Origin of the sequence: Sphingomonas sp. CCH15-F11 (assembly GCF_001557005.1) — a bacterium.
Lineage (GTDB): Bacteria > Pseudomonadota > Alphaproteobacteria > Sphingomonadales > Sphingomonadaceae > Sphingomonas.
The window spans coordinates 1-57,039 of record NZ_LSKG01000100.1; the positions used below are offsets into that span (position 1 = coordinate 1).

Consider the following 57,039-nt stretch of genomic DNA (forward strand, 5'->3'; position numbering starts at 1 on the left):
CCCGCACTCCGCTAATTTACGCCGCGACCTGTGCCAAATGTTCTGACGACGGACATCGGCAAGAACAACGAAATCTATGCGACGGTCCACCGCGATGTCGGGGGCAAGAAGGTTGCCGACGGGGCGCGTATCGACACCGCGCCTGTTGATCAGCCGCACGATTACGGCGTGCTCGTCACCCCGACACAGATCGTCTGGTACGTCGATTCGCGCGAGGTGCGCCGCACCGCCAACACCGATTTTCATCGCCCCGCTTATATGCTGCTCAATCTGGCGATCGGCGGCGACTGGCCCGGCGCGCCCGATGCCCGCACCCGGTTTCCGGCGCGGATGAAGATCGATTGGGTTCGTGCCTATGCGCTGCGCGACGCCGGAGCGGCGCGGTGATGCACGCGGGGGAGGGGCCTGGTGGCCAGTGATGCAGCAGGGTTGCCGCGCGCCGTCCGTTTCGACGAAATCGAAGGGTTGCGCGCGTGGCTGGCCTTTGCGGTCGTCGGCTGGCACGTCGTCCAGTATACCGGGCTCAACGCCCGCTTTGCCCTGCTCGCGTCCAGCGGTGGCGTCGCGCATCTGGCGGTCGAGCTGTTCATCATCGTCAGCGGGTTCGTCGTAACCCATCTGCTCGCGATGCGGCGCGAACCCTATTCGGGCTATCTGGTCCGGCGCGCCTTTCGGCTGTTTCCGCTTTATCTGGCGTTGGTGCTGCCGGGGATAGCGACGACCGCACTCGGCGCGCAGGCGGTGATGGCGGTGCCATGGGCCGATGACCCCGGCTTCGCCTATCGCGATACGCTGGTCGCCACCTATCAGAGCCAGCAGGATGCGTTCCCGGTCCATCTCCTCCTCCACCTGCTGCTGTTCCAGGGGATCGTGCCCGATTCGGTGCTGCCCTATTCCTCGGCGGTCATGCTCGGCCCGGCGTGGAGCCTCAGCCTCGAATGGCAATTCTATCTGATCGCGCCGGTGGTGATCGGCTGGCTGGCCGACCGGCGTCGCGCGGCGATCATGGTCGCGCTGCTGTTGGGCGCGGTCGTCGTCGAGCAGGTGGGCCTGTTGGGCGACTACCGCCTGATGAGCGTCTTCCCGGCCGCCGCGCATCTCTTCCTCGCCGGGATCGCCAGCCGGCTGTTGTTCGAGCGCGCCGTCCGGATCCGCTTTTCGCCGGTTGCCGCCGCCCTCGTCGGCGTAGCCTTGGCCGCGGCGGTGCCGGCACTCGCGGCTATCGGGCTGTGGGTCGCCTTCTATGCATTTCTGGCTGGCCGTGGTGCGGTCGAGCGGACCACCGCCGTCGATCGCGCGGCGGCGCGCATCTGGTCGGCGATGTTCGGATCGGCGGCGGCGCGCTGGGTCGGCGCGCGCTCCTATGGCATCTATCTGGCGCATTGGCCGGTGCTCCAGGTCACGTTGTTCCTGCTGCGGGACACGATCAGCGCCGATACCGCGCTGGCTGCGCTGACCCTTGCGGCGATCGTCGTTCCGGCCTCGCTGGCGTTGGCTGCGATCCTGCACATCGCCCTCGAACGGCCGATGATCCGGCTGGGCGCGCAGATCGCCGGACGCCGGGCGCGACAGGGCATGGTGCCGGCAACCGCAGGTCGCGATGCCGGAAAGGCGGGTTGACGTGCGCCGCCGTGTCGCCATCGATCCGCGGCAGAGCGTCGCGCGCGGGGCCGGCATAGCCCTCGGCCTGCTGCTCGGCCTCTTCGTTCTCGTCGATCTTCTGTTCCGGCCGTCGTTCGTCGCGGTAAATCCGGGTTCGGAAGCGTCGACGCATGAAGTGCCGGTGCTGGTGTCCGTCCTTCATTTCGCGATCAACCTGCTGCTGATCGTCCCGCCGGCACTGGCGGCGTTCATGGCCCGTCGACAGCTTGAGGCCCGGCGTCTCGCGCCATTCGCCCTGCTCGCCTTCGGGCTGGCGGCCGCGGTGATCGCAAGCCTGCTGGCCAACCCCGACCCGCGCGCCATCGCCTATGCGCTGATCCTGATGCTCACGCTGCTGGCGGGCGCACTCTTCGCCGCGCTCCCGCATGGCCGCACCATCGGCTTCAACAGCTTCATGGCGACCGTCGCGCTCAGCTGCGCGGCGTGCCTCGTCATGGCGGTCGCGTTCAATGAATATAGCTGGGGCCGGCTCGCGTCGCGGGCGGGGCCGACCTATTGGGGCATGGTGGCGATCATCGCGGTGGCATGCAGCGCGGCGGTGCGCCAGATGTGGCTGCGCGTCGCGATTATCGCCGTGGCGGTGCTGACGATGGTGCTGGCGTCGGCGCGCGGCGCGATGGTCGCCAGCATCGTCGCGATTGGGGTGATGGTCCTGATCGCCTTTGCACGCGCGCCCGAGCGCCGGCGCGGATGGTATCTGGTTGCCATGGTCGGGCTGGTACTGCTCGTCCCGCTGGTCGCGGACCAGTTCGCGGATATTCTCCTCAAGCTCAACGATCCGCGACGCGGCATCGGATCCGGGGCGACCGGCCGCGCACTCGCATGGAGCGAGGCATGGGCGCTGTTCGCCAACGATCCGCTGCTCGGCATCGGCTATCGCCAGCACGAACGCTACATCACTGCGGCAACCTCGGCGCATCAGGCGTATCTGGCGGTGCTGGCCGAAATCGGCATCATCGGCTTCGTCTTCTATGTGCTGCTCGTCATCGGGGGGGCCGTGCGCCTGACCATCGAAGCGGCGCGCACGCGCGATCTCGGCACCTCGGCGGGGGCGAGCTTTCTGTGGAGCTATGCGGTGATCGGCTTCTCCGAAAATCTCGCGCTGGCGACAGGCCTCGTCATGCCGTTGGTGATGATGTTCGTCGTCGCACGCGCATGGGCATCGGTCGCACCGGCACGGCGCGCCCCGCGCGGTACCGCGAGCGCGAGCGCGAGCACGCGTGCAAGACCCGCGGCCAACCACGGCGGATAGAGGCTTGCGCTCGCTCTTGCTGCAGCGCAATAGGAACGCGGTGACCAGGAGCCCGATCATGCCCGTCGAACGCGATATCCGGACACCGTCGCAGATCGGGCTGGGTTGCGCGCGGGTCGGATCGTTCAACAATCCGCAGACCCTGGCCGAAAGCCGTGCGCTGATCGCCCATGCGCTCGAGCTTGGCGTGACGGTGCTCGATACCTCGAACATCTATGGCCAGGGTGACAGCGAGCAGCAGATCGGCAAGGCGATCCGCGGACGCCGCGCGCGCGCGTTCGTCGTGACCAAGGCAGGGCGGGGCTTCTCGCCGCGCATGAAATTGCTCCGCCCGTTGAAGCCGGTGCTGCGTCCGCTTCTGGCGATGCGGCGCGGGTCGACCGGAGCGACCGCCGGCACCGGCGCGGTGACCGCGCGACGCGAGGGCGAATTGCGCATGGACTGGAGCCCCGCGGCGATCCGCGAGAGCCTGCACGGCTCGCTGCGCCGCTTGGGCATCGAACAGGTCGACGGGTTCTTGCTGCACAGCCCGCCGGCATCGGTCGCGGGCGACGCGGCGCTCGGATCGACGCTCGCCGCGCTCAAGGCGGAGGGCAAGGTCGCGCATTTCGGCGTGTCGTGCGACGATATCACATGCCTGCGGGCCGCATTAACCCTGCCAGGCCTGTCGCTGCTTCAGCTGCCATGGGATGTCGTGGCCGCCATCCGCGACACGGACGAAGGCGCCGCGATCCGCGATCGGGGGATACAGGTGATGGCGCGCGAGGTAATTCGGCTTCAGCCCGACGTCGCGCCGCTCGATGCGGTGCGCCATGCCATCGCCGAGCCGCTCGTCACGACGGCGCTGGTCGGCACGACATCACCAAAGCATTTGGCGGCGATCGCCGCGCTCGCCTGAATCACATCCGGGAGGCGACACGTCTTGATTACCGATATTCGTAGCGCCGGGCTGCCCGACAGCATCGAATGCGACGTCGCCATCGTCGGCGCGGGGGCGGCGGGCATCGTTCTCGCGCTTGAACTCGCCAGGGCCGGACGCGACGTCATCGTTCTGGAAGCGGGCGGCGACAAGTTCGATCCGCTGAGCCAGGCCTTTTATCATGCCGAAGCGATCGCGCCGGACACGCATGGGCCGGTGCACATGTTCCGGCGGCGCGTGCTGGGCGGCTCGACTTCGGTGTGGGGCGGGCGGTGCATTCCGTTCGATCCGATCGATTTCGAGACGCGGCCGTGGATGCCCTATGCCAAATGGCCGATCGGCTATGACGATGTCGCGAAATATTATCCGCGCGCGACCGAATACACGCATTCGGGCCCGGCAATCTTCGATGCCGGCGCGGCGTTGCCGGGCGAACCTGCACCAATGGTCGGCGGGGTCGACTCGCCCGATGTCGTACTCGATCGAATCGAGCGGTTCAGCCACCCGACGCATTTCGGCGTCGAATATCGCGCGATGCTGGAACGCGACCCGCATATCCGGCTGTTCCTGCACGCGCCGGTCGAACGGATCCTGACCCGCGATGTCGGCGCGACCGCGGCGGGCGTGCGCGTCCATGCCGGCGGGGACCGTCGGATCGACGTCATGGCACCGTGCGTCATCCTGGCGACGGGCGGCCTGGAAATTCCGCGCCTGCTGCTTGCTTCGGATCAGGACCGGCCAAAGGGGCTCGGCAATGAACACGATCTGGTCGGCCGCTTCTATCAGGGTCATATCGAGGGCGAGTTCGGTACGATCGCCTTTACCAAGCCCACCCGCTCGGTCCGGCTGGACTATCAGCAGTCGCCCGAGGGCATCTACTGCCGTCGCTACATCTGGCTGTCCCCCGATGCGCAGCGGCAGCACCAGCTCGCCGGTATCGTGTTGCGGCCTGCGCATCCCAACATCGTCGATCCGGGGCATCGCCATCCGGTCCTGTCGGCAATGTATCTGGTCAAGAACTACATCGTCCCCGAATATGCGCGAAAGCTGACTGCGCTCGAATATCAGGAAGCGATGGGGCTCAGCGGCTCACACCTCGGCTTCTGGGCCGCGCACGCGCGCAACATGGTGCTCGGTGCGCCCAAGCTGATGATGTTTTCCCAGATGTGGACGCGCAAGCGCATCCTGTCGAAACGCAAGCTGCCGTCGGTGGTTCTGCGCGATCCGCGCGAAGTCTATCCGGTCGACCTCAACGCGGAGCAGGAGCCGAATCCCGACAGCCGGATCACGCTCGGCGATGCGCGCGACGACAACGGGATGCGCCGCATCCGGATCGACTGGCGCACGACCGAGGGCGACCATCGCCGGCTCGCGGCGGGGCTGAGGGTAATGGCCGCCGCGTTCGCGGACAGCCACACCGCCAGGCTCAACTTCTCCGATCGCGACTATGCGGCGGCGGCGGCGCGACTGGTGCCCATCGGCGGCCATCACATCGGCACCGCACGCATGGCGGAAACGCCGCAAACGGGCGTGTGCGACGCGAATTGCGAGCTGTTCGAGACGCGCGGCGTGTACATCGCCGGGGCGGCGGCGTTCAGCACGTCGGGCTTCGCGAACCCGACGCTGACCCTGATCGCACTGGCGCTGCGCCTCGCCGATCATCTCAAGGCGCAGCCGCGCTAGCGGCCGGCCGGGCGGCACCCGTGCAAATGGTCGCCGGTCAGTCCCGCGACTTGGCCGGCGCCCAGGTCTGGTAGGTCAGGCCGCGCAGCGAATCGACGATCCCGTAGAATGTCGCGACGATCGACTTCAGCACTTCGGTCAGCGTGACGAACGGCTGCAGCTTCACTTCGCCGAGCGCGATGGCGATCCCGCCCAGCAGCGCGAACAGGCCGATCAGCGCCCATTGGCCCGCCAGCGCCAGCGCCAGGCCGCCGAACGTAACGAAGATCGTCAGCCACAACAGGCCGAACCAGCGCAACAGCTTGTGCGCGACATATTTGTAGACGTCGGCAACGCCGAACCGCGCGCTGATCATCGGCCACAAATAGCGGTGGGTGTTGAAGGCGCGGCAGGCGATCCGGCGCTTGCGGCGGAATTCGTCCGACGACGACGTCGCGTTGCGCTCATAGGCGATGACATCCGCGGCCTGCACCAGCCGCTTGCCGTTCAACGGCACTGCCATCGACACCGTCATGTCGTCCAGCAGGTGGGGCGGCACTTCGGGATACAGGTTGCGACGGGTCGCGAAGATCGATCCGTCCGCGCCCATCAGCGATCCGCAGCGGGATTCGAGCCGCTTCAGCCACTCTTCCAGCCGCCAGTAGAGGCCGCCGACCCTTGCCGTCGCGCTCGCATCCTCGTTGGTGTAATGGAGCGTGCCGGCGACGCCGCCGACTTCGGGATCGGCGAAATAGGTCGCCAGCGCCGGGATCGCGTCGGGCTCGAGGATCACGTTCGCATCGGTGAAGATGCAGATGTCGCCGCGCGCGACGGCGGCCATTCGCGCCATGCCGACCGCCTTTCCAGTCCGCTTTTCCGCCGCGATCAGCGAGATGATGTCGCTCGCTTCCTCGATGAGCTCGCGCGTGCGGTCGGTGCTCAGGTCGCAATAGGCGATGATCTCGATCTGGGGGTGGCGCTGCTTGATCTCACGCAGATTGGCGATTTTCGCGGGAAGCGCGCGCTCCTCGTTATACGCTGCGAACACCAGGGTCGCCGAGAGCGGCTGGGTCGAGTTCATGCGCCGCACCGGCCGCTCCGCGAAGAGATAGAGGGTCAGCGGGTAGAAAATGTAGGGATAGAGGAACAGCAGCAGCGCGGCGAAGGCAGTCAGCGCAAAAACCGTCATTCCCGAACCCCGTCGAACATTGTCCACATTTTCGTCAGCGGCTGCACGGCCGCCATCGAGATCCACGCAGGCGTGCGCACCGCCGACGAGGATAGGGATTTATTGCTGCACCTGCGAGCAAAAACGTCGGTCATCTGGCACGACCCCGCATTTTGTCCGACACACTCGCCCCCCGTCTTGTCCAAGTTCCTGTCGAGTTTCCGGAAAATGGCTCGGGCGCGACATCGAAGCTTGATTGCGCCTTAACCACATCCTCCAACTCGACGCTAAATTCGCACTGTTAGCCCGTCATCACCCTTGCGGTGGAGACTGGTATGCGCGTGACGATCCGAGTGGCGACGGCGCTGGCAGCAGTGTTTGCGGGCAGCATCGCACACGCCGCAGAACGCGGTCACATGGCGAGCGGCGACGCGGTCGCCGCGCCGACGGGCTATGCCGAAATGTGCGCGCGCGCGCCGGCGCGCTGCCGTACGGCGTCGTCCGCAGACACGAGATCCGCCCCCATCGATGCAGATCAGATGCGGCTGGTGCGCCGGATCAACCGCCAGGTCAATCGACGCGTCGTGGCGCAAGCGGACGTCGGCGAGCGGTGGCAGTCGGCGCTGAACGAAGGCGGCGGGATCGGCGATTGCGAGGATTTTGCGATCGACAAGCGCAACCAGCTGCTGCGCGCAGGGGTGCGCGCCGACCAGATGTTCTTTGCGACCGCCTACATCCCGAGCGTCGGTCTTCACGCCGTCCTCGTTGTGCGAACGCACAAGGGCGACATGGTGCTCGACAACCGCAGCGACTGGGTCCGTCTGTGGTCGAAAACCGGCTATGTCTGGCTCGCACGACAATCGCTGAATGATCCGCTGACTTGGTTCATCGTGACACAGCCCCGACGCGCCTGACTTGCACAAATTTGCGTTCTGCAGCATAGCCTGCCCGGTTTCACGAGTTCCGGGATCATGCTGTGAGTGTATTGAGATGGATTGCCGTGTTCGCGCTTGCACTCACGGGTTGTGCAGCGCAGCAGGCATACGCCCCCGGTAGCGCGGACGTCGCCGCGCAGCCCGAGGTGCGTCCGTCCGAATATGTCCTGCGGCCGGCGGACAAGGTGCGGATCACCGTATTCAACGAACCGACGCTGAGCGGCGAGTTCGTCGTCGATCAGGCCGGGACGCTCGCGTTGCCGCTGATCGGCGTCGTCAATGCGCGTGGCGTGTCGGTCGCCGATCTCGACAAGACGATCGAGGCGCGGCTGAGCGAGGGTTATCTGCGCGATCCGAATGTGTCGGTCGAAGTGCTCACTTACCGGCCCTTCTACATCCTGGGCGAAGTCAATCGGGCGGGCGAATATCCGTTTACGGACCGCATCACGGTGCTTCAGGCCATCGCCACGGCGCAGGGCTTCACCTATCGCGCCGATCGCAAGCGGGTGTTCATCAAGCGCGCGGGCCAGGACAATGAAGAGGTGGTTCCGCTGACCTCGACGCTGATGGTCGGCCCGGGCGACACGATCCGGGTGGGCGAACGCTATTTCTAGTAATGGACCGCCGCCGCTTCGCGGTGGTCCCGGCGTGCAGGAAGTGAACGACGGCGCCCGCCTGCGGGCGATCAACACAGGGGGCTTGGGATGTTCAGCGCACGCACTTCACGATTCGGCTTACGGTCTGCGGGCGTCGCAGCCGCTTTCCTGACCTTCGCCGCGCTGCCCGTGCAGGCGGGCGAGCAGGCCGCCGGCGACGCGAGGCAGGAACTGGTCGAGGAGATCCTGGTGCTCGCGCGGTCGCTGCCGGTCGACACGCCTGCGCGCGTGTTCGAGGCGCGCTTTGCGCAGGTGGTCGATGCGCGGCGCGACCAGTGCGACCTCGTCCTGGGGGCGTTGCTCGACGCACGCGGGCGCGTCCAGGTGCCTGCGGCCAGCGCGGCGCTGCGTGATCTCTACTCGGTTCTTCGCGGGTGCAGCGTGGGGACCGGGGCGACGGCAACCGGTTCGTCGGGGCTCGCGCCCATTCCGTCGTTCAGCGTTGGCGGCGGCAGCGATTATCGCGATTGAGTGGCGGCGCCTGCGTCCGTCGATGCTCTGTCCCAGAATTTATGAGGAAGCCGTGAGCGCGAACACCAAATATCTGCTGTCGGCCGGCGCGGCGCTCGTCGCCATCGTGTCAGGGAACAGCGCGCTTGCCCAGTCGCAGGCGCGAACGGAGAACGAGATTTTCGGTCCGTTCCTGGGCACGAACATCCCCTTTCAGGTCAATCGCGGCCGCAACGAGGGCGTGCTCGATCGGGCACGCCCCGAATATCAGCCGATCGGCCTGCCGGTCAGTACGCTGACCCTCTATCCGTCGCTGACCACGGGCATCGGGGTGTCCGACAATATCGACGGGGCGACCGTCGATCGGCAGAGCAGCGTGTTCTTCGCGATCGACCCGACCGTGCGCGTCGAAAGCAACTGGAACCGCCACACGATCACGGTCAACGCGGGCGGTGCCTTTCGTTTCTTTACCGAGCGGTCGGCACGGGATGAGGAAAATCTCTTCCTGAACGCTGATGCGCGTTACGATCTGGGGGGGGACAGCAACGCCGTCACCTCGTTCCGGGTCCGCCGCGGATATGAGGCGCAGTTTTCGGGTACCTTCCCCGCCGACTCGGTACGACCGATCGAATATGTGACCGCCACCGCGCTTGCCCGCGGCGTGTATCAGGCGAACCGGTTCCGGTTCACCGTGGCGGCGGACGCGACCAGTTTCGACTTCAAGGATGTCGAGGGCGCGCGCAACACGATCATCGATCAGGACTTCCGGGACCGGAACGTCTATCGCGGCAGCGGTCGCGTCGAATACGCCTTCAATCCCGATGCAGCCGCCTTCGTCCAGGCCTCCTATGGCACGACGTCGTATCAGCGGCCGATCATCGGCTTTGCCGACAATCGTGACGGCGACAGTTTCGAAGTGCTGGCGGGGACCACGTTCGACCTGGCGGCGCTGGTGCGCGCGACGGTCGGCTTCGGCTATATCGAGCGGTCGTTCGATTCCCCGCGGTTCAGGGATTTCTCCGGCTTCGCCTATGACGTCCGGCTGGAATATTTCCTGTCCCCGCTCACCACGATCACCGCCGTGGCCAATCGGACGGTGCAGGATTCGATCGTGGCGCAATCCAGCGGCTTCTTTGCCAACACCTTCCGGCTGCGCGCGGACCATGAGCTGCTGCGCAACGCCCTGCTGTTCGGGCAGGTGAATTACCAGATCAACGATTTCGTCGCGCTCGACCGCACCGACAATCTGCTCGAGGCGAGCGCGGGCGGGCGCTATCTCGTCAACCGCAAGCTCAGCCTGGGCGCAAGCGTGTCCTATCTCGACCGCGACAGCACCGGCACGGCGATCGGACAGCGGTTTAACGAGTATCGCGGCGTTGTTTCGGCCACGGTGCATTATTGATCGGCAGCAGGCCCCCCGGCGTATTGAGGGATGAAGGACGTATGAATCGAGTCGATGCGACATTTGCCGAATCGGGTGAGATGGTGGATTCGGGAACGGATGGCGCAAGCCTGGGAATTCGGCAGCTTTTCGACATTCTGGTCCGCCGCTGGCTGCTGATCGCCGGGATCACCGTCGTCGTGCTGGCGGCCGCGATTGCCGGAACCTTCTTCGTCACGCCGCAGTTCGACGCCACCGGGCGGATGCGGATCGACCCGACCGAGCGGTTGATCACCGGCGAGAACGAACAGCGCAGCAATTCGCCCCAGGCCGACCAGTCGCGGCTGGACACCGAAGTCCAGATCATTCGCTCGCGCGGCGTCGCCGAGCAGGTGGTGCGCAACCTCAACCTGGCCAACAACGAGGATTTCGTCGATCGCGCCACCTATGCGCGCGGACCCGAAGCCGTCGTCGAGGAAGCGATCACCAGCCTGCGCAACCGCGTCGACGTGTCGCGCGAGGACACGAACTACATCGTCAACGTGACCACCCGGCTGTCCGACCCGGAACTGGCGGCGGCGGTCACCAACGAGCTGATGCAGCAGTATATCGACACCAGCGTGCGCCGGCGGACCGGGGCGGCCGCACAGCAATCGCGTTTCCTGGACGATCGGCTCAACACGCTGGCAAGCGAGCTCCGTCAGCTCGAAGCCCAGATCGCCAGCTATCGTGGCCGCTCCGGCATCGTCGAGGGCGGGTTGGCCGGCACGGTCACCGATCAGCAGATCGCGCCCTTGTCGACTCAGCTGGCCCAGGCCGAAGCGCAGGCGGCGGCGGCGCGTGCCAATCTTGCGGCCGCGCGCGAACAGACGGATCGCGGCGCGATCGGCGCGGTGTCGAGCGTGCTCAGTTCGAACGTCATCGCCGATCTCCAGCGTCAACGCGCCGAGGCATTGCGCGAAAAGGCGGAGATCGACGCCCGCTACGGCGATCGCCATCCGGAATCGATCCGGGTAACCCAGCAATTGACCTCGATCGACCAGTCGCTGCGCGAGGAAGCGCGTCGCATCGTCGCCGGACTCGAATCGACAGCGCGGTCGGCCGAGGCGAGCGCGGCGAGCCTGCGCAACCAGCTTGCCCAGCTGCGCGGCCAGCAGGCGGCGGACAATCGCGCGAGCGTGACCGCGGAGTCGCTGGAGCGCGAGGCAAAGGCGAAGCAGGCACTGTATGAACAGTTGTCGCTGACCGCGCAGCGCACCGGCGAAGAGCAGCGAAATCGCGAATCTTCCGCCGTCATCATCGAACAGGCCGTTCCGCCCCTGGAACCCAGCGTACCGAACAAGCCGTTGTTCGCGGTCCTGGGTGCGATCATGGGGATCATCCTCGGCCTGGCGGCGGCGCTGGTCGTCGAGTTCATGACGTCGGTGATCCGCACGGCGGACGATATCGAATATCATCTGCGCATCCCGTTCATCACCTCGGTGCCCTATCTGAACCGGCGCGCCTTGCGCGGGGCCCCCGACGCGGTCGGCTATGTGGTCGACAATCCGATGTCGAGCTTTGCCGAAGCGATGCGCGCGATCCGCAACTCGCTGATGCTCGACGCGCGCGAGCCGCGCGTCATCGCGGTGCTGTCGTCGCTGCCCGGCGAGGGCAAGACCACGACGTCGGTCGGGCTCGGCCGAATCATGGCGATCAGTGGGGACAGCGTCATCCTGGTCGATTGCGACGAACGGCGCGGCGGGCTGAAGGGCATCGGCGTCGAGGGTGGCCATGGCGGGGTCGGCGCAGTGTTGCGCGGCGAAGCGCGCGCCGCCGACGAGATCATCCAGGACGACCGTACCGGCATGCACATCCTGCCGATGCGCACCGCGCCTTCGGGGACGGTGGATCTGTTCAGCGGTGCCGCGATGCGCAAGTTGATCGACGAGCTCCGCACGCGATACCGCTTCGTCATCCTGGATAATGCGCCCACGTTGGCGGTCGCGGATTCGCGGATCGTCGCCGCGCTCGCCGACACCTCGATCTTCGTGATCAAGGCGGAGCAGACCGCCGTTCACGCCGCCCGCGCGGCATTGGGCCTGCTGCGGCAGGACGGGAGCGACGTGATGGGCGCGGTGCTGTCGATGGCGTCGGTCGGGCGCCGCCGCCTGGGCAAGCGTGATCCATCCTATTACTACCACCGGTATCGCGAATATCGCGATGACTGATGCGAGGGCGCGGCGCGCGCCGTCGTGATGCGACCGAGGGAGACGCATCGGTGAGGGGAGCGTCGCCGTTGAGCGTGCCCGACGAAGCGGGTGCCGCGACCATGTCTGCGTCTCGGGCTGCGATTTTCCTGCGCTATGCGATGATCGGCATCCTGTTCCTGTGCCTGGGCGTCGCGGCCTTCGCCGTCATGCGGCAGGTCGAGCTCGATCGCTTTCGCGAAGCCAGCGGCATGGCAGCGGTGGCAGCGGTGCCCGACGACCGCCGCCGGGCAGCCGCCGCGCTGGCGGGATGCGGGGGGGCACAACCGGCCGAGATCATGCTCGCTTGCGCGACCGGGTATGCGGCGCTCGCCGCCAAGGCGGGGGAGCCGCGGGCGCGTGCGCAGGCGCTGGCGACTGGTCGCGCCTCGGTCCAGATCTTGTTGCGCGACGCGCCTCGCCGTGCCGATTTGTGGGTGCTGGCCGCCTACTTTGCGGCGCTGTCGGACCGGCGGCGCGAAGCCGTGTCCGACCTTTGCCAAAGCTATCGCCACGCCCCATTCCTGCGCGCGCAGGCGGAATGGCGGCTGTGGTTCGGCGCGCACGCATGGCCGACGCTGTCGAGGTCCTGCCGCGCCGCGCTCGTCGACGAAGCTTTGTGGTATCAGGAACTGGGCTATGAACGGCGCATGGCGACGCAGGCCGCGCTGGCGGGCACGCCGCCCTTCATCCTCGTGGCGCTGAGGGCACCAGGACGGGGTGGCGCCGGGCTTGCGGTGCGGGATGACGCATCGACTGGCCGATCGCCAGCCCGGCCATAGCTGCCGCCAGGGCCGCGACCGCGGGTACGTCGAGCGCAATGTCGATCAGCGAACATGCGATGATCCCGCCGCTGGCAAGCAGCATCCCGACGGCGGCGCCGCCGGGCGGACGGTGCCGCCACGTGCGGGCGACCATGGTCGCGGCGGTCGCGATGCTGACGGTCAGCAAGCCGACGAATGGCCAGCCATATTGAATCGCGGCGCTGATCGGCGATGAGTGCGCGGCACCGAAATTCCAGAACAGGCGCGCGGTGACCGGGTCGAGATGCGCGGCGTTGAGCGCGTCGAACGCACCATAGCCATAGCCGAACCATGGCGAGCCGGCGGTCAGGGCACCAAAGTGACGGATCGCCTCGACCCGGAGCCTCAGGTCGTCGCCCGTCATCGCGATTTTCGCGAACGATGGTCCCGTGACGATCAGGGCCGCGAACATGATGGCGACAAGAGCTGCGACGGTGCCCATCAGCGGCCAGCGCAGACGGTGGGTGCGCGCGCCGAGCTTGCGCACGATCAGGATTGCGACGCCGACGGCCAGCATCGCTGCGGCGGCGCGCGACTGCGTCATCGCCGTCAGCAGCGCGGCGAGCAGCAAAGCGGCGCCGTTGAACGCCAGCGCCGGCAAGGGCGGGTCGATCCAATATCGCTCGGCCGCATGCTGGATGTTGGCGATCAGGCGACCGGCGGCGAGGATGCCGATCGCGGCGAGCACGCTTCCCGCGGCGTTCGGATTGAGCAGCGTTGCCGAAAATCGACCGGCTTGCAGGCCTTTGTCGACGCCCCAAACATGTCCGGGTTCCGTCAGGTGCAGCCCCAGCGCCAGCACCATCCACGCCGCGCCGACAACCAGGAACGCGCGGCAGAGCGGGTCGAGCGAGCGGCTGCATCCGCCCACAATCAACCCGGTCGTCGCGGCACCCATCGCGCCCGCGAGCAGCACCAGCCCGACCAGTGCCGGCCGGACGCCGAGCGACAGCCCGCCGACACCCTGGTTGGCGACGCTGGCGATCGCCGCCCAGGCGAAGGCGGCGATTGCCGGCACGATGACCGCCGATGCCGGTTGCCACCAGCCCGGCGGGGGTTTGAGCCAGATCAGCGCAACCAGCGCGACGATCATGTTGGCCGTCGCCGCCTGGAGCCCGAGCATCTCGGTATTTGCGCCGAGGGCCGTGAGCTGGAGGAACAGGGCGACGATCAACGCCGCGCCGGTCAGCACGTCCGCACCCGGCCGGCGCACGTTGCTCGCGCCGTCACCGCGGTCATGCGTTGGAATGCGCGCACGCACCATGCGCGAACGTCGCATTTCAACTGTCCCGAATCGAGCGCATGATCCGTCTATCGCCCGCGCCGTGCGGCAAGTCACGCGCTACACGTCGCCACTTGCTTCTCGATTTGGGATGGTGTCCGGGTAAAGCTCCGTTTTGGTCTAAAGCGATGCATCCATCCGGACAAAGCGTGCGTAAATTTGTGGTAGGGTCGATGGCAAATCGATCGTCTTGGGGGTAAGGCGTTGTCGCCTGATCAGGTTAGTGAGTAGCATGACGATGAGCGGCGGCAGGGCGGGCCGGAATGTCGTATCGGCAACGGTCCGTGCTTCGGCCGGATCGACGGCGTCCCGCGCGATCAGCGAAAGGCGAAACCGGCCTTGATGAGCTTGATCGCACTCGGGGTCGTGCTGCTCGGCTTCGCGCTCCACCCCTTCGTGACCTATCCGCTGTCGCTCCTGGTCCTCCGCCCTCGATCGCGGCGTGCCGCGCCGCGACAACCGGCCGCCACGCGGCCGTCGGTCGCCATCTGCATGTCGGTGTACAACGAGCAGGACGTGGTCGTCGAAAAGGTGCGGCGCCTGATCGAACAGGCCGAGGCCTATGGCCCAGCGACGATCCATGTGTATGCGGATGGCTGCACCGACGACACGGTCGAGCTGCTCGCGCCCTTTACCGATCGCGTGAACCTGATCGCGTCCGCCACGCGGTCGGGCAAGACAGCAGGGATGGGGGCACTGCTGGCGGCGAGCGACAGCGAACTCGTCATGTTCACCGACGCCAATGTCCGTGCCCCCGTTTCGGCGCTCATCGACCTTGTCGAGCCGCTCCGCGACCCGACGGTCGGCTGCGTCACCGCGCGGCTGGTCTACAGCAACGAAGGGGAGACCGCGACGAGCGCGCTCGGCGCGCGCTACTGGCAGCTCGAGGAGTGGATCAAGCGCCTGGAGGACGAAGCCTATGGCCTGATCGGGGTCGACGGCGCGATGTTCGTCATCCGGCGGGAAAATTATCACCTGCCCCCGCCCAACCTGATCGACGACCTCTTTGTCTCGCTCAAGGTCCTCATCGACGGCAAGCGCGTGACGCGCGTGCCCCAGGTGACGATCACCGAGCGCAGCGCGACTGCGTCGGTCGAGGAACATCGGCGCAAGGCACGGATTGCGTGCCAGGGGATGAACGTGCACCGCGCGCTGTGGCCGGCGCTCCGCCAGATGCATCCGGTGCTGGTGTACGGCTATCTTTCGCACCGCCTGATCAAATGGCTGATGCCGTTCTTCCTGCTGGGTGCCGTCCTCTGCTTCGCGGCGGCGCTGGCGATCTATACCAGCCTGATGGCGGTCGCGGCCGGGCTGATCGGCCTTGCGCTTGTGTTGCTGATCGGAAATCTGGTGCGTGTCCGCATCGCGGAATTCGCGTGGAGCAGCATCGCCAGCCTTGCCGGCGTGGCGCGCGGGGTCGTGCAATCGCTGCTGATGCGCCAGACCTATACGGTATGGGAACCCGCCGCTTCAGTCCGCCAGCGGATCAACGACTGATCGGCGGGGTCGTCGGGTTCAGAACAGCCCGCGGACGGTCGCGATGATCGCGCCCCACAGCAGCACCGAACCACCGGCAATGACGCCGATCCGCGCGGCGCCGGGCCAACGGTCTTCGTGAACATGCACGTCGCCCGCATTGGCGACCATGATCTGGGCCTGGAGCGCGTGGACGGGGGACTGCCGGAACGCAGTGTCGAGGTCGGTCGGCGACAGGGGGTGGAGAAACTCGACCCCGATTGCGCCGGGCACGATCCGTACGACCCTGGCCTGTGCGACACCGACGCCGGGCAATCCGATCGTGACCTGGCTGTTCGGCTGGACCGCGAACTCGCCGGCAATCTTGCACCCGAGCCTGGAAAGATCCTCGACCATTACATTCTGCGGTGCGCCGTGCTGATCGCGAAACGTCGACGGACGATCGACGGGTTGGCGATCGTCGGCGCGGCGGCCGTCGGACGGTGCGACGTTCTGGGCGGCGCTGGTCAACATGCTCATTACTCCAACAGCGGCCCTCGCCATAGGGTGGCAAGTCTTGAGAAAGGGTGAAGCATCGCGGCGCGCCCGACGCTGGCGGCGCCCGAGCATGGCGGTGCGAGCGCATTCGGCAGCGACGATCGGCGGGCCGACACGACCAACCGGCCTTGTCATCCGACGAGTATGCCCGCGGCGTCGGACGATCCGGGTTGTAATTGCGATCAATATTTCGCAGGGGTGCGGCGCGTTGCTGCTGTGCAGCAAAAGCTGGGCGGACTTCGCGGCACAAGGGAGCTCTGAGAATGCGGATTGCAATGATCGGGACCGGCTATGTCGGGCTGGTATCGGGGGCCTGCTTTTCGGACTTCGGTCACGACGTCGTTTGCGTCGACAAGGACGAGAGCAAGATCGCCGCGCTGCACCAGGGCAGGATGCCGATCTACGAACCCGGGCTCGACGCGCTCGTCGCCAGCAACGTCGCCGGCGACCGGCTGCACTTCACGACCGACCTCGCCGAAGGCGTTGCCGGCGCGGACGCGGTGTTCATCGCGGTCGGCACCCCGTCACGGCGCGGGGACGGTCATGCCGACCTGAGCTATGTCCACGCCGCCGCGGCGGAAATCGCGCGCGCGATCACCGGCTTTACGGTCATCGTCACCAAATCGACCGTGCCGGTCGGCACCGGGGATGAGGTCGAACGAATCATCCGCGAAGCCAACCCCGACGCCGAGTTCGCGGTCGTGTCCAACCCCGAATTTCTGCGGGAAGGCGCGGCGATCGACGATTTCAAGCGGCCCGACCGCATCGTCATTGGCGGGCATGACGAACGCGGGATGCAGGTGATGCGCGACATCTACCGCCCGCTCAGCCTCAACCGCGCGCCGATCATCGAAATGTCGCGGCGCGGCGCGGAGCTGACCAAATATGCCGGCAACGCGTTTCTCGCGACCAAGATCACCTTCATCAACGAAATCGCCGATCTGTGTGAAAAGGTCGGCGCCGACGTTCAGGAGGTCGCCCGCGGCATCGGGCTCGACAACCGCATCGGCGGCAAATTTCTCCACGCCGGGCCGGGCTATGGCGGATCCTGCTTCCCCAAGGATACGCTGGCGCTGCTCAAGACCAGCCAGGATTACGATGCCCCGCAGCGCATTGTCGAGGCGGTGGTCATGGTCAACGACAACCGCAAGCGCGCGATGGGGCGCAAGGTGATCGCCGCGATGAACGGCGATGTCCGCGGCAAGACCGTCGCCATTCTCGGGCTGACGTTCAAACCCAACACCGACGACATGCGCGACAGCCCGGCAATCGCGGTGATCCAGACGCTGCAGGACGCGGGCGCGACGATCCGCGCCTATGATCCCGAGGGGATGGAACAGGCGCGCGCGGTTCTGGACGACGTCGTCTATTGCGCCAACGCCTATGAGGCCATCGACGGTGCCGACGCGCTCGCGATCGTGACCGAATGGGATGCCTTCCGCGCGCTCGACCTCAACCGCGTCAAGTCGCTGCTGAGCCAGCCGATCCTGGTCGACCTGCGCAACATCTATCCGCGCGCGATGGTCGAGGAGGCGGGCTTCACCTATCACGCGGTCGGTCGGTGACCGACCAGGCGGGTCCCGTCCTGGTGACGGGCGCGGCCGGATTCATCGGCCATGCGGTCGCGCACCGGCTGCTCGATCGCGGCGAGCGCGTGATCGGCGTCGATATCCTCAACGACTATTACGACCCGGCGCTGAAGGCGGCGCGGTTGGCCAATCTGACGGCGCGCGAGGGGTTCGCGTTTCATCGGCTCGACATTGCCGAGGCGGAGGCGATCGCGGCGCTGGTCGGCGACCATGGCGTCGTCCGGGTCGTCCATCTCGCCGCGCAGGCGGGGGTCCGCTACAGCATCGACAATCCGTTCGCCTATCAACGATCCAACCTTGCCGGCCATCTCGCCATCCTCGAGGCGTGTCGGCATGCGCCGGGCTTCGTCCACCTGGTCTACGCGTCGTCCAGCTCGGTCTATGGCGATCGTCCGCTCGAGGGTCAGGGGTTCAGCGAAACAGACGCGGCGGTCGATCCGGTATCGCTCTACGCCGCGACCAAGCGGGCGGGCGAACTGATGAGCCAGGCCTATGCCGCGCTTTACGGTTTTCCCCAGACGGGGCTGCGCTTCTTTACCGTTTATGGCCCGTGGGGCCGGCCGGACATGGCCTATTTCTCGTTCACGCGCCGCATTCTGGCGGGCGAGCCGATCGAGGTGTTCGGCGAAGGACGGATGGCGCGCGACTTCACCTATGTCGACGATATCGTCGACGGGATCGTCGGTGCGCTCGATCATCCGCCGGCCGCGGGCGGGCATCGCGTGCTCAACATCGGCGACAGCCATCCCGTCGGGCTGATGGACATGATCGCGACGCTCGAACATGCGCTCGGACGCGAAGCGATCAAGGTGATGCGGCCGATGCAGGCGGGCGACGTGACCGCCACCTATGCCGATGTCAGCCGGCTGAACGCGCTGACCGGCTATCGCCCCAGGGTCATGCTGGCCGAGGGGATCGAGCGGTTCGTCGCCTGGTACCGCGATTACTATCGGGTGTGAGCGGGGTACTCGCGCCCACATTAGGGCATGATGACCTTGCTCGGAATAAACTTCCGTCACCCCGGCCTTGTGCCGGGGCCCACGGTGCCACAGGTCACAACCGCCAGGACTGCGCGGCCCGGTAGACCCCGGCACAAGGCCGGGGTGACGAGGAAGTCATTGGAGAGCGAGTGACTCCAACGTCATCACGCTCCATCGCGTGATCCACTTTGGTTGAAGCGAATCACGCTCTTTTGTCTTTTATTTTCCTTTTTTTCCGTGTCGTCAGGTGATTCCACCTGACTTGAAAATGCTCTCGCCTACCCCCCGCCTGACTTCCGTTCGCTTCGAGCGAAGTCGAGAAGCGTTGGCCCATGCGGTGCAGCGCATCTCGACTGCGCTCGATACGAACGGCTTAAGTAAGACGCGCGCACGCAAACGTGCCGTCGCGGCCTCACCCCGCGACGAACGTCAGGCCGGCATGCGCGCGCAGCCGCTCACGCAGCGGTTCGGCCATCAGTCCGCCTGGGGTCCAGATGCCGCCCTTGCCCTCGGCCGGCACGTCGCGAACCAGGCAGATCGCACTTTCGGCGATCATCTTGCTGGTCGAACCATAGCCGGGGTCGCGGTCACCGGTGACGACGGCCTCGACACGCGCGCCGTCGGGCATCTCGCCGATGAACAGCAGGTCGTAATGGCCGCTGTCGCGCTCTTCCTTCGACGGGCCTTCGCCGGGCTTCGGTCCCTTGTCGCCGGCCATCGGATTCAGCTTCGCCAGCGCCTCGGCCGCGGCCTTGCCCATCTCGCCCAGCCCGGCGATGACCATTTCGTCATAGACGAAATCGGTGCCGTACGGGTGGCCGAGCAGCGCATTGGTGCGGTGAACATTCTTGGTATTGATCGGCGCCATGACGAACGGCGCGACCCAGCCGCCGACCGCCGCATCATATTCGGGCAACAGCCCCTTGGGCTGCGACGGCCCTTCGAAACCCGGGGTCAGCGCGAACGGATCGATCAGCAGCTTGAAGATCGACGGGTCTTTCGCGGCCGCGACCATCGTCGCCTTGGCGCTGGCAAAGGTGCCACCCGAAAACGTGCCCTTCATCGTCCGGATGCGACATTTGACGCGCGGGGCGGGCACGCCGAACTTGTCGCGCGCGGCCTCCTGAAGCGTGTAGACGCCCAGATCGAAGGGGATGGAATCGAAGCCGCAGGAGAACACGATGCGCGCGCCGCTCGCTTGCGCCGTCGCCGCATGGCGGTCGATCATGTGGCGCATCCAGGCGGGTTCGCCGCACAGGTCGACATAGGCCGTGCCCGCGGCCGCGCACGCCGCGACCAGATCGTTGCCATAGAGCTGATAGGGGCCGACGGTGGTGAGCAGCACGGTCGCGCGCGCCACCATCTGTGCCAGCGACGCGGGGTCGTCGGCATTGGCGGTGAGCAGCGGGATATCGGCGGGCGCGCCGATTTCGTCGCGGACTTCCTGCAGCTTGGTCAGCGAGCGGCCCGCCATCGCCCAGCGCAGCGACCCGTCGCCATATTCGCGCGCCAGATATTCGGCGACCAGCCGCCCGGTGAACCCGGTCGCGCCATAGACGATGATATCGAACTCGGCCATTTCCCTCTCCTCAGGCGGCTTCGTTGAATTGCAGCGCCGCCAGCCGCGCATAAAGGCCGCCTGCGGCGATCAGCTCGGCATGGCTGCCGGTCTCGACGATGCGTCCCTCGTTCATCACCACGATCCGCTGGGCGGCGCGCACCGTCGCCAGCCGATGCGCGATGACCAGCGTCGTGCGCCCGGTCATCAGCCGCTCGAGCGCATCCTGGACCAGCCGCTCGCTCTCCGCATCGAGTGCCGACGTCGCCTCGTCCAGCAGCAGCACGGGCGCGTCGCGCAACAGCGCGCGCGCGATCGCGATGCGCTGGCGCTGGCCGCCGGACAATCGCGCGCCGCCCTCGCCCAGAAAGGTGTCGAGCCCGCCCGGCAGCGCCTTCAGGAACTGCTCGGCATTGGCGGCGGCGGCGGCGGTCCACAGCTCCTCGTCGCTCGCGTCCCACCGGCCGTAGCGCAGATTGTCGCGTGCCGATGCGGCAAAGATCACCGTGTCCTGAGGCACCATCGCGATGCGGCCGCGCACCTCGGCCGGGTCGGCCAGGTGGATCGGCACGCCGTCGATGCGGATCTCGCCGCCCTCGGGATCGTAGAAGCGCTGGATCAGCTGGAACAGCGTCGACTTGCCCGCACCCGACGGGCCGACCACCGCCACCGTCTCGCCCGCGGCGATGTTCAGGCTGAACTGGTCGAGTGCCAGCACTTCGCGGCGGGTGGGATAGCGAAAGCTCACCCGGTCGAAGGTGACGGCGCCGGCGGGCGGTCGCGGCAGCGGAATCGGGTTGGCCGGTGCCCTGATCTCGGGCTCCTGCGCCAGCAGTTCCGCCAGCCGCCCCGCCGCACCCGACGCGCGCAACAGATCGCCATAGACCTCCGTCAACGCGCCGAACGACCCGGTGACCAGGCCCGCGGTGATCACAAATGCGGTGATCGCGCCGCCGCTGACCCGGCCGGCCGCGACATCGGACACCGCGTCCCACATGATCAGCGTGACCGCGCTGAACAGGATCGCGATGACCAGCGCCGTCATGATCGCGCGCGTCGCGAAACGCTGCTGCGCGGCGGCGAAACCGCGACTGACCGCGCCTTCGAAACGGTCGGCCTCGCGCCCTTCCTGGCCAAAGGCCTGGACGATCTTCATCGCGCCCAGCGTTTCGGCAGCCATCGCACCGATGTCGGCAACCCGGTCCTGGCTTGAGCGCGAGAATTTGCGCACGCGGCCGCCCAGCCAGACGATCGGCAGGACGATCACCGGAATGCCGACGATCAGGTAGAGCGCGAGCTTGGGTGCGAGCGTGAAGAGATAGATGACCCCGCCCACGCCCACCAACAGGTTGCGCAGCGCCACCGACACCGTCGTGCCGACGACCTGTTCGACGATCGCGGTGTCCGCGGTCAGGCGCGACGCGATTTCCGACGGGCGGTTCTCCTCGAACCAGCCCGGCGGCATGCGCAGCAGGTTGCGGTGTACCGCGGCGCGCATGTCGGCCACCGTCTTCTCGCCCAGCCACGACACGAAATAGAACCGCATCGCGGTCGCGCAGGCGAGCACGACGACGACCATCAACAGCCCCTGGAAATAGGGCGCGATGCTCGCCGGGTCGGAACCGGCGGCGAACCCGTTGTCGACGACCTGCTGAAAGGTGCGCGGCACCCACAATGTCGCGCCCGCCGCAATCAACAGCGCGACGATCGCCAATGTCAGTTGTACCGGATAGCGCAGGGTATAGCCCCACACGATCCGAAGGTTGCTGATCCGTCGGCCGGCTGCCGCGGCGGGGTCGCCATTGGCGCCTTCCGGACCGTTCGCCGACGCGGTGGGAAGCTGGACACCGGCGTCGGGATCGACGGCGCGCGCGGCGGGGGGCGGAACTTGATCTGCCATGGTGCCTTCCCGCCTAGCGTCATTGGCGGCGGCGGGAAACACCGTGCGCGCATTAAAACGCCAAATCATTCGGGGCAAAGACGATCATTGCGGGTTAATGCCTTTGCTCTATAGCGGTCGGGATCGTGCGCATGGGGCAGATGCGACGTGGGGAATTGGAAATCTGATGCTGTACGAAGGTTATGAACTGCAACGCTCGATGCTGGCCGGCGCAAGCGCACTCGCCAATTTCAGCGCCGGTTGGTTGCACAACCCCGCCAATCCCTTCGCTTATTTCGGCGGTGGCCCGGTGCTCGCCTCCGCGCTCGAGGTGTTCGCGCATGCTTCCGCGCCGCGCGGCAAGCCGCCCTTTGGCCTGAGTCACACGGTCGTCGACGGCCGCAGCGTCGCAGTCCACGAGGAAATCGTCCTCCAAAAACCCTTCGGTCAGCTCAAGCGGTTCGTGCGCGAAGGCGTGACCGGGGGTCCGAAATTGCTGATCGTCGCGCCGATGTCGGGGCATTATGCCACGCTGCTGCGCGGCACGGTCGAGCGGATGCTGCCGGTCGCCGACGTCTACATCACCGACTGGCGCGATGCCAAGCTGGTGTCGCTGGCCGACGGCAGCTTCGACCTCGACGACTATATCGACTATGTCATCGAATTCCTGAGCGTGATCGGGGCCGAAGGCGATCCGCGCGCGCACATGCTGGCGGTGTGCCAGCCGTCGGTGCCCTGCTATGCCGCGACCGCGATCATGGCGGCGGAGGATCATCCCCACCGCCCGCGCACCGTCACCCTGATGGGCGGGCCGATCGACACGCGCGAAGCGCCGACCGCCGTCAACACGCTGGCGACCGAGCGTCCGCACGCGTGGTTCGAGCAGAATGTGATCGCGACCGTGCCGATGACCTATCCGGGCGCGGGGCGGCGGGTCTATCCGGGCTTCCTTCAGCTCGCCGGCTTCATGACGATGAACCTGGGCAACCATCTGATCAGCCATTGGGAGATGTTCAAGCATCTGGTCGAGGGCGACGACGAGAATGCCGAGGCGACGATGGCGTTCTACGACGAATACCGGGCGGTCTGCGACATGACCGCGGAATTTTATCTCCAGACGGTGCGCGTGGTGTTTCAGGAGCACGCGCTGCCGAAGGGCGAGATGCTTCATCGCGGCAAGCGGGTCGATCCGGGCGCCATTCGCGACATCGCGCTGCTCGCGATCGAGGGTGAGCGCGATGACATTTCGGGGCTGGGCCAGACCAAGGCGGCATTGTCGCTTGCGACGTCACTGCCCGCCGCGCTCAAGCATTATCATATGGCCCCCAATGTCGGGCATTACGGCATTTTCAACGGATCGAAGTGGCGGACCCGGATCGCCCCGATCGTCGAAAAGTGGATGGCCGCGCACGCAGGCTGACGACGCTTCGCGGACCGGCGCGGGCGGGATCTAGTCGTAGCGCGTGCGCACGAACGCATAGCCGGCCGCAATTGCCAGCGCCCATATCCCAAGCACGATCGCAATCCCCGCGCGGCTGACGGGTCGTGTCGACGCGCGTTCGGCCTCCGCGCGATGCTCGGCGAGCTGCGCGCGCGGAATCATGCGCTCGAACAGCCAGACGCCCAGCGGGATGATCACCGCCTCGTCGAGCAGGCCGAGCACCGGAATGAAATCGGGGATCAGGTCGATCGGCGAGAGGGCATAGGCAGCGATCAGCAGGCCGACCAGCTTCGCTGCAATCGGCGTGCGCGGATCGCGCGCGGCTAGCCACACCGCGTGCGCCTCGACCCGGATGCGATGTGCAAAGCTCGGCCCCATGGCCGACGCATTGCGCGCGCGCTCGCCGGGGTCAAGCGGCCGGGACGCATGGCCCCGGCCACGCCATCTCAAAGCGCGGTTTCGACGTGACGACCCGCTTCGCTCGGCTTGATCTTCATGCCCGTCAGCATCTTGAACTTGCCGGCCAGCGATTCATCGCCTTCCCAGATTTCGGCGTCGATCAGGTCAAAGCGCATCATGCGCAGCGCCGGGTCCTGGCGACCGCCGTCGAACCACGCCTCGACCATGTTCGACCAGTATTTGTCGATCACCGCCGGGTCGGTTTCCTGAGTCAGCGTGCCGTGAATGCACGCGAAGATCGTATGGTCCTTCGCGACGAACTGCGCCATCGCCGGGCCACCGGGCGCGATGCGGTTGTCGTGGCGGGTGTAGAACCAGAAAGCGCTGTCGGCGTCCGGATCGAGCTGCGCAGTCATCGGCTCGGCATGATCCTCGCTCGCCATCAGCTTGATCATCACGAACGGGCTCGACGCCATCTTCTTCCACATCCGCTCTGCGACCTCACTGGCATCGCCATTCTGCATCTGGTCCATCGTCATGCTCCTGTCGTTGGGGGGGACAGGAGGGCAACGATCAAAGCGCGCGGCGTATCCCAACGGCACGCCTGAAACGAAGAACCCCGACCGCATGGACGATCGGGGTTCCGTTGAATCGTGTCAGATCGTGCGGTGCCAGACAGCGACCGGCGATGCCGGTGGCGTTACAGCACCTCGAAAAGCCCCGCCGCGCCCATGCCGCCGCCGACGCACATCGTCACGACGACATATTTGGCGCCGCGGCGCTTGCCCTCGATCAGTGCGTGACCGGTCATCCGGGCGCCCGACATGCCATAGGGGTGGCCGATCGAGATCGCCCCGCCATCGACGTTGAGCAGGTCGTTCGGAATGCCCAGCTTGTCCTGGCAATAGAGCACCTGAACCGCAAACGCCTCGTTCAGCTCCCACAGGCCGATATCGTCCATCTTGAGGTTGAAGCGTTCGAGCAGCGCCGGGATCGCATAGACCGGGCCGATACCCATCTCGTCGGGCTTGGTGCCCGCCACTGCCATGCCGACATAGCGCCCCAGCGGGGTCAGGCCGCGCTGTTCGGCGAGCTTTTCCTCCATCAGCACCGCAGCCGAGCTGCCGTCGGACAGCTGGCTGGCATTGCCGGCGGTGATGAACGCGTCGGGTCCCATCACCGGCTGCAGGCCGTTCAGCCCGGCCAGCGTGGTTTCGGGACGATTGCCCTCGTCCTTGGTCACCGTGACTTCGTGGTGGGTGACCTCCTTGGTTTCCTTGTTGGTCATCGCCATCGTCGCGGTGACCGGGACAATCTCGTCATCGAACTTGCCCGCTGCCTGGGCGGCGGCGGTACGCTGCTGCGACTGGAGCGCATATTCGTCCTGGCGCTCGCGGCTGATGCCGTACCGCTTGGCGACGATTTCGGCGGTCTGCAGCATCGGCATGTAGATGTCGTTGTGCATCGCCAGCAGCTCGGGATCGGGCTGGACGCGCATCTGCGGCGTCTGGACCAGGCTGATCGATTCGACGCCGCCGCCGATGGTGATGTCCATGTTGTCGACGATGATCTGCTTGGCGGCGGTGGCGATCGCCATCAGGCCCGAAGCGCATTGGCGATCGAGCGACATGCCCGCGACCGAGATCGGCAGGCCCGATCGCAGCGCGGCGTTGCGGGCGATATTGCCGGCCTGCGTGCCCTGTTGCAGCGCCGCGCCGAACACGACGTCCTTCACCTCGCCGGGATCGATGCCGGCGCGTTCCACCGCCGCCTTGATCGAATGGCTGGCGAGCGTGGGGGCGGGCAGATTGTTGAACCCGCCACGATAGGCGCGCCCGATCGGGGTGCGGGCAGTGGAAACGATGACGGCTGAACGCATGGTGATTCTCCTTAGGCAGCGGGGAAGCGAACGGCAGTCGCCTCGAGGGGAAGGTCGAGCGCACCGCAGATCAGCGCCACGCCATGATAAAAGCCAACAAGCTGGATGATTTCGATCACTTGTGCTTCGTCGAATACCGCGCGCGCCGCCTCCCATTCGGCATCGGTGAGCTTTTTGTGGTCCAGCAGCGCATCCACGGTGGCGATCAACACCTGCTCGTCCGCCGGCCATGCGGGATCGGTGGCGTCGCCATGGACCGTCGCGAAAGTCTGTTCCGGCGTCAGGCCCACATGCGCGGCGAAACCGGCGATATGCACGCCCCACTCATATTCGCATCCACAGCGTGCGGTCGTCCGGTCGATCACGATCTCACGCGCGCGCATCGACAACGGGGAATTGCGGTCGAGCAGCGAGCCGCCGCCGAACTTCTCCCACGCCCGCGCATGCTTTGCGAGCGTCGTGAACAGGACCAGCGGCTCGGCGCCGCGCATGAGCACCTTCATCCGCGCGTCGAACTCCGGCGGGTACGGGCGTTGCAGCGGTTCGACGCGGCTCATGCGGGGCGCTCCGTCATACGAAAATCTGGCTGATCCATTCGGCGATCAGCGCGGGCTTGTCTTCGCCTTCGATCTCGACCGTCACTTCATTCATCTGCTGCCATTGTCCGGGGCGCTTTTCTTCCAGAGAAACGAGCTTGAAATGGCCGCGCACGCGCTTGCCCGATCGGACGGGCGACAGGAATCGCACCTTGTCGCTGCCATAGTTGACGCCCATCCGCACGCCGGCGATCGCCGGCTGGTCGGTCGTCTGGCTCATCTGCGACAGCAGCGAAAGCGTCAGGAAACCATGCGCGATCGTGCCGCCGAACGGCGTCTGCGCGGCGCGGACGGGGTCGACATGGATGAACTGGTGATCGCCGGTCGCATCCGCAAACTTGTCGATCATCGCCTGGTCGACGGTAATCCAGTCGGAAACCCGCAGGCTGCCGATCCGCGCGCCAAGCTGCTCGATCGTGATCGTCTCCACGGCATTCCCCTCGCGGCGCTTTCGTTCCATAGCGCTCGCGAACGCAAATAGGCGGTCAGGGGCCAGTCCCGCAAGCCCGCCCAACCGGAAACAGGAAAATGTCGGAAGTCGTACCGTCATCCACCCGCAATTCCATGGCACAGCTGCATCGGGCGAGCGAACCCGACGTTCTAAAACCGCTGATCGACCGCGCGCGGCTGACGCATGATTCGCGTGAGCGGGTGATCGATCACGCCGGCGGGCTGATCGCCGATCTGCGCGCGGCGCAGAATCGCGGCTGGGTGAACCAGTTTCTGCAGGAATATCGCCTCAATTCGTCCGAGGGCGTCGCGCTGCTCAGCCTGGCCGAGGCGTTCCTGCGCGTGCCCGACCCCGAAACCGCCGACCTGCTGATCGCCGACAAGCTGGGCGACGCAGACTGGCGCGCGCACGCGGGCAAGTCGAACAGCGCGCTGGTCAATTCCGCCACCTGGGGTCTGGTCGTCGGCCGCGCGCTGGTGGGCGAGGGCGAGGCGGGGCCGTTGAAGCGCCTGCTCAGTCGCGCGGGCGAGCCGTTCGTCCGCCAGGCGGTCGGTGCCGCGATGAAAATGATGGGCGAGGTCTTCGTGATGGGCCGCACCATCGACGAGGCGATGCGCCGCATGAAGAAGCCCGAACATGCCGGCTTCACCGCCAGCTTCGACATGCTGGGTGAGGCGGCACGGACGAAGGCAGACGCCGAACGCTATTTCGAATCCTATTTCCGCGCGATCCGCGCGGTCGGCGGCGACCCGCGCGCCGGGCATTCGGTGTCGGTCAAGCTGTCGGCGCTTCACCCGCGCTACGAGGTTGCCAACTGGGATCGCTGCGTCCCCGAACTCGCCGACATGCTGGCGCAGCTGGCGTCGGAAAGTGCGGCGCAGGGCATCGCGCTGACCGTCGATGCCGAGGAGAGCGAGCGGCTGGCGATGAGCCTGGAGATCATCGGCCATGTCGCGCGCCGTCCCGAACTCAGGGGCTGGGATGGTTATGGCATGGCGGTCCAGGCCTATGGCAAGCGCGCACGGGCGGTGATCGACTGGGCCAACGGCCTGGGCCGGGTGATGAACGTGCGGCTGGTCAAGGGTGCCTATTGGGACAGCGAGATCAAGAAGACCCAGGTCGAAGGCTTGAGCGACTATCCGCTGTTCACGCGCAAGGCGGCGACCGACGTCTCCTACCTCGCCTGCGCGCGCGACATGCTCGACGCGCCGAACATCGCGCCCGCGTTCGCGAGCCACAATGCGCTGACGGTCGCCACGATCATCGAATGGGCGGGCAATGCGCGCGATTTCGAGTTTCAGCGGCTGCACGGCATGGGCGAGGGCCTGTATGAGCGGCTGGTGCGCGAGCATGGCTATAAATGCCGCATCTATGCCCCGGTCGGCGGGCACCGCGACCTGCTCGCCTATCTCGTCCGGCGGCTGCTGGAAAATGGCGCGAACTCGAGCTTCGTCCACCAGCTCGCGGATGCGGGGCTGAGCGACACGGAACTGCTCGCCGATCCGGTCGAGAAGATCGTTGCGGTGGGTGCATCGCGGCACCCGAGCATTCCCCTGCCGCGCGACCTGTATGGCGATTGGCGCAACAGCGAAGGCGTGGACCTGGCCGAGCGCGACGTGCTGGCGAAGGTGGCGAGCGAGATTGCCGCTAATCCCCTGACCTTCAGGGGAGGGGATGGGGGTAGGGCCGTGCCGCAAGCACCGCGCGGGGTGGATGGTTCCCACCCCAACGCCTCCCCTGAGCCGCAGGCGAGCGAAGCTCAACGGGAGGGGCTAGCGCAGTCATCCTCCACTCCGTCCGTGTCGAGCGAAGTCGAGACACGTTCCCCCGCCGGCGCAGGTTTCTCGACTTCGCTCGAAACGAACGGGGTCGGAAACGCAATTGGGTGCGCCAACGCTGCTTTCCCCGCCTGGTCCGCCACCCCGCTGGACACCCGCGCCGCGATCCTCGAACGCTATGCCGACCTGATCGAGGCGAACCGCACCGAACTCATGGCGCTGTGCGTCCATGAAGCGTTCAAGACGATCCCCGACGCGCTGGGCGAGATTCGCGAGGCGGCCGATTTCTGCCGCTATTATGCCCTGCAGGCGCGCCGTCGCCTCGCCCCGCTGACGCTCCCCGGGCCGACGGGCGAGCGCAACGTGCTGCGCATGGAGGGGCGCGGGGTGTGGGCGACGATCGCGCCGTGGAACTTCCCCCTGGCCATCTTCACCGGCCAGAACACCGCCGCGCTGGTCGCGGGCAACACGGTCGTCGCCAAACCCGCACCGCAGACGCCGCGCATCGCCGCGCGTGCGGTCGAGCTGGCGCACCAGGCCGGCGTGCCGCGCGATGCGCTGGTGCTATTGCCAGGCGGGGCGGAAGCCGGCGCGGCGCTGGTCGCCGACCATCGTGTGGCTGGGGTCGCCTTCACTGGGTCGACCGCCACCGCCAAGCGCATCGCGCGCAGCCTGCTCGCCGACGATGACCGGCCGATCGTGCCGCTGATCGCGGAGACCGGCGGCATCAACGCGATGATCGTCGATTCGACCGCGCTGCCCGAACAGGTGGTTCAGGACGTCATCACCTCGGCCTTCCGCTCCGCGGGTCAGCGTTGTTCGGCGCTGCGCCTCCTCGTTCTTCAAGAGGAAGTGGCCGAGCCGATTATCGAGATGCTGCGCGGCGCGATGGAGCTTCTGGTGGTCGGCGATCCGGGTGATCCGCGCACCGATGTCGGCCCGGTCATCGACCGGGCGGCCTATGACCGGCTGATGGCCTATCGTGAGCAACGCAAGCGTGAGTGGCTGAAGACCGTGCCGGTGCCCGGCGAAGGGCATTTCGTGCCGCCGACGCTGATCCGGCTGCACGCGATCGAGGATCTGACCGCCGAGTGGTTCGGGCCGCTGCTGCATGTCGCCACCTGGCCGGCGGGCGAGCTGACCCGCACGATCGATCGGGTCAACGCCAAGGGCTTCGGCCTGACCATGGGCCTGCACAGCCGCATCGCGCGGTCGGCCGAGATTGCGGAGGCGCGCGCGGAAGTCGGCAACCTCTATATCAACCGGTCGATGATCGGGGCGGTGGTCGGTGTCCAGCCGTTCGGGGGCGAGGGGCTGTCGGGCACCGGGCCAAAGGCGGGCGGCCCCAATTACCTGCCGCGTTTCTGTGCCGAGCGTGCGGTGTCGGTCGACACGACCAGCGCGGGCGGCAATGCGTCGCTGCTCAGCCTCGACGAGGGCGGCTGAGCCGCGTCAGGCCGGACGGGGGACGGCCATGGCGGGTGCGGCCTGTCCGCCCGCGCGGACGGTGGTCAGCCGCTTGACCGCCGCGATCGTCACCACCGCGACCGCAAGGCCGGCCAGCACGTCGACCAGATAATGGGCCCCGTTCGTCAGCGCGGAGAACGCCATCAGCAGGTTGAGCACGAGCAGCGGAGCCCGCAGCAGCCGTGAGTCCCACGCCGCCCACGCGCACAACGCCGCGATGCCGGCGTGGATCGAGGGGAAGGTGACGATGCCGGCGGTGTTGTCGGCGGACAGCACGAAATCGGGGGCGCCGCGCAACGCGTGGAAGGTTTCCAGGAAGAAAAAGCCGAACCAGCTGTCGACATGCTGCAGCCGGCGCGGATCGAAGCCATGGCCTTCATAGGCCCCGAGTGCGGGAAAGAAGGTGCCGATCGCGGTCGCGATCGCACATAGCAGGACATAGCCGAGCACGAAGCGATAGGCGCGCGCGCGATGCCCCAGCAGCGCGAGCAGCATCGGCAGGAACAGCAGCTGGAAGCCGAAGGAGGAATAGGCATAGGTCAACAGCCGCGCAAGCATCGGCAGTCTGTCGACCGCGATGACCGTCGCCACCCAGTCGAAGCCGATGGCGCGATCCGCCGCGATCAGCGTCGCGTCCGCCAGCGGAAAGGCCAGCCGCATCGCGGCGAAGGAAAGGACCACCACCGGGAGCCCCATGATCAGCGTCAGCGCGCCGCATTCGAGTGCGGTGCAAAGCCGCGCCATGCCGCGCCAGCGGCTATAGGGGAGAAAGAGCGCGAGGACCGCGGCCAGGATCATTGGCGCCCGGAAGGACAGCAGGTCGACGCGAAAGCCGGTCAGTATCGGCGCGGCGATCATTACCGCCAGCGCCACGATCGCGCTCAGCAATGTCGCCTGGCGGCAGCGCCGAAGTTCCGCGTCGTCCATGCTGTCCCGCCCGCCGATCCGTGGGCAGGGTCTAGGCGCGCTATGGTAAACGCCGGGTGAAGATCACGCGCCCTCGGCGCTGATGTCCTTGACCGGCTGAACGCTCGCATAGGGGAGCACCATCGTCCCGTCGGGCGCCGCGGTGAAGGTCGTCTGCGTGGGATAGGCGAAGTCGAGCCCTTCGTCGTTGAACCGGCGCAGGATGGCCAGCCCGATCGCCGAGCGCGCGGCATAGAAACTGTCGAAGTCCGCGCCGGGTGTATCGAACTCAAGCTCGAAGTCGAGGCTCGATGCGCCGAACCCGACAAAGCCGGCGCGCACGAACACCCCACCCTCCGCCTCGACAACTTCGCGCAGCAGGCCCGGAACGGCCGCACAGCGATCCGCCGGGGTCTGGTAGATCAGGCCAAGCGTCCATTTCTGGCGGCGATGGGTGCGTAGCGTGTTGTTGCCGATCTGCTTGTCGAGCAGGTTCTTGTTGGCGATCACCACTTCCTCGCCGGTCAGTGCGCGGATGCGGGTCGATTTCAGGCCGATCGCCTCGATCGAGCCGCTCGTGGTGTCCAGCGTGACCGCATCGCCGCGCCGGAACGGCTTGTCGAAGATGATCGACAGCGCCGCGAACAGGTCGGCGAAGATGCCCTGCGCGGCAAGGCCGATCGCGATGCCGCCGACACCCAGACCCGCGACGAGGCCGGTCACGTTGACCCCCAGATTGTCGAGCACGACGATCAGCGCGATCGCGAACAGCGCCACCGTCACCAGCAGCCGGATGATCCCGATCGCGCTGGCCAGCGATTCGTGCGTGTAGGTCTCGCTCTCCGTCCTGCGCTCGATCACGCCAAGGATCAGCTCGCGTGCCCAGATCGCCGCCTGGAACACCGCGGCGACGGTGAACAGGAAATCGATCGTGCGCGCGACCGCGTCGGGGGCATAGGCATAGCCCGAGACGATCTTTGCGGCGACCATGACGATGAAGAAGCGCCCGGTCCGCGACACGACGCGTCCCAGCACCTTGCCCCAGCCGAGCATCTTCTGGTCGCGCTCGCAATAGCGTCGCGCCCAGCCGCGAACGACCAATAGCGCCACGACGATCAGCGAAGCGATGCCGACCGCGATCAGGATCTGGAGCCAGTGGGATTCGAGCCAGGTGACACTGTCGACCACGAGGCGCTCGGCGCTGGTGCGTAGCCGTTCGGGATTGATGGGGGTGGAAGTCGTCGCGGCGGCGGCCGCGTTCGTCTGGGTCATGCGTTATCGGTCTTTCAGGCAGCCTTGGCGGAAAGCTGCGGATCGTCGGCCCTCAACAGCGCGATCAGGCCACGTTCCGCCCGCTCCAGATAGCGCGTTTGGCGCGGCAGGCGAAGCAGCGGCTCGGGCAGCGGCGCAACGCCGCGACAGGCGTCGATCAGCCGGGGGTGGACATAGGATTTGCGCGCCACCGCCGGCGTGTTGCCCAGCGCGGCGACGACCGGCTCCAGCAGCGCCTTGAGCGGCAGCCGTCCGCCAGCCTGAACAAGCGCGTGGAAGGCGATGACGCTCGCCCCCCAGGTGCGGAAATGCTTGGCGCTGAACGCTTCGCCCATCGCCGCACGGATATAGTCGTTGACGTCGCTCGACGTAACCGGGCGCGCCTCGCCCGCCGCGTCGATCCAGCGGAACAGATGCTGGCCGGGCAGGTCCTGGACCCGCTTGACGAACCGGCTGAGCGATCGGTCGGTCAGCGTCACCACGCACAGCCGCCCCGACTTTGCCCGATATTGGAGCCGTAGCGTATGGCCTTTGAGTGCGGCGTGGCGCTTGCGCAGTGTCGTCGCGCCGTAACTCTTGTTGGCGCGCGCATAGCCTTCGTTGCCGATGCGCACCCGGCCCAGATCGAGCAGCCGGACGACCGCGGCGATGGCGCGTTCGCGGCTCAGCGCCCGGCCGTTCAAATCCGCTTCGACCTGTGCGCGCAGGCGGGGCAGCCGCTCGCCGAAACTCGCGCAGCGGTCGAACTTGGCGGCCTCCTGCGCCGCGCGGAAATCGGGGTGATAGCGATATTGCTTGCGGCCCTTTTCATCGAAGCCGGTGGCCTGGATATGGCCGCGCGGATCGGGGCAGAACCATGCGCGCTGATAGGCGGGCGGCAGTGCGACCGCGTTCAGTCGGTCGATTTCATCACGGTCGGTGATGCGCGCGCCCCGCGCGTCCCAATAGCCCCATTTGCCGCGGACCAGGCGCCGAGTGATGCCCGGCGCGCCGTCGTCGACGAAAACGAGCCGATCGATCGCTACGGAGATGTCAGGTTCGTTGGCCACCGGTCGGAATAATGTCCCACCACGTCGTTCGTTCCGGAACACTGCGGCGCGGTGGCGGGTTCGCATTGCAGACACTGACCGACCTTTCAGTGCACAGGAGAATGAACGATGACCGACTTGTCCCATGTCCATGTCTTGATGCTCGCCACCAATGGCTTCGAGCAATCCGAACTGTTCGACCCGCGCCAGGCGCTGCTCGATGCCGGTGCCCGCGTCACGCTGGCCTCGATCGATACCGACCCGATCAAGGGGGTCGTGAACGATGACACGCCCGCCCGCGAAATCACCCCCGACCTGACCTTTGATCAGGTCGACATCGACGATTACGACGCACTCGTCCTGCCCGGCGGCGTCGCCAACCCCGACCGGCTGCGGATGGAAGATCGCGCGGTCGAAATCGTCGAGGCATTCTTCCAGGATGAAAAGCCGGTGGCCGCGATCTGCCATGCGCCCTGGTTGCTGGTCGAGGCCGATGTGGTCGAGGGGCGTCGCGTGACGAGCTGGCCGTCGCTGCGTACCGATCTCGCCAATGCCGGCGCAAATGTCGTCGACGCGGAAGTGGTGGTGGACGGCCAGCTGATCACCAGCCGGAAGCCCGACGACATTCCCGCGTTCAATCGCGCCATCATCGAGATGCTGGCCAAGGTGAGCGCGGAGCCGGCCTGACCGCGCGCAATCCGCCGGCGGCGGCGCTCAGGGCACGGTTGCGCTGCCCTGTCGCTGCTGCCGGCGCCATCTCACGCGGTTGATCGCGCGCTGCGCGGGCAGCTCGACGCAGCGATAAAGCAGGATCGACCCGGCGAGCAGCAGGACAAGGTAGAGGCCGATCTGCACGGGCGGGACATGGCTCGCATCGCGGACCAGCGCGAGCTTGAACGCGATCCAGATCAGGGCGTGGCCGAGATAGGTCGCGTAGCTGATCTCACCGAGAAAATGCAGTACCCGGCCCTCCAGGGGATGACCCGCACCACCGGCGCTCAGCGCGAGCGCCAGCAAGAGCGCGGCGAAGCCGAGCGGAACGCCGAGCGGCTCGGGCAGCGCGATCACCGCGGCGAAACCCAGCAAAATGGCCGGCCAGAGCGCATTTCGCGAGGCGGCGTGCCAGCGGTGCCAAAGCGCGCCGACGAGGGTGCCGATCACGAACTCGACGAGGCAGCGCACCAGTCCGGTGTGCGCGATGTCCTGGCCGAGGGTCGGATGCCCCAGCGCCGCGAAAAAGCGCCACAGGCATATGCCGAGCAGGACGATCACGCCGCACAGCAGCCAGCTTGGCCACCGTCGCCAGTCCACCAAAAGGCAGAGCGGTACGAACAGCAGATAGGCGGCCGCCTCGGTGCTGATCGACCAAGAAGGCACATTCCAGCCAAGATCGTCGGTGAAACCCCAATTATGCACCAGCATGACATGCAGCGGCAGTTCGGCGACGACGAATTCGCCGGGCAATGCGCGACCCGTCAACGCGAGCAGCGCCGCCAGCATCACCGCAAAGCCGAGCATGAACAGGTGCAGCGGCCAGATCCGCGCGACGCGGCGCTGAAGGAACTCCCCGGCGACACGCCAGCCGCGTGCATGGAAGCGCTCGTGCCAGCTCAGCCAGATCACGAAGCCGGAGAGCAGGAAGAAGAAATCGACCGCCAGATAGCCCTTGGCCAGCCACGCGACGATCGTGGGCGGCAGGCCGGCGATCGACAGGCGCAGGTGATAGAGCACCACCAGCCAGGCGGCGATACCGCGCGCACTGGTCAGCGCGCGCAGGTCGACGCGCCCGGTCATGTCGCGGCGGCGGTGCGGCGCTGGATCATCGGGCGAAATCCCGCCGCGCGCCGGATGCGGCCCAGATAGGTGTCGAGGCCGATCTGCGCGCCGACCAGCATCAGCATGAAGGGCTGGAACGCGATGCCGACGAACGACGCGCCGAGCAGGTAGATGAGCTGGCCGTGCTGGAGCGCGGTGGCGAGCGGGGCGATCCAGGCCTGTTCGGCCGGGGCATCGCGATAGCGCCGGCGCAGCACCTCCATGCGCCACAGCCCGCCCAGCTGGATCGTCAGCCACAGCGCCAGGCCGATGTAGCCCTGTTCGCCCAGCATCTCGAAATAGGCGCTGTGATAGGCGCGCGCCGCGTCGACCTCCAGATCGCGGGCGACCGCGACGTTGTTGCCCTCGCCCTCGACGCGCACCTTGTCATAGCGGATCCGGTTCTGGCGATAGGCCTCGAACCCGCCGCCCAGCGGGTGTTCGCGCGCATAGTCGATCGTCCACTGCCACACCGCGATGCGGGTCGAGGCGCTGGCGTCGGCCTGATAGGTGCCGATCGTCGAGACGCGCTGGGTGAAGGCGGCGGGGAGGAAGGGCACCGCGATAAGCCCCAGGACCATGACGCCCGCCAGATAGGCGGCGCGGCGACGTACATCGCGCAGCATCAGCGCGGCGAGCAGTGCGATGCACAGCACGCCGGTCCGGGTCGAGGTGCCGATCGGGATCAGCAGGCAGGCAAAGGTCAGCGCAAAGCTGAACCAGCGGGTGCGCCGGTCGGCGGGGATGATCGTGCCGAAGCGGCCGAGCCACAGCACCAGTGGCACGATCGCGATTGCGACGGTCGAGATCGTCGATCCCTCGTACAACCCGGCATTGTTGGCGACCATCAGGTTGAGCGCGCCATAGCCCCCGCCCGACGCCAAGGTCTTGATGCCGCCGACGATGACGATCGACGACGCCGACAGGACCATGAACAGCAGCAGCGCCTCGATCCGCAGCCGGGTGCGCAAGGTCAGCGGCAGGAAGATGGCGAAGGCCAGCGCCTTCCACACCCAGTCCCATTTGTCGGCCGCCTCGATCGGGAAATCGGCGTTGCGCGTCGTGTACCAGCAATAGGCGAGCAGCATCGCCATCACCAGCTGGCGCGGGGCGACACGCGTGTCGCGTTTGTCGTCGAACGCCGCCCATGCCGCGACCGCCAGCCCCGCCGCGATCAGCGAGATCGGGATCGAATTGAGCAACAGGTAGGTCAGCCGCTGCGGCGCGACGATGTCGATATAGACATAGGCGAGCACGAACAGGAACGGTCGCCGGAACCCCGCGCCGAAGATCAACGCCAGGAACAGCAGGAAGAAATAGTCACGCATCGCGGATTTCCGGGCGGGTTTCCGGACCGGCTTCCGGGCGCGCGCGCCGGCGCCACCCGCCCGGTGCCGCGCGGGCACCGCGTCCGCCCGCAGCCTCGCGATCCAGGTCCGGCCGGCGCAGCAGCAGCCACGCCGCCAGCAACATCAGGCCGTGGCTGACCGCGAGCGAGAAATTGTCGATCATGGCCCCGTTTAGGCCGGGTCGAGTTATCGCGGCGTTAAACACTGGCATGGCAGGGAACCGGCCATGCGCATCCTGCACGTGCTCGACCACAGCCTGCCGCTGCACAGCGGCTATACCTTCCGCACCCGCGCGATCCTGAAGGCATCGCAGGGCCGCGGCTGGGATGTGGCGGGCGTCACCGGGCCGCGCCAGGGCGACATGCGGGTCAGCGAGGAAACGATCGACGGCCTGCGCTTCTTCCGCACGCCGGCGCCCAATCCCGCGCCGACGCCGCTCGGCGAATGGCGGGAGATCGACGGCTTTGCCCGCCGGATCGTCGATGTCGCGCGCGCGTGGCGAGCGGACGTGCTGCATGCGCATTCGCCGGTGCTGAACGCGCTCGCCGCGTTGCGCGCGGCACGGACGCTGCGCGTGCCGCTCGTCTACGAAATCCGGGCGTTCTGGGAGGACGCAGCCGTCGGCAACGGCACCGGGCGTGAGGGCTCGGCGCGGTATCGCCTGACCCGCTGGGCCGAAGGCTGGGCGGTGCGTCGGGCCGACGCCGTGGCCGTCATCTGCGAGGGGCTGAAGCGCGACCTCGTCGCGCGCGGCGTGGACGGTCGCAAGATCATCGTTTCGCCCAACGGGGTCGACCTGCATCTGTTCGGCGCGCCGCCGCCGCCCGATGCCGCGCTAATCGCCGAGCTGGGTCTGGAGGGCGCGGAGACGATCGGCTTCATCGGCAGCTTCTATCCCTATGAGGGGCTCGACGACCTGATCGCGGCGATGCCCGCACTGGTCGCCCGCCGCCCCGGCGCGCGGCTGATCCTGGTCGGCGGCGGCCCGCAGGAGGCCGAGCTGCGCGCCCAGGCGGCGGCGTCGGCCGCGGCCGCGCACATTCATTTCATCGGTCGCGTGCCGCATGATCAGGTCGACCGCTATTACAGCGTCATCGATATCCTGGCCTATCCGCGCAAGCGGATGCGGCTGACCGACCTGGTGACCCCGCTCAAGCCGCTCGAAGCGATGGCGCAGTGCCGCCTGGTGGCGGCGTCCGATGTCGGCGGTCATCGCGAATTGATTCGCGACGGCGACACCGGGACGCTGTTCGCGCCGGACGATCCGATGGCCATCGCAACGGCGCTTGCCGATTTGCTGGCGGATCGGCCGTGCTGGGATGCGCGTCGCGCGCGCGCGCGCAAGTTCGTCGAACGCGAGCGTAACTGGTCGTCAAATATTTCGCGTTATCAACCGGTCTATCAAGGGCTCGTCGAAGCCGCCGAAACGGGTGTGTCATGGTCGCGTTTACCGTTCCAGCCAGGTTGAATCAGTCCTTTGTCCCGATAATGGCCGTTGCCGCCGCGACGATCGCGGCGGCATGCGTCGCCAGCGTGCCGGCCGCGCGCGTGGAGGCGATGGTGGGTATGTCGGGACTGTCCGCGCTCGTCCCCGCCGCGGCGCCGCCGCTCGGGCTGATGGCGCGCATGGCATTGATGTTCGCAGCTGCATGGATCGCCGCCGGGCTCGTCTGGGCGCTTGTGCGCGGCTGGGCGTTGCTGCGTCCCCGGCACCCGGGACTGGCGGGACTGCTTGCCGCGCCGCCCAAGCTGCTCGGTCGGGTCGATCCGCCCGCGCGCGAGCCGGTGTTGGCGACGCGCGACCTGGGGACGCCATTTCTGGAGGTGCGCGCGCCGGTGATCGCCACGCGACCGATGCCGCTCGAACCGTTGCCCGACGACGCCAACCCGTTCGGCGACGATGAAATGCCGCTTCCCAGCGACCTCGAAACGCCGCTGATCGCCTATGCGAAGGGAACGCGACCGGCCAAACGGTCAGCGGATCGCGTCCGTATCGCGACCTTCGAACTGCCGCCTGCACCCGCTCCGGTCGCGCCCGAATATCGGGACGAGCCGCCGATCACGACGCCGGAAACCGAAGCGACCATTCACGCGCTGCTCGCCCGGCTGGAACAGGGCGTGGCCCGGCGCGGACGGCCGCCCTATCGCCCCGCGACCGCTCCGGCATCGTCGCGGCCGCGCGATCGCGGCAATCTTGAGGCGACACTGGCGTCCTTGCGTCGGATGGCCGCCCAGCACTGATCGTCAGCGATCCTCGACGGTCAGCGCCTCGAGGTCGAAAATCACCTTCTCCGCGTCGCGCTTTGCCCCGGCGACGTGCAGGTCGGCGACCAGATGCCCGCGAATCGGCAGTTCGGCTTCCGCCAGCCCGGCCAGCCAGCCGTCGAGCCGCGCTGACGCAGCGGCGGTGAAGCCAAGCTCATGGCGCGCGCCGGTGAAGGTGGCGCTCGCCCAGCGCGTCCAGTCGTGGCGGGTGGGCTCGATCTGCACCCCGTTGCGTTCCGCGTTGGCCAGGATCGCGCGGGCCAGCGCCGTGCCGATATCCGGTCCCCGGCTCATTGCGGTGCCCCTTCGTCCTGCGCGGCCAGAAAGGCCTCGATCCGCCGAATCATCGCCGGTCCGGGCTCGCGCCCGCGCCGCATGTCGAGCACCAGCCTCGGGTCGCGGGCGACCAGCCGGCCAAATCGGGTCGGGGGTGTCGCGGTCCGGGTCAGATACCGCTCGATCCTGTGCAACATCTTGCGAAGCCTTTCCTCGTCGATTCGCTCAATGTTCTTGTCCTGTTCCGCCATTTCCAACTTGTCTAGGAAATTTCCTACGAGTATGGTGCCAATATGAATGCAGCCGATCCGCGTATGGCCCTTACCCGCCTCGCCGCCGAACGGGGTGAAAGCCTCGCCGCGCTGTCGCGGCTGATCGGACGTAATGCTGCCTATCTCCAGCAGTTCGTGCAGCGGGGCAGCCCACGCCGGCTGGCGGAGGAGGATCGTCGCACGCTTTCGCGCTATCTGGGTGTCGCCGACGCCGTGCTCGGCGGGCGTGCCGCGCCCGAACTGGCGGCGGTGCCGCGCCTCGATGTCGCGGCATCGGCGGGTCCCGGCGAGGTCGTGGATGGCGAGGGCGCAACCGGGTCCATGCGCTTCGATGCTGCGTTCCTGCGGATGCTGGGCGTCCGGGCGGGGGCGGCGTCGGTCATCCGGGTGCATGGCGATTCGATGCTGCCGACGCTCGCCGACGGGGACGAGATTCTCGTCGATCGCGGGGATGTCCGGCTGATGCGGACGGCGCGGCTGATGGTCGTCCGGCTGGACGAGGGGCTGGCGGTCAAGCGGGTCCGGCGCACGCGATCGGGCGTCGAGATCGCCAGCGACAATCCCGCTTATCCGCCACGCGAACTCGATCCCGCGCTGGTCGATCCGGTCGGCCGGGTGGTCTGGCTGAGCCGCCGTCTTTGATGCCCCGCCGGCGTCCCGCGCGTCTCCGCGCGGGACGCCGGCGTGCCGTCGCGGGACGAAATGACCGGCCCATTTCGCGCCCTTTACCATCGTGATCCGCGATGCGCGCGGCGATCGACATTGTGGCATGAAGCGTGTAGCGGCGCGCGACGATGCGTGCTTACCCCTATCTCACCGATTCGAGCGAGGTCGCGCTCGCCAATGAACTCATTGCGCTCTACGGCGAGGGTGCGTTCGAGGAAGCCACCCTACGCGCGGATCGCAGCCGTGACATCGGCAATCACCTGCATTTCTGCCGCTGGCGCCAGATCGGTCGGCTGATCGATCTGATGGCGGACGAACGGGTCATCGGCCCGGTTCATTGATCGATCCGTCGCGGTGCGCACGGTGCCCTACGGTTAGCGATTGTCCCCGGCCGCCGCTTGCGGCTAGGACGCGTCATGTCGTGGCGCGCGTGGCCCAACATTCTGTGCCTGATCGTCGCCGGCGTCACCACCATCGTTCCGGTGGGATCCGTGCGCGCGCAGACATCCGCGCCGCCCGCCGATGCCGAGCCAGAGGGGCTGGACCCGACTTCGCCGATGGCGCCGCTGCCGGAACTCGGCGTCGATTGGCCCGATCTGACGCCGGGCGCGGAAGACGCCCAGGCTGACGCTTCGGCGGGCCAGTTTCGCGACATCCGCTATGATTACAAGCTCGCGGGGCTCGACGGGATCGCCGATCCGCTGTTCCTGCAGCGTTTCGAGGAAAGCTCGACGCTGCGCGCGGGACAAGACGCCCCCGCCAATGGCGCACAGCTCGACCGCCGCGCGCGCGAGGATGCCGAGCTGGTCGTCGAGCTGCTGCGCGCTAAGGGCTTCTACGCGGCACGCGTCGACACGGGCGTCGAACGCGCCGGCGACCGGCTCACCGTCACGCTGACCGCCATGCCCGGGCCGGTGTTCCGGGTGAGCGCGGTCGACCTGGCCGGGATTGACCAGGCGGGGCCGCGCGCAGCCGAGCTGCGCCGCGCCTTTTCGGTTAATCCCGAAGATCCGCTCGATGCCGACAAGGTGGCGGCGGCAGAGGCGCGATTGCGCGCTGAGGCGGGGGAGCAGGGTTTTCCCTTTGCACGGATCGGCGACCCGGTCCTGACCGTCGATCACGCGACCAACACCGCGCGCGTCGAGCTTGACGTCGCCACGGGCAATGCGCGCCGCTTCGGCCGCATCCTCACGCCGCCCAACCGCGTCTTTGATGCCGATCATATCGCCGACATCGCACGCTTCGATACAGGCGACCTTTATGACGTGCGCGCGGTCGACGACCTGCAGCGCGCGATCGTCCAGACCGGGCTCGTGTCGTCGGTGCGGGTCACGCCGGTGCCGGGCGAACAACCCGACGTGGTCGACCTGTCGGTCGTGCTGGAGCGCGCGCCGCCGCGCACCATCGCGGGCGAGCTCGGCTATGGCACCGGCGAAGGCGCGCGCTCCGAAATCAGCTGGACCCACCGCAACCTGTTCCCCCCCGAAGGCGCGCTGTCGCTGCGCGCGGTGGCGGGCACCCAGGAACAGCTGGGCTCGGTCGTGTTCCGCCGCAACAATTTCCACGGGCGCGACCGCGTCCTGACCGCACAGCTCGTCGCCGCGCATCTCGAGCGCGATGCGTTCGAGGCGGACACCCTGCTCCTGTCGGCCTCGCTGGAACGACAGACCAACATCTTCTTCCAGAAGACCTGGGCCTGGTCGATCGGTGCCGAGCTGGCGGCATCGGACGAGCGCGACGTCATCCTCGCCACCGGCGAGCCGCGCCGCCGCGTCTTCTTCATCGCCGCCGCACCGACGACGTTGACCTATGACGGCTCGGACGACCTGCTCAACCCGACCCGCGGCTTTCGCATCGGTACGCGCGTCTCGCCCGAATTTTCACTGAGCGGAAAGGCATTCGGCTATGCCCGCGTCCAGTTCGACGTGAGCGGCTATTACCCGGTGAGCGACGCGGTGGTGCTGGCCGGCCGGGTGCGACTGGGAACGATCGGGGGCGCGCCGCGCGACGCGATCGCACCGTCCCGGCGTTTCTATGCCGGCGGCGGTGCATCGGTGCGCGGCTACGGCTTTCAGGATATCGGTCCGCGCGACCTCAACAATGATCCGATCGGCGGCCGCAGCCTGACCGAATTCGCGCTCGAGGGCCGGATCAAGGCGTTCGGCAATTTCGGGATCGTGCCGTTTCTCGACGGTGGCAACATCTACACGTCGGCACTTCCCGGCTTTTCGCGCTTCCAATATGGTGCGGGGGTCGGCGCGCGATATTATTCGAGCTTCGGCCCGATCCGCGTCGACGTCGGCACGCCGATCAACCCGCAACCCGGCGATCCGCGGGTCGCGGTCTATGTCTCGCTGGGACAGGCGTTTTGAGCGCGGAAACCGATGACGTCGCGGCCGGCGACGACATGGCGGGCGGGTCGGCGATCCGACCACGCCGTCGCGGGTGGCGGCTGATCGCGGGCCTGTTGCTTGCGATCGTGGCGATCGGCACGGCGGCGCTCCTGTTGCTCGACACCGCGCCGGGACATCGGCTGATCGCCGACCGCATCGCCGCCCTGCGCCCGGGCAACGGCATCACCTACCGGATCGGCCGGATCGACGGTTCGATCTATGGGCGCGCGCGCCTGATCGACGTGCGGATCTATGATCCCAAGGGGCTGGTGCTGCGCGTATCGCGGGCGGATCTCGACTGGAACCCCTTTGCCTGGACGCGCAACCGGCTCGAAATCCGTTCGCTCGTGGCGCCGCAGGCGCTGCTCGTCCGCCTGCCGGAGCCGCGCGCGACGGGGCGACAGGGGCCGATCCTGCCCGGGTTCGACATCGGCATCGGGATGCTGCGGATCGACCGATTGGTCTTCGGCCCACGGATCGGCGGGGTTCAGCGGACCGGCCGGCTGGCCGGGCGGGCGGACATCCGTTCGGGTCGTGCGCTGGTGCGCCTGGACCTCGACGTCGCGGGGAGCGATGTCGTGCGGCTGATGCTCGATGCCGAGCCGGACCGCGACCGGTTCGATCTCGACCTCGCCGCGCGCGGCGGCGCGCGCGGCGTGCTCGCGGGGCTGACCGGCATCTCGCGCCCGCTGATGCTGCGTATCGCCGGCGACGGGCGCTGGCGGGGGTGGCAGGGGCGCGCGATCGCCCGCGCCGGCGACCTTTCGCTCGCCGACCTGCGCCTGACCAACCGCGCCGGCGACTATCGCCTGGTCGGCACCGCCAACCCGTCGCCCTTGCTGAAGGGCAAGCTGCAGCGGCTGACCGCACCGGCGCTGCGCATCGACGCCGGCGCGACACTCGCGCGCCGTCGCCTCGACGGGCGGCTTTCGGTGCGGAGCGGTGCGTTGCGCCTCGACGCGACCGGCATCGTCGATCTCGGACAGGCGGCGTTCCGCAATCTCCGCCTGACGGCCACCCTCCTGCGCTCGCGGGCGCTGTTCCCCAACATGACCGGACGCGCCATCGAACTGCGCACGGTGATCGACGGCCCGTTCCGGACCGCGAGCTTCGATTACCGCATCACCGCCGAACGCCTCGCCTTCGACCGCACCGGGTTCGAGCGCGTGCGCGCGGGCGGGCGCGTGCGCTTCTCGCCCGCCCCGGTGACGGTGCCCCTGCGCTTTACCGCCGCGCGTGTGACCGGCGTCGGCAATGTCACCGGCGGCATCCTGCGCAACCTGAGCGTCGAGGGCCCATTGCAGGTGACCGCGCGCAGCGTGACCGGCAGCCGGCTGCGTCTCCGCTCGGACAAGATCGACGGGCGGATCAACCTGATCCTCGACCTGCGCACCGGCGCGTATGAGGTCGGTATCGACGGCGCGATCAATCGCCTGTTGATCCCCGGGCTTGGCGTGGTCGAGGTCCAATCGCGGCTGACCGTCGTGCCCGCGCCCAGCGACCGGCGCCGCGCGCGGCTGGTCGGCATGGGCACGGCGCGCGTAGTGCGGCTCGACAATGCGTTCTTCCGGTCGCTGACGCGCGGTCTGCCGGGTGTCGTTACCGGGCTGGAGCGCGGGCCCGACGGCATCCTGTACCTGCGCAACCTGCGGCTGACTTCGCCCGGCCTGACGCTCGCCGGCAACGGCTATCGTCGTCGCGACGGCAGCTTTCATATCGAGGCGACCGGCAATCAGGTTCAGTACGGCCCGGTGACGCTGCTGCTCGATGGCCGGATCGAGCGTCCGACGCTGCGCCTGCGCTTCGCCCGGCCCAATCAGGCGATGGGGCTGCGCGACGTGATCGCCGATCTCGACCCCACGCCCGAGGGCTATGTGTTCCAGGCGCGCGGGACCTCGCGCCTGGGCGCGTTTACCGGCAACGGCGCGATCCTTCTGCCGCGCGGCGGGACCGCGATGGTCGAGATCGCGCGGCTCGACGTCAGCGGCACGCGCGCGAGCGGACGGCTTGCGATCGTCCCGGGCGGTTTCGACGGCGCGATCGCCTTTGTCGGCGGCGGCTGGAGCGGCGACCTGCGGCTCGTGCCGGAGGACGGCATGCAGCGGATCGGCGGCGAGGTGCGCGCGGCCGATGCGCGGCTCGCCGATGTCGTCACCATCGGTCGCGGTGACGGCCGGTTCAGCCTGCTGCTCGATCCCGCAGGCGCACGCCTCGACGCGCGCTGGCGCGCCGCCGCGCTTCAGCAGGGCGCACTGTCGCTCGCGAGCGTGAGCGGGACGGCGCAGCTGACCGGCGGCGTGGGTACCCTGAAAGCGACGCTGGCGGGCAGCCGCAACCGCAATTTCCGCATCGAGGTCGATGCCGATCTGTCGCCCGATCTCTATACCGTGCGCGCGCAGGGCATGGTCGATCGCCGTCGCATCGCGCTGACCGATCCGGCGGTGATCCGCCGCGATGGGGATGGCTGGCGGCTCGCGCCGACGACGCTCGCCTTTGCAAGCGGCGAGGCACGGCTGTCGGGACGGATCGGCGAGGGCGAAAATGCGATCGACGCCACACTGCGCCGGATGCCGATGGCGGTGCTCGACCTCGCCTATCCGGGGCTGGGGCTGGGCGGCGAGGCGTCGGGCACGCTCAGCTATGTGCACCGCCCCGGCGGCGCGCCGAGCGGCCGGGCGGACCTGAAGGTGCGCGGGCTCAGCCGGTCGGGGCTCGTGCTCTCCTCACAGCCGGTCGATGTCGGTATTGCGGCGGCATTGACGCCGGGCAGTGCGGCGCTGCGCGCGATCGTCGCGAGCGGCGGGCGCACCGTAGGGCGCGCGCAGCTGCGTATCGCGCCGCTGGGTGACGGCACGCTTGCACGCCGCCTGCTCGACGCGCCGCTGTTCGCGCAGCTGCGCTATGACGGCCCGGCCGATACCTTGTGGCGGCTGACGCGGATCGAGCTGTTCGACCTGACCGGGCCGGTTGCGATCGGCGCGGACGTGAGCGGCCGGCTGTCCGATCCCATCATTCGCGGTTCGCTGCGCACCGAGGATGCGCGGATCGAAAGCAGCGTCACCGGCACCGCGGTGACCGACATCAAGGCGGCGGGCCGCTTCAACGGATCGCGCCTGGTGATCGACCGCTTCGCCGGCGGCGACGGGCGCGGCGGCACGCTGACCGGGCGCGGCAGCTTCGATCTGGCCGCGGTGCGCGGCTTTGGCATCGACCTGACCGTCGACGCGACGCGCGCGCGGCTGATCGACCGGGACGAGATCGCGGCGACGGCGACCGGCACGATCACCTTCCGCTCGGACGGGTCGGGCGGGGTGATCGGCGGCGATGTCCGGCTCGATTCGGCGCGCTATCGCCTCGGGCGCGCGGCGCTGGCCACCCCGTTGCCGCGCCTGAATGTGCGCGAGATCAACCTGCCCTTTGGCGAGGATGTCGAACGGACGCCGGCGCGTCCCTGGCAGTTCGACCTGCGCGCGCGCGCCGCCAGCGGGGTGACCGTCAACGGACTGGGGCTCGACAGCGAATGGTCGGCGGATGTCCGCATCCAGGGCCAGCCGACCAATCCCGCGATCACCGGCCGCGCCGACCTCATCCGCGGCGACTACCAGTTTTCGGGGCGTCAGTTCGAGCTCGATCGCGGGATCATCCAGTTCGACGGCAGCGTCCCGGTCAACCCCGCGCTCGACATTTCCGCCATCGCCAACTCCCAGGGGCTGAACGCACAGATCCGCGTGCGCGGCAATGCACTCAAGCCCCAGATCGGCTTTACCAGCACCCCCGCGCTGCCCGAGGACGAGCTGCTCTCGCGCCTCTTGTTCGGCACCTCGATCACCAACCTGTCGGCGCCCGAAGCCGTTCAGCTCGCCGCCGCCGTCGCGGCACTGCAAAGCGACAATGCCGGGCTCGATCCGATCAATGCGGTACGGCGCGCGACCGGGCTAGACCGGCTGCGCATCCTGCCCGCCGATCCCCAGACCGGGGCGGCGACGTCGGTCGCGGCGGGCAAATATCTGACGCGGCGGACCTATGTGGAGATCATCACCGACGGCCAGGGCTATTCCGCCACGCGCGCCGAGTTCCAGGTGACGCGCTGGCTGTCGCTGCTTTCCTCCATCTCGACGATCGGCAGGCAGAGCGTCAACGTGCGGGTATCGCGGGATTATTGAGGGGACACCAAACATACGTCGCCCCGGCGCAGGCCGGGGCCTCAGGCCAGTGGCGCGCAACATTGGTGAGAGGCCCCGGCCTCCGCCGGGGCGACGTGTGGAACTCTGTCAGGCTCCCAACCGCTCATCCTGAGTAGCCATTGAGCTTGTTGAAATGGCGTATCGAAGGACGGAGAGCGTCTCACGCATAGGCGTTCATCACCGACTTCACTTCCATGAACTCGGCCAGGCCGTACTTGCCATGCTCGCGGCCGTTGCCCGACTGTTTGTAGCCGCCGAACGGCACGTTCGGGTCGGGCGCTCCCCCGTTGAGATAGACCATGCCCGCCTGCAGCCGCCCGGCCACAGCGCGTGCCTCTGCGGGTTCGCCGAACACCACCGCCGACAGGCCGTAGCTGGTGTCGTTGGCGATCTCGATCCCCTGCTCGACATCGTCATAGGGGATGATGGTGACGACGGGGCCGAAGATTTCCTCGCGCGCGATCGTCATGTCGTTGGTCACGTCGGCGAACAGCGTCGGGCGGATGTAAAAGCCCTGGTTGCGCCCTTCCGGCCGGCCGGGTCCGCCGACCACCAGCCGCGCGCCTTCATCGATGCCCTGCTGGATCAGCCGCTGGATCTTCTCATATTGCGCCTGGTTGACGACCGGGCCGATATGCCGCCCCTCGACCATCGGATCGCCGGTTTCGGTCGCGCCGACGATCTGCGCGGCGAGTTCGACCGCCGCGTCCTGCTGGTCGCGCTGCACCAGCATCCGCGCCGGCGCGATGCAGCTTTGGCCCGAGTTCATCAGCACGCTCATCAGCCCGCCCTGCACCGCACGGGACAGGTCGGCGCTGGGCAGGATCAGGTTGGGCGACTTGCCGCCCAGTTCCTGATGCACGCGCTTGACCGTATCGGCGGCATTCTTGGCAACCATGATCCCGGCGCGGGTCGATCCGGTGAAGCTGACCATGTCGATGCCGGGATGCTTCGACAATGCGGTGCCGACGCCGGGGCCGTCACCGTTGATCAGGTTGAACACGCCCGCCGGCACTCCGGCCTTGTCGAGCACTTCGGCGAAGATCGCGGCGCAGGCGGGCGATTCCTCCGACGGCTTCAGGATCATGGTGCAGCCGGCGGCGAGCGCGGGCGCGACCTTCGACACGATCTGGTTGAGCGGCCAGTTCCACGGCGTGATCATTGCGACGACGCCGATCGGCTCGCGCACCACTGCATGGGTGCCGATCCGCTCCTCGAACTCGAATTCGCGCACTGCCTTGATTGCCGCCATCAGGTGGCCGATGCCGGAGCCGACCTGCGCCGTCCTGGCCATGCCGATCGGGCAGCCCATCTCCTCGCTGATCGCCACCGCCATGTCGGCAGCGCGCGCCTTGTATTCGGCCAGGATGCGTTCGATCAGCGCAACCCGCTCATCGACGCTGGCCTGAGAGAAGCTGGAGAAGGCGCGGCGCGCGGCGGCGACCGCGCGATCGACATCGGCATCGGTGCCGAGCGTGATCGTCGTGCACGGCGCTTCGGTCGCCGGGTTGATCACATGGTGCGGCACGCCGCCGATGCTTTCGACCCAGGCCCCGTCGATATAGTGGTGAAGCAGTTCGCGCATCGCATCCTCGCTGGTCTGGCCATCGGGATTTTCAAATCCCGGGTATGGCGCCTAGATGAAGTCCGGGGCGTCCCGATGCAAGCAGGGAGAAGGCAGTGACGTTGAGCGCGGTGATCCACAGGACGGGCGGGCCGGAGGTGATCGAGTGGCGCGAACATGACCTGCCGCCGCCGGGCCCCGGCGAGGTGCGGATGCGCCATACCGCGATCGGGCTCAACTTCATCGACACCTATCACCGCACCGGCCTTTATCCGCTCGAACTTCCCAGCGGACTGGGCAGCGAAGCGGCCGGCGTGATCGAGGCGGTGGGCGAGGGCGTGACCGGCTGGCGGGTGGGCGAGCGGGTCGCGACCTTCGGCCCCGGCCTGGGCGCTTATGCGACCGAGCGCAATGTCGCGGCCGACACGCTGTTCCGCCTGCCCGACGCGATCAGCGACGAGCTGGCCGCCGCGGTGCTGCTCAAGGGCGCGACCGCCGAATGCCTGGCCGAACGCTCTTGCGCGCTGCTGGAGGACGACATCGTCCTGGTCCACGCCGCCGCGGGCGGGGTCGGGCATATCCTGGTGCAGTGGCTCAAATATCTCGACACGACCGTGATCGGCACGGCGGGTTCACCCGAAAAGGCGGAGCTCGCGCGCAATGCCGGCGCGGACTATGTCATCGAGTACAAACAGCACGACATCGCCCAGCGCGTGCGCGAGTTCACGGTCGGCATGGGCTGTGCCGTCGTGTTCGACGGCGTGGGGGCGGCGACGTGGCAGGCCTCGCTCGACTCGGTCGCGCGGCGCGGGCTGATCGTCAGCTATGGCAACGCCAGCGGCCCGGTGACCGGCGTCGCGCTCGGCACGCTGGCGGCGAAGGGGTCGCTGTTCGTCACCCGCCCGACCCTGTTCGACTATTACAAGGCCTCCGACGAGCGCGCCGACGGCATCGCGCGCGTGTTCGAGCTGGTGGCGGAAGGCGCGATCGAGGTGGAGATCGGTCAGCGTTATCCGCTGAAGGATGCGGCCGAGGCACACCGCGCGCTCCAGGCGGGCGAAACCATCGGGTCGACCCTGCTCATCCCCTGACGGACATCAGGCCCTGACGCACATCAGGCACGGCGCACCCATTCCAGCGCCGCCGCCAGCGTGGGGTCGCGGCCGTGCACGATGTCGTCGGCGTTCGCCTGCACCTGCACGTCGGGCTGAATCCCCGCATCGGGCTGCGGCTGCGCGGGGAAATAGCCGACCAGCGGCAGGTCGAACTCGATCCCGCTGCCGGGAAGGCGCACGAAGAAGAAGCAGCCGCCGTTGATGCCGCGCCGGTTGCCGCCGCTTTCGCCGCCGAACAGGCGGACGAGGCCGGTCTGGCGGGCGCGACGTGCGAACTGGAACGTCGCCGAACTGTTGACCGGGCCGATCAGCGCCGCCACCGGAACGGTGATCCGCGGCGTCATCGCGGGGATCGCCTGGATTTCGTCGGCGGCCGGCCGGCGATACCAGCCGTCGCCGAGCGCCGTCGCCCCCTCGCCCAGGGTGCGGAAGCCGTCGTCCCAGGTGTCGAGATAGGGGTCAAGCGCGGCCGGGGTCCGCCGAAACCGGATGCGCTGGTCGTCGCCGGGAAAGGTCAGGTCGCGCGTCGTCAGCCGCGCGAGGATGTCGTCGCCACAGTCCAGCCCGCCTTCATTGTCGCGCAGGTCGACGACCAGACCCTTCGCACCCCCAAGGCTGGCAAGCCGGTCGCCGAGCCAGCCGCGCCAGTCCCACTTGCTGTTGTACAGCGCCCATCCCGGCATGGTCAGCACCGCCACCCCGTCGTCGCGCATCTGCCAGTCCCATTGCACATCCTGGGGCCCGGGCGGGGGCGGCATGAAGCCGCGCCGCGCCGCCAGGTCGATCGCGGGCAGGTCCAGCGCCTGCACGCTGCCGCCGGGCATCCGCGCCTCGATATGGTGCACGCCGTCGCGCGGGGGCAGGATCAGGGCCTGGAACACGTCGAAATATTCGATGCTGTCGTCGCCGCGAACCTCGAGCAGGCTGCGGCGCTTGCCGTCATTGCCGCCATCGGCGCGGGCATAGGGCATCAGCGTCGCCAGCAGCGTGCGCGCCGGCAGGCCGTTGACCCGGGTGATGACGGTGCCGCGCGCCAGTCGCCCGGTACCGCTATGGTCGGCGGTGACGACCATGTCGCCGTCGATCCAGCGAAAGGCAAAGGGCAGGCGGGTGGGCCGGTCGAACAGCGCGTCGACGATCACGCGGCGCTGGTTGAAGAAGTTGCAATAGCTGTGCCCGCAACGGATGGTCGCGAGAAATCGCGACAGCGCCAGGTAGCGCGCCGCAAGGTCGGGCGCGGCGAGATATTCGGCCTCCAGCGTCGTCAGGCCGGCCTCCGCCGCGCGCGGCGACAAATAGCGGTAAAGCCCCGGATGCAGGGCGAGCGCGCCGCGCAGGATGGCCATGTCCCCCTTTAGGTCGCCGACGCTGCCTTGCGCGGTCGCCGATGCCCCGCCCCGTCCGCTGAGCATCAGTGCGCCCGTCGTCGCCAACCCGTTCAGAAGTTCCCGTCGCCGCATCGTCGTCCCGTCCTGTCCGCATCGAACGGGGCAGGCTCTGCCCGCCCGGTGCGGCGCGGTCGTCTCATAATCGTGCCGCCGCGCGATTATTCGCGTTTTGAGCCGTGGAGACGGCGATAGGCCGACGGTGCCATGCCGTGCTGGGCGAGGAAGGCACGATTGAAACTCGCCTTTGACCTGAAGCCCGCTTCGAACGCGAGGTCGAGCAGGTCGTCGGCACGCCCGGCGCGAATGGCGTCGGTTACCGCATCGCAGCGCAGCTTGTTGACGAAGGTCGAGAAATTGCAGCCCAATCCATCGTTCAGCGCGCGGGAGAGATGCCCGGTGTTCGTCCCCAGCCGCCGCGCCAGCATCGCCAGGCTCAGATCAGGATCGGCCTGCCATCCCTGTGCGCGCGTGATCGCCGCCCAGCGTTCGCCGTCAGCGCGCCAGTCGCGCACGGGCGCGGCCGGTGCCGCCGGCCGGGGCGCGAGGCGCGGAAAGGGGCGGTCGGCATGCCGCCATCCCTCGATGCCGAGATAGAGCGCGACCGCGGCGATCACGACGTACAGCCCCATCAGCCCGCGATATCCGAGCGGCGAAACCCAGTTCCACAGATTATAGCCCGACCATATCGCCAACAGGACGAGCAGCCCGCCGATCGCGCGGCTCAACCATCGCCCGGCATAACGATGATCGTCGCTGCGCTCCTCGGTTAGGAACGCGCGATAACCGCGCAGCAGCCGCAGGGCGGCGCGCCCGTAAAGCCCCAGCCCGATCACGACGCCCAGGTCGGTCGCCGCGCCGTAAACGCCACCCGAGGCGTCCGCCCAACGGTCCTTGGCCGCGATCGGCAACAGGAAGCTCCCGAACAGGAAGGCGAACTGTGCCCCGGCAGGAATGAAATGCCGCCAACCGCGATCGGGCCAGCGCGCGAACACGAGCGCGTGGACATAGAGGTAGAGTAGCGGTGCTACCGCCAGCGTGATCTGGAACGGGGCGAAGGTCAGCCAGCGCCACTTGTCGTAGAACCCGGCAAAGCCGATCAGCCACGGCGTGACGATGGCGGCCAGCACGACCAGCAGCGCGGCCAGCGTGCGGTTGGCGATGCGGTTCTCGAACGTGCCGGCCAGCGCGATCGCCAGGATCAACAGCTGGGCAACCGCAACGGTGAGCACCGCGCTGCGCCAGCCGAATGACAAGCCCTCCCACCACATTGCGACGACCATAGCCCCGGGACGTGCGATGCGGGAGGGGCTTCGCGTTCAGCCCGGATAAGGGGAATCGGCCAGCAATCGCGCGAGATGCGCGGCATTGCCCGCGACCATCTTCGCCGTCTTGGCGACCTTTTCGGGCGTTTCCGCCAAGTCCTTGAAATCGGTCGAACCCATCGCTTCGCCCACCCAGTAGCACGCGGCGACGGCGGGGATGGTAAAGCCGACATCGTTCAGCGCCTGAAAGAGCTGGGCTGAGGAGAAATGCGCGCCGTCCTCGTTGCCGACAATCGCGGCGACCGCAACTTTGCCATAGCTCGGCATCCGCCCGGCATCGTCGGTTTCGGAGATGAACGCGTCCATCCGTTCGAGCACGCGCTTGGCCACGCTGCTGATCTGGGCCATCCAGATCGGACCGCCCAGGATCAGGATATCCGCCTTCAGGATCTTGGCGCGGATGGCGGGCCAGTCGTCACCGTCGCCCTCGTCCGACGTGACGCCCGGCAGGACGTTGTGAGCCGCGACCCGGACGGTCTCGGTCAGGGTCACGTCGACATCCGACAGCGCCTTTTCGAGCAGCGCGATCATCCGGTCGGTCGACGAATCGACGGCCGGGTCGGCCTTGAGCGTGCAATTGAGCGCGAGGGCGGTGATCGCCATGATCGGGTTCTCCTTCGGGGGGCTGGCCGACCTACGCATCACCGGGTGCGGATGTTCCCCGCGTCGTCACCGCGATCGCGAAACCAAGCTACGCGCTCGCCAAGCGAGCATTGCTTGGCCCGGCCGGGCGGCGCGGCTATCACATCGGGCATGTCCGTGACGCCCAACACGCTCGCCCTGATCGGAAACACCCCGCTCGTCCGTTTGGCCGGCCCCAGCGCGGCCGCGGATGCGGAAATCTTCGCCAAATGCGAATTCGCCAATCCGGGCGCGTCGGTGAAGGACCGTGCCGCGCTCTACATCGTCGAGGATGCCGAGGCGCGGGGCGCGATCCGTCCCGGCGGCACGATCGTCGAGGGGACGGCGGGCAACACCGGCATCGGGCTGGCGCTGGTCGCCAATGCCAAGGGCTATCGCACGATCATCGTGATGCCGGAGACGCAGAGCCGGGAGAAAATGGATACGCTGCGGGCGCTGGGCGCCGAACTGGTCCTCGTTCCCGCCGCGCCCTATGCCAATCCCGGCCATTTCGTCCACACCAGCCGCCGCATCGCGGAGGAAACGCCCAATGCGGTGTGGGCCAACCAGTTCGACAATATCGCCAATCGCCGCGCGCATATCTGCGGCACGGCGGTCGAGATCTGGGAACAGATGGAGGGGCGGATCGACGGCTTCACCTGCGCGGTCGGCACCGGCGGCACGCTCGCGGGCGTCGGGCTGGGGCTGAAGGAGAAGGACGCCAATGTCCGCATCGCGCTCAGCGATCCGCATGGCGCGGCACTGTATGAATATTACGCGCATGGCGAGCTCAAGTCGGAGGGATCGTCGGTCGCGGAGGGCATCGGGCAGGGCCGGATCACCGCCAATCTGGAGGGCGCGCCGATCGATACCCAGTATCGCATCTCCGACGCCGAGGGGCTGGAATGGGTGCGCCGGCTGCTGACCGAAGAAGGGCTGTGCCTGGGGCTGTCCTCCGGCATCAACGTCGCGGGCGCGGTCCGCCTCGCGCGCGAACTAGGCCCCGGCAGCCGGGTCGCGACGATCCTGTGCGACACCGGTTTTCGTTATCTCTCCACGCTTTACAACGCGGACTGGCTGGCCGCGAAGGGTCTGCCGGGGCCTGCCGGCGGGGCAATTGCCGACGGTTGACCGCAAGAGTCGACAGGCTCGGGCAAAGCTGTTACGCAAAAGACACAGTTATGCAGTCGCAGCCCGTTGAACCCAAACAATCGCTCCACCGGGTGCGCGTCGGCGTGACGGGGCTCGCGTCCGTTCTGATCCTGTTGCTGGCCGCCGGCGCCATCTACAACGCCGCGCGTGACGAGCCGCAATCGGCGGCGATCGGTGCGCCCAAGGCGGAAGTGGTCGCCAACATCGCCGCGCCGGTTGCCGAGCAGACGCCCGAGGGGGCGGAAACGGACGAGCCGCTTGCCGAGCTCGGTGTCGCGCCGAGTACCAAGGCACCGCCCGCCAGCGAGGCGGCACCCCTGCCCGATACCGATGCGAGTCCGGTTCCCGTCGAATAGGCCGCGCTGACCGCGCCGGTCCCGTCGTCCGCGCGCGGGCGGCGTGCGCATCATGCTGTCTTGCCCTCCGTCACCCGTCCCGCGCGCCACGGGCTCGTGCCGTCATCGGCTGCGCCGCATATCCCCGCGCGATTCCCCCGTCTCATGGGCAAAATCCCACTCTCACCCAATTCTGCCCATTGTTTTCCAACTGATCTATGGTATTTCCCATCGCCTAAGGGGGCACGCTCCTGACCGTGAGCGAGCGGTTGGCGGGGGACGCGGAGGCGCGTTTCCGGCGTGGGATGCGTGCGCCCGGGTGAGGGTGTGGTGGCGGAACGCGAGCTTTATCTGAGCTACGGATTGCAGGCGGTCGATGCGAAGGGTCGTGTCGCGGTGCCCGCCACCCTGCGCGCCGCGCTCGAGGCCAATTCGCCCAGCCGCAGCCTGTTCGTCGGGCGGCATGAATCGCACCAGTGCCTGTCGGGCTTCGACGCCGCATGGCCCGCCATCCTCCACAGCCGGCTCGACCCCCGCGAGCTGAGCCGCGAGGATTCGGGGGGTGTCGCCGACTACAACCTGACCGGCACGGCGTTCGGCGATCTGGAGGCCGCCGCCTATGATTCGGCGGGCCGCTTCGTTATCCCGCCCTTTTTCCGCCGCATCGCCCGGATCGAGAAATGGGCGTTCTTCCATGGCCGCGGCAACACCTTCAACATCTGGAATCCGCACCACATGCTGGCCGACGACAGCATCGCGGATCAGACCCGCGAACTCGTGCGCTGGACGCTCGAGGAAAAGGGGGCGCTGTGACCGCTACCGCCGCCCTGCCGCCCGTGCCGCCGCCGCATGTGCCCGTGCTGCTCGCCGAAGTGCTCGATGCGCTGGCGATCGCGCCCGGCGAGCGCCATGTCGACGCGACGTTCGGGGCCGGCGGGTACACGCGCGCGATGCTCGATCGCGGGGCCGAGGTGGTCGCGTTCGACCGGGATCCGGATGCGATCGACGGCGGTGCCGCGCTGGTCGCTGAAATGGCCGGTCGGCTGACTTTGGTCCAGGCACCGTTCTCCGCGATGGCGAGCGAGCTGGCGCGGCTGGGCAAGGTGCCGGTCGACGGCGTCGTCATGGACATCGGCGTGTCGTCGATGCAGCTCGACCAGGCCGATCGCGGCTTCTCGTTCCAGGCCGACGGACCGCTCGACATGCGCATGGCACAGGCGGGGCAGAGCGCGGCCGATTTCGTCAACGAGGCCGACGAAGCCGAAATCGCCGACGTGCTCGATCGCTATGGCGACGAACCCCGCGCGCGCCGGGTCGCCCGCGCGATCGTCGCCGCGCGCCCGCTGACCCGCACCGGCGAGCTTGCCGAGGTCGTCCGCCGGGCGCTCGGTCATCGCCCGCACGACAAGAAGGATCCGGCGACCCGCACCTTTCAGGCGATCCGGGTCCACATCAACCGCGAGCTCGACGAACTGGCCGAGGGATTGGCGGCCGCCGAACAGGTGCTGGCGCCGGGCGGGCGGCTGGCGGTCGTCACCTTTCATTCGGGGGAGGACCGCATGGTCAAGCGGTTCCTGCGCGAACGCAGCGGCAGCGAGCCGGCCGGATCGCGGCACCGGCCCGTCGCCGCGCCGCGGCACGCGCCGACATTTGCCGCGCCGGCGCGCGCGGTGCGGGCCGGCGATCGGGAAATCGAACGCAACCCGCGCGCCCGGTCGGCCACGCTGCGCGCGGCGCGGCGCACCACGACAACGGCCACCCAGGGCACAGGAGGACATGATGGCGGCCTATAGCTTGCGGGGACTTGGCTGGTTCCTGTCCGCGGTCATCGCGGCACCGGCCTGCTACATGGTTTCGTCCCAGGTCGCCGCGGAGCGGGCGCGGATGGAGGCGATCGATCGATCGATCGCCCAAGCGCGCAAGGACATCCGGATGCTGGAGACCGAGTTCAACACGCGCGCCAACCTGGCCCAGCTCGAACGCTGGAACGGCGAGGTGCTGGCGCTGACCGCGCCGGCCGCCAACCAGTTCGTGCCCGGTGAGGCTGCGCTCGGCGCGCTCAACGATCTCGCGGGCAGCGAGCGGCCGCAGCTGGCGAGCTATATCGTCCCGTCGGGCATCATCGACACGCGCGACGTCGCGACCGGCCCGGTTGCCAAGGTCGATCCGGCTGCGCGCCGTGCGCCGCCCCCGTCGATGCCGGCGATCGAGGTCCAGGCCGCCGCGCGCGACGAGGCGAAGGCCCGGCTCGTCCAGGTCCAGCTCGCCGCCGCCGGCCGTCCGGCCGCGCCGTCGCCCGCCGCGACCAAAGGTCCGGCGCGGGCGCAGGCGGTCGCGATGCTCGACCGCAAGCTGCTGCGCGACACGAGCTTCAACGAACTGATCGCGTCCACCGGCGAGGGAAGCCGCGCAAGGTGATCGTCCTCGTCGCGCCACCGATGACCGACCGCCGGGCCGAAACCGGCCGGGCGCCGATGGTCGCGGTGGCGCACATGCGCCTGATGATCCTGATGCTGGTATTTACCGCCGCGGTGCTGCTGATCGTCATGCGTCTGGCGATGCTGGCGCTGTTCGCCGAGCCGCGCGACGGCCGTGATGCCGCCGCCGCGCTCGCGCCGCTGCGCGCCGATATCGTCGATCGCAACGGCGCGCCGCTCGCGCGCACGATCGACGCCTGGACGATCGGCG

General features: G+C 67.8%; 52 protein-coding genes (1 of these 52 only partly in view). 30 read left to right on the forward strand and 22 right to left on the reverse strand.

What is annotated here, in order from left to right:
• The first annotated feature begins 30 nt into the window (after window positions 1-30).
• Genes AX709_RS09050 through AX709_RS09070 form a run of 5 tightly spaced genes read left to right on the forward strand, consistent with a single transcriptional unit; the run spans window position 31 to window position 5,516 of the window.
• Window positions 31-387: a glycoside hydrolase family 16 protein gene (locus AX709_RS09050; protein WP_066548988.1), complete on the forward strand. Its 357-nt coding sequence runs from the start codon at window positions 31-33 to the stop codon at window positions 385-387.
• Window positions 388-408: 21 nt separating this feature from the next.
• Window positions 409-1,620, forward strand: a complete 1,212-nt coding sequence (locus AX709_RS09055) for an acyltransferase family protein (RefSeq protein ID WP_197418961.1) — start codon at window positions 409-411, stop codon at window positions 1,618-1,620.
• Between the two features lies 1 nt (window position 1,621).
• A complete protein-coding gene (locus AX709_RS09060; RefSeq protein ID WP_066548992.1) occupies window positions 1,622-2,914 on the forward strand; it encodes an O-antigen ligase family protein in 1,293 nt (430 codons plus the stop codon).
• Between the two features lie 58 nt (window positions 2,915-2,972).
• Window positions 2,973-3,812 (forward strand): aldo/keto reductase, encoded by an 840-nt coding sequence (locus AX709_RS09065; RefSeq protein ID WP_066548994.1) that lies wholly within the window; start codon window positions 2,973-2,975, stop codon window positions 3,810-3,812.
• Between the two features lie 24 nt (window positions 3,813-3,836).
• Window positions 3,837-5,516 (forward strand): FAD-dependent oxidoreductase, encoded by a 1,680-nt coding sequence (locus AX709_RS09070; RefSeq protein ID WP_066548996.1) that lies wholly within the window; start codon window positions 3,837-3,839, stop codon window positions 5,514-5,516.
• Between the two features lie 37 nt (window positions 5,517-5,553).
• On the opposite strand, the gene AX709_RS09075 is transcribed toward AX709_RS09070, so the two are convergent.
• A complete protein-coding gene (locus AX709_RS09075; RefSeq protein ID WP_066548998.1) occupies window positions 5,554-6,684 on the reverse strand; it encodes a glycosyltransferase in 1,131 nt (376 codons plus the stop codon).
• Window positions 6,685-6,998: 314 nt separating this feature from the next.
• Here AX709_RS09075 and AX709_RS09080 point away from each other — a divergent pair, with 314 nt between their 5' ends.
• The 6 genes from AX709_RS09080 (at window position 6,999) to AX709_RS18230 (ending at window position 13,095) form a co-directional block, all read left to right on the forward strand.
• Window positions 6,999-7,577 (forward strand): transglutaminase-like cysteine peptidase, encoded by a 579-nt coding sequence (locus tag AX709_RS09080; RefSeq protein ID WP_066549000.1) that lies wholly within the window; start codon window positions 6,999-7,001, stop codon window positions 7,575-7,577.
• A gap of 86 nt (window positions 7,578-7,663) precedes the next feature.
• Window positions 7,664-8,212 carry a polysaccharide biosynthesis/export family protein gene (locus tag AX709_RS09085; RefSeq protein WP_231726019.1) on the forward strand — a complete coding sequence of 183 codons (549 nt, stop codon included), beginning with the start codon at window positions 7,664-7,666 and terminating at the stop codon, window positions 8,210-8,212.
• A 90-nt stretch (window positions 8,213-8,302) separates the two neighbouring features.
• A complete protein-coding gene (locus AX709_RS18915; RefSeq protein ID WP_066480327.1) occupies window positions 8,303-8,725 on the forward strand; it encodes a hypothetical protein in 423 nt (140 codons plus the stop codon).
• Window positions 8,726-8,777: 52 nt separating this feature from the next.
• A complete protein-coding gene (locus AX709_RS09095) occupies window positions 8,778-10,106 on the forward strand; it encodes an outer membrane beta-barrel protein (protein WP_197418962.1) in 1,329 nt (442 codons plus the stop codon).
• 41 nt (window positions 10,107-10,147) lie between these two features.
• On the forward strand, window positions 10,148-12,295 hold the full coding sequence (locus AX709_RS09100) for a GumC family protein (RefSeq protein ID WP_066549004.1): 2,148 nt from the start codon (window positions 10,148-10,150) through the stop codon (window positions 12,293-12,295).
• Window positions 12,296-12,363: 68 nt separating this feature from the next.
• Complete coding sequence (locus tag AX709_RS18230; protein ID WP_082731717.1) at window positions 12,364-13,095, forward strand: hypothetical protein; 732 nt, start codon at window positions 12,364-12,366, stop codon at window positions 13,093-13,095.
• On the opposite strand, the gene AX709_RS09105 is transcribed toward AX709_RS18230, so the two are convergent.
• Window positions 13,001-14,395, reverse strand: a complete 1,395-nt coding sequence (locus AX709_RS09105) for an O-antigen ligase family protein (protein WP_082731718.1) — start codon at window positions 14,393-14,395, stop codon at window positions 13,001-13,003. The two genes, AX709_RS18230 and AX709_RS09105, sit on opposite strands and share 95 nt — an antisense overlap.
• Before the next feature lie 345 nt (window positions 14,396-14,740).
• Here AX709_RS09105 and AX709_RS09110 point away from each other — a divergent pair, with 345 nt between their 5' ends.
• Window positions 14,741-15,895: a glycosyltransferase gene (locus AX709_RS09110; protein WP_066549008.1), complete on the forward strand. Its 1,155-nt coding sequence runs from the start codon at window positions 14,741-14,743 to the stop codon at window positions 15,893-15,895.
• Window positions 15,896-15,913: 18 nt separating this feature from the next.
• Here the strand turns inward: AX709_RS09110 and AX709_RS09115 are convergent, their stop codons facing one another.
• Window positions 15,914-16,387, reverse strand: a complete 474-nt coding sequence (locus tag AX709_RS09115) for a hypothetical protein (protein WP_156454231.1) — start codon at window positions 16,385-16,387, stop codon at window positions 15,914-15,916.
• A 287-nt stretch (window positions 16,388-16,674) separates the two neighbouring features.
• On the opposite strand from AX709_RS09115, the gene AX709_RS09120 reads away from it, so the two are divergent.
• Window positions 16,675-17,976, forward strand: a complete 1,302-nt coding sequence (locus AX709_RS09120; RefSeq protein WP_066549010.1) for a UDP-glucose dehydrogenase family protein — start codon at window positions 16,675-16,677, stop codon at window positions 17,974-17,976.
• On the forward strand, window positions 17,973-18,959 hold the full coding sequence (locus AX709_RS09125; protein WP_066549011.1) for an NAD-dependent epimerase/dehydratase family protein: 987 nt from the start codon (window positions 17,973-17,975) through the stop codon (window positions 18,957-18,959). The genes AX709_RS09120 and AX709_RS09125 overlap by 4 nt, the downstream gene beginning before the upstream one ends.
• 433 nt (window positions 18,960-19,392) lie before the next feature.
• Here the strand turns inward: AX709_RS09125 and AX709_RS09130 are convergent, their stop codons facing one another.
• On the reverse strand, window positions 19,393-20,559 hold the full coding sequence (locus AX709_RS09130; RefSeq protein WP_066549012.1) for a saccharopine dehydrogenase family protein: 1,167 nt from the start codon (window positions 20,557-20,559) through the stop codon (window positions 19,393-19,395).
• Window positions 20,560-20,569: 10 nt separating this feature from the next.
• Window positions 20,570-22,438 (reverse strand): ABC transporter transmembrane domain-containing protein, encoded by a 1,869-nt coding sequence (locus tag AX709_RS09135; protein WP_082730929.1) that lies wholly within the window; start codon window positions 22,436-22,438, stop codon window positions 20,570-20,572.
• Between the two features lie 166 nt (window positions 22,439-22,604).
• Here AX709_RS09135 and AX709_RS09140 point away from each other — a divergent pair, with 166 nt between their 5' ends.
• Entirely contained in the window at window positions 22,605-23,837 is a 1,233-nt protein-coding gene (locus AX709_RS09140; RefSeq protein ID WP_066549014.1) for a polyhydroxyalkanoate depolymerase, read from the forward strand.
• A gap of 30 nt (window positions 23,838-23,867) precedes the next feature.
• Here AX709_RS09140 and AX709_RS09145 read toward each other — a convergent pair whose 3' ends face one another.
• The 5 genes from AX709_RS09145 to AX709_RS09165 all read right to left on the reverse strand — a co-directional run bounded on the left by AX709_RS09145 (window position 23,868) and on the right by AX709_RS09165 (window position 27,192).
• Window positions 23,868-24,236, reverse strand: a complete 369-nt coding sequence (locus AX709_RS09145) for a YkvA family protein (RefSeq protein WP_066549016.1) — start codon at window positions 24,234-24,236, stop codon at window positions 23,868-23,870.
• A gap of 68 nt (window positions 24,237-24,304) precedes the next feature.
• Window positions 24,305-24,790 carry a pyridoxamine 5'-phosphate oxidase family protein gene (locus tag AX709_RS09150; protein WP_443026166.1) on the reverse strand — a complete coding sequence of 162 codons (486 nt, stop codon included), beginning with the start codon at window positions 24,788-24,790 and terminating at the stop codon, window positions 24,305-24,307.
• Between the two features lie 167 nt (window positions 24,791-24,957).
• Window positions 24,958-26,136 carry an acetyl-CoA C-acyltransferase gene (locus AX709_RS09155; RefSeq protein WP_066480342.1) on the reverse strand — a complete coding sequence of 393 codons (1,179 nt, stop codon included), beginning with the start codon at window positions 26,134-26,136 and terminating at the stop codon, window positions 24,958-24,960.
• Between the two features lie 11 nt (window positions 26,137-26,147).
• Complete coding sequence (locus AX709_RS09160; protein WP_066549019.1) at window positions 26,148-26,693, reverse strand: carboxymuconolactone decarboxylase family protein; 546 nt, start codon at window positions 26,691-26,693, stop codon at window positions 26,148-26,150.
• A 13-nt stretch (window positions 26,694-26,706) separates the two neighbouring features.
• Complete coding sequence (locus AX709_RS09165) at window positions 26,707-27,192, reverse strand: MaoC family dehydratase (protein ID WP_066549021.1); 486 nt, start codon at window positions 27,190-27,192, stop codon at window positions 26,707-26,709.
• Between the two features lie 104 nt (window positions 27,193-27,296).
• On the opposite strand from AX709_RS09165, the gene putA reads away from it, so the two are divergent.
• Window positions 27,297-30,407: a bifunctional proline dehydrogenase/L-glutamate gamma-semialdehyde dehydrogenase PutA gene (putA, locus tag AX709_RS09170; RefSeq protein ID WP_231727480.1), complete on the forward strand. Its 3,111-nt coding sequence runs from the start codon at window positions 27,297-27,299 to the stop codon at window positions 30,405-30,407.
• A 6-nt stretch (window positions 30,408-30,413) separates the two neighbouring features.
• On the opposite strand, the gene AX709_RS09175 is transcribed toward putA, so the two are convergent.
• From AX709_RS09175 to AX709_RS09185, 3 genes are all read right to left on the reverse strand, one after another.
• A complete protein-coding gene (locus tag AX709_RS09175) occupies window positions 30,414-31,355 on the reverse strand; it encodes a phosphatase PAP2 family protein (protein ID WP_066549026.1) in 942 nt (313 codons plus the stop codon).
• A gap of 63 nt (window positions 31,356-31,418) precedes the next feature.
• Window positions 31,419-32,606 carry a mechanosensitive ion channel family protein gene (locus AX709_RS09180; RefSeq protein WP_066549029.1) on the reverse strand — a complete coding sequence of 396 codons (1,188 nt, stop codon included), beginning with the start codon at window positions 32,604-32,606 and terminating at the stop codon, window positions 31,419-31,421.
• A 14-nt stretch (window positions 32,607-32,620) separates the two neighbouring features.
• Window positions 32,621-33,655 (reverse strand): DNA topoisomerase IB, encoded by a 1,035-nt coding sequence (locus AX709_RS09185; RefSeq protein WP_231727477.1) that lies wholly within the window; start codon window positions 33,653-33,655, stop codon window positions 32,621-32,623.
• Between the two features lie 108 nt (window positions 33,656-33,763).
• Here AX709_RS09185 and AX709_RS09190 point away from each other — a divergent pair, with 108 nt between their 5' ends.
• The gene (locus tag AX709_RS09190; protein WP_066480352.1) at window positions 33,764-34,321 is read left to right on the forward strand and encodes a type 1 glutamine amidotransferase domain-containing protein; all 558 of its coding nucleotides are present in this window, start codon (window positions 33,764-33,766) and stop codon (window positions 34,319-34,321) included.
• A gap of 27 nt (window positions 34,322-34,348) precedes the next feature.
• On the opposite strand, the gene AX709_RS09195 is transcribed toward AX709_RS09190, so the two are convergent.
• From AX709_RS09195 to AX709_RS09205, 3 genes are read right to left on the reverse strand one after another with little or no spacing between them, the layout of a single operon-like run.
• On the reverse strand, window positions 34,349-35,428 hold the full coding sequence (locus AX709_RS09195; protein WP_066549031.1) for an acyltransferase family protein: 1,080 nt from the start codon (window positions 35,426-35,428) through the stop codon (window positions 34,349-34,351).
• Window positions 35,425-36,777, reverse strand: coding sequence for a putative O-glycosylation ligase, exosortase A system-associated (locus AX709_RS09200; RefSeq protein WP_066549034.1), 1,353 nt, complete (start codon window positions 36,775-36,777; stop codon window positions 35,425-35,427). Before AX709_RS09200 ends, AX709_RS09195 begins: the two co-directional genes overlap by 4 nt.
• The gene (locus AX709_RS09205; RefSeq protein WP_066549035.1) at window positions 36,770-36,961 is read right to left on the reverse strand and encodes a hypothetical protein; all 192 of its coding nucleotides are present in this window, start codon (window positions 36,959-36,961) and stop codon (window positions 36,770-36,772) included. Before AX709_RS09205 ends, AX709_RS09200 begins: the two co-directional genes overlap by 8 nt.
• 63 nt (window positions 36,962-37,024) lie before the next feature.
• Here AX709_RS09205 and AX709_RS09210 point away from each other — a divergent pair, with 63 nt between their 5' ends.
• Window positions 37,025-38,266, forward strand: coding sequence for a TIGR04063 family PEP-CTERM/XrtA system glycosyltransferase (locus tag AX709_RS09210; RefSeq protein ID WP_066549036.1), 1,242 nt, complete (start codon window positions 37,025-37,027; stop codon window positions 38,264-38,266).
• Between the two features lie 20 nt (window positions 38,267-38,286).
• A complete protein-coding gene (locus AX709_RS09215) occupies window positions 38,287-39,039 on the forward strand; it encodes a hypothetical protein (RefSeq protein ID WP_066549038.1) in 753 nt (250 codons plus the stop codon).
• A 3-nt stretch (window positions 39,040-39,042) separates the two neighbouring features.
• Here AX709_RS09215 and AX709_RS09220 read toward each other — a convergent pair whose 3' ends face one another.
• Together AX709_RS09220 and AX709_RS09225 are read right to left on the reverse strand one after the other, a co-directional pair.
• The gene (locus tag AX709_RS09220; RefSeq protein ID WP_066549040.1) at window positions 39,043-39,357 is read right to left on the reverse strand and encodes a hypothetical protein; all 315 of its coding nucleotides are present in this window, start codon (window positions 39,355-39,357) and stop codon (window positions 39,043-39,045) included.
• Complete coding sequence (locus tag AX709_RS09225; RefSeq protein WP_066480589.1) at window positions 39,354-39,536, reverse strand: hypothetical protein; 183 nt, start codon at window positions 39,534-39,536, stop codon at window positions 39,354-39,356. The genes AX709_RS09220 and AX709_RS09225 overlap by 4 nt, the downstream gene beginning before the upstream one ends.
• Window positions 39,537-39,653: 117 nt before the next feature.
• Here AX709_RS09225 and AX709_RS09230 point away from each other — a divergent pair, with 117 nt between their 5' ends.
• The 4 genes from AX709_RS09230 (at window position 39,654) to AX709_RS09245 (ending at window position 46,833) form a co-directional block, all read left to right on the forward strand.
• The gene (locus AX709_RS09230) at window positions 39,654-40,253 is read left to right on the forward strand and encodes a S24 family peptidase (RefSeq protein WP_231727478.1); all 600 of its coding nucleotides are present in this window, start codon (window positions 39,654-39,656) and stop codon (window positions 40,251-40,253) included.
• A 152-nt stretch (window positions 40,254-40,405) separates the two neighbouring features.
• The gene (locus tag AX709_RS09235) at window positions 40,406-40,618 is read left to right on the forward strand and encodes a hypothetical protein (protein WP_066549044.1); all 213 of its coding nucleotides are present in this window, start codon (window positions 40,406-40,408) and stop codon (window positions 40,616-40,618) included.
• A gap of 75 nt (window positions 40,619-40,693) precedes the next feature.
• Window positions 40,694-42,649, forward strand: coding sequence for an autotransporter assembly complex protein TamA (locus AX709_RS09240; RefSeq protein ID WP_082731720.1), 1,956 nt, complete (start codon window positions 40,694-40,696; stop codon window positions 42,647-42,649).
• Window positions 42,646-46,833, forward strand: a complete 4,188-nt coding sequence (locus tag AX709_RS09245) for a translocation/assembly module TamB domain-containing protein (RefSeq protein WP_331709711.1) — start codon at window positions 42,646-42,648, stop codon at window positions 46,831-46,833. Before AX709_RS09240 ends, AX709_RS09245 begins: the two co-directional genes overlap by 4 nt.
• A gap of 181 nt (window positions 46,834-47,014) precedes the next feature.
• On the opposite strand, the gene AX709_RS09250 is transcribed toward AX709_RS09245, so the two are convergent.
• Window positions 47,015-48,439, reverse strand: a complete 1,425-nt coding sequence (locus AX709_RS09250) for an aldehyde dehydrogenase family protein (protein WP_066549046.1) — start codon at window positions 48,437-48,439, stop codon at window positions 47,015-47,017.
• A 95-nt stretch (window positions 48,440-48,534) separates the two neighbouring features.
• Between AX709_RS09250 and AX709_RS09255 the strand changes: the two genes are divergently transcribed.
• Window positions 48,535-49,509 (forward strand): quinone oxidoreductase family protein, encoded by a 975-nt coding sequence (locus tag AX709_RS09255; protein ID WP_156454232.1) that lies wholly within the window; start codon window positions 48,535-48,537, stop codon window positions 49,507-49,509.
• A gap of 23 nt (window positions 49,510-49,532) precedes the next feature.
• Here the strand turns inward: AX709_RS09255 and AX709_RS09260 are convergent, their stop codons facing one another.
• From AX709_RS09260 to AX709_RS09270, 3 genes are all read right to left on the reverse strand, one after another.
• A complete protein-coding gene (locus AX709_RS09260; RefSeq protein ID WP_066549048.1) occupies window positions 49,533-50,993 on the reverse strand; it encodes a S41 family peptidase in 1,461 nt (486 codons plus the stop codon).
• 86 nt (window positions 50,994-51,079) lie between these two features.
• A complete protein-coding gene (locus tag AX709_RS09265; protein WP_231727479.1) occupies window positions 51,080-52,150 on the reverse strand; it encodes an AraC family transcriptional regulator in 1,071 nt (356 codons plus the stop codon).
• Window positions 52,151-52,237: 87 nt separating this feature from the next.
• Window positions 52,238-52,846, reverse strand: coding sequence for a flavodoxin family protein (locus tag AX709_RS09270; RefSeq protein WP_066549049.1), 609 nt, complete (start codon window positions 52,844-52,846; stop codon window positions 52,238-52,240).
• Window positions 52,847-52,996: 150 nt separating this feature from the next.
• On the opposite strand from AX709_RS09270, the gene AX709_RS09275 reads away from it, so the two are divergent.
• From AX709_RS09275 to AX709_RS09300, 6 genes are all read left to right on the forward strand, one after another.
• Complete coding sequence (locus AX709_RS09275; RefSeq protein ID WP_066549050.1) at window positions 52,997-53,995, forward strand: cysteine synthase A; 999 nt, start codon at window positions 52,997-52,999, stop codon at window positions 53,993-53,995.
• A 50-nt stretch (window positions 53,996-54,045) separates the two neighbouring features.
• The gene (locus AX709_RS09280; RefSeq protein ID WP_066480371.1) at window positions 54,046-54,372 is read left to right on the forward strand and encodes a hypothetical protein; all 327 of its coding nucleotides are present in this window, start codon (window positions 54,046-54,048) and stop codon (window positions 54,370-54,372) included.
• A gap of 309 nt (window positions 54,373-54,681) precedes the next feature.
• Window positions 54,682-55,164, forward strand: coding sequence for a division/cell wall cluster transcriptional repressor MraZ (locus tag AX709_RS19180; protein WP_066549051.1), 483 nt, complete (start codon window positions 54,682-54,684; stop codon window positions 55,162-55,164).
• On the forward strand, window positions 55,161-56,144 hold the full coding sequence (gene rsmH, locus AX709_RS09290) for a 16S rRNA (cytosine(1402)-N(4))-methyltransferase RsmH (protein WP_443026167.1): 984 nt from the start codon (window positions 55,161-55,163) through the stop codon (window positions 56,142-56,144). Before AX709_RS19180 ends, rsmH begins: the two co-directional genes overlap by 4 nt.
• The gene (locus AX709_RS09295) at window positions 56,131-56,769 is read left to right on the forward strand and encodes a hypothetical protein (RefSeq protein ID WP_066480375.1); all 639 of its coding nucleotides are present in this window, start codon (window positions 56,131-56,133) and stop codon (window positions 56,767-56,769) included. The genes rsmH and AX709_RS09295 overlap by 14 nt, the downstream gene beginning before the upstream one ends.
• A protein-coding gene (locus AX709_RS09300) for a peptidoglycan D,D-transpeptidase FtsI family protein (RefSeq protein ID WP_443026168.1) crosses the window boundary here: on the forward strand, window positions 56,766-57,039 show its 5' portion. The gene runs 1,436 nt beyond the window's last position; 274 of the gene's 1,710 nt are visible here — the first part of the coding sequence; its start codon is at window positions 56,766-56,768; its stop codon lies off the right edge, out of view. Before AX709_RS09295 ends, AX709_RS09300 begins: the two co-directional genes overlap by 4 nt.

Excerpts from the sequence above, each read along its gene's own strand:
- AX709_RS09115 (WP_156454231.1), bottom strand. The coding sequence starts at position 16,387 with ATGTTGACCAGCGCCGCCCAGAACGTCGCACCGTCCGACGGCCGCCGC.
- AX709_RS09100 (WP_066549004.1), top strand. The coding sequence starts at position 10,148 with ATGAATCGAGTCGATGCGACATTTGCCGAATCGGGTGAGATGGTGGAT.
- AX709_RS09275 (WP_066549050.1), top strand. The coding sequence starts at position 52,997 with ATGTCCGTGACGCCCAACACGCTCGCCCTGATCGGAAACACCCCGCTC.
- AX709_RS09145 (WP_066549016.1), bottom strand. The coding sequence starts at position 24,236 with ATGGGGCCGAGCTTTGCACATCGCATCCGGGTCGAGGCGCACGCGGTG.
- AX709_RS09180 (WP_066549029.1), bottom strand. The coding sequence starts at position 32,606 with ATGACCCAGACGAACGCGGCCGCCGCCGCGACGACTTCCACCCCCATC.
- AX709_RS09225 (WP_066480589.1), bottom strand. The coding sequence starts at position 39,536 with ATGTTGCACAGGATCGAGCGGTATCTGACCCGGACCGCGACACCCCCG.
- AX709_RS09065 (WP_066548994.1), top strand. The coding sequence starts at position 2,973 with ATGCCCGTCGAACGCGATATCCGGACACCGTCGCAGATCGGGCTGGGT.
- AX709_RS09200 (WP_066549034.1), bottom strand. The coding sequence starts at position 36,777 with ATGCGTGACTATTTCTTCCTGCTGTTCCTGGCGTTGATCTTCGGCGCG.
- AX709_RS09280 (WP_066480371.1), top strand. The coding sequence starts at position 54,046 with ATGCAGTCGCAGCCCGTTGAACCCAAACAATCGCTCCACCGGGTGCGC.
- AX709_RS09240 (WP_082731720.1), top strand. The coding sequence starts at position 40,694 with ATGTCGTGGCGCGCGTGGCCCAACATTCTGTGCCTGATCGTCGCCGGC.
- AX709_RS09220 (WP_066549040.1), bottom strand. The coding sequence starts at position 39,357 with ATGAGCCGGGGACCGGATATCGGCACGGCGCTGGCCCGCGCGATCCTG.
- AX709_RS09140 (WP_066549014.1), top strand. The coding sequence starts at position 22,605 with ATGCTGTACGAAGGTTATGAACTGCAACGCTCGATGCTGGCCGGCGCA.
- AX709_RS09075 (WP_066548998.1), bottom strand. The coding sequence starts at position 6,684 with ATGACGGTTTTTGCGCTGACTGCCTTCGCCGCGCTGCTGCTGTTCCTC.
- AX709_RS09230 (WP_231727478.1), top strand. The coding sequence starts at position 39,654 with ATGGCCCTTACCCGCCTCGCCGCCGAACGGGGTGAAAGCCTCGCCGCG.
- AX709_RS09130 (WP_066549012.1), bottom strand. The coding sequence starts at position 20,559 with ATGGCCGAGTTCGATATCATCGTCTATGGCGCGACCGGGTTCACCGGG.
- AX709_RS09155 (WP_066480342.1), bottom strand. The coding sequence starts at position 26,136 with ATGCGTTCAGCCGTCATCGTTTCCACTGCCCGCACCCCGATCGGGCGC.
- AX709_RS09250 (WP_066549046.1), bottom strand. The coding sequence starts at position 48,439 with ATGCGCGAACTGCTTCACCACTATATCGACGGGGCCTGGGTCGAAAGC.
- AX709_RS09215 (WP_066549038.1), top strand. The coding sequence starts at position 38,287 with ATGGCCGTTGCCGCCGCGACGATCGCGGCGGCATGCGTCGCCAGCGTG.
- AX709_RS09190 (WP_066480352.1), top strand. The coding sequence starts at position 33,764 with ATGACCGACTTGTCCCATGTCCATGTCTTGATGCTCGCCACCAATGGC.
- AX709_RS09080 (WP_066549000.1), top strand. The coding sequence starts at position 6,999 with ATGCGCGTGACGATCCGAGTGGCGACGGCGCTGGCAGCAGTGTTTGCG.
- AX709_RS09270 (WP_066549049.1), bottom strand. The coding sequence starts at position 52,846 with ATGGCGATCACCGCCCTCGCGCTCAATTGCACGCTCAAGGCCGACCCG.
- AX709_RS09175 (WP_066549026.1), bottom strand. The coding sequence starts at position 31,355 with ATGGACGACGCGGAACTTCGGCGCTGCCGCCAGGCGACATTGCTGAGC.
- AX709_RS09150 (WP_443026166.1), bottom strand. The coding sequence starts at position 24,790 with ATGGACCAGATGCAGAATGGCGATGCCAGTGAGGTCGCAGAGCGGATG.
- AX709_RS09165 (WP_066549021.1), bottom strand. The coding sequence starts at position 27,192 with ATGGAACGAAAGCGCCGCGAGGGGAATGCCGTGGAGACGATCACGATC.
- AX709_RS09205 (WP_066549035.1), bottom strand. The coding sequence starts at position 36,961 with ATGATCGACAATTTCTCGCTCGCGGTCAGCCACGGCCTGATGTTGCTG.
- AX709_RS18915 (WP_066480327.1), top strand. The coding sequence starts at position 8,303 with ATGTTCAGCGCACGCACTTCACGATTCGGCTTACGGTCTGCGGGCGTC.
- AX709_RS09235 (WP_066549044.1), top strand. The coding sequence starts at position 40,406 with ATGCGTGCTTACCCCTATCTCACCGATTCGAGCGAGGTCGCGCTCGCC.
- AX709_RS09135 (WP_082730929.1), bottom strand. The coding sequence starts at position 22,438 with ATGGCAGATCAAGTTCCGCCCCCCGCCGCGCGCGCCGTCGATCCCGAC.
- putA (WP_231727480.1), top strand. The coding sequence starts at position 27,297 with ATGGCACAGCTGCATCGGGCGAGCGAACCCGACGTTCTAAAACCGCTG.
- AX709_RS09120 (WP_066549010.1), top strand. The coding sequence starts at position 16,675 with ATGCGGATTGCAATGATCGGGACCGGCTATGTCGGGCTGGTATCGGGG.
- AX709_RS09295 (WP_066480375.1), top strand. The coding sequence starts at position 56,131 with ATGGCGGCCTATAGCTTGCGGGGACTTGGCTGGTTCCTGTCCGCGGTC.
- AX709_RS09195 (WP_066549031.1), bottom strand. The coding sequence starts at position 35,428 with ATGACCGGGCGCGTCGACCTGCGCGCGCTGACCAGTGCGCGCGGTATC.
- AX709_RS09110 (WP_066549008.1), top strand. The coding sequence starts at position 14,741 with ATGAGCTTGATCGCACTCGGGGTCGTGCTGCTCGGCTTCGCGCTCCAC.
- AX709_RS09260 (WP_066549048.1), bottom strand. The coding sequence starts at position 50,993 with ATGCGGCGACGGGAACTTCTGAACGGGTTGGCGACGACGGGCGCACTG.
- AX709_RS09105 (WP_082731718.1), bottom strand. The coding sequence starts at position 14,395 with ATGCGACGTTCGCGCATGGTGCGTGCGCGCATTCCAACGCATGACCGC.
- AX709_RS09210 (WP_066549036.1), top strand. The coding sequence starts at position 37,025 with ATGCGCATCCTGCACGTGCTCGACCACAGCCTGCCGCTGCACAGCGGC.
- AX709_RS09160 (WP_066549019.1), bottom strand. The coding sequence starts at position 26,693 with ATGAGCCGCGTCGAACCGCTGCAACGCCCGTACCCGCCGGAGTTCGAC.